This is a genomic window from Lysobacter sp. Root76, assembly GCF_001428685.1.
In the GTDB taxonomy this organism is placed as follows: domain Bacteria; phylum Pseudomonadota; class Gammaproteobacteria; order Xanthomonadales; family Xanthomonadaceae; genus Lysobacter.
In genome coordinates this window covers 351,717-407,307 of the sequence record NZ_LMIK01000006.1, presented here as the reverse complement: position 1 = coordinate 407,307, position 55,591 = coordinate 351,717, and the positions used below count along the sequence as shown (strand labels likewise).

Below are 55,591 nucleotides of genomic sequence, written 5' to 3'. Positions count from 1 at the left end.
TGCCCGCGCGAGCTCGGCACTAGGAAGCCGCCGCACTGCCCGCGCGTCCGGTCTTGGGCCTGCGGCCGTGCATGCGCTTCAGGAATCGCAGCGTGGCCTGCTCCCATTGACGCTCGCCGCGTGCCTGGGCGGCGTAGCGCGCCAGGGCCTGCTCGCGCCAACCCGAAAACACCGCCGGGTCGATGTAGGACTTGCGGCAGACCGCCGGTGTGTTGCGCAGCAGTTGCGCGACCTCGCCCACCACGGTTTTCTCGACCTGAGCCAGGGCGCGTTCGCTGGGCGCTCGACCTGCCCTACCCTCGGGCAACGGCAACAGGGCCAAACGTTTGAAGGCTGCCAGCGTGCCGCCCCACGTGCGGAAATCCTTGGCGCTGAACTCGCCGTCCATGGCCTCGCGCAAGTAGGCATTGATGGTGTCCGAGTCCACCGGCTGTATCGCGCCGTTGTCGTCGCGGTACTGGAACAGGAGCTGGCCCGGCAGTTGCTGGCAGCGCCGGAGTTGCCGCACCAGCGCGGCGTCGTCGATCGCGATGTCGTGCTGCTGGCCGCCTTTGCCGCGGAAATGCAGCCGTGCACGCCCCTCGCGCAGGAAGTCCAGGTGGCGATTGCGCAGCGTGGTCAGGCCGAACGTACCGTTGCTGCGCGCATAGGCGTCGTTACCCACGCGCAGCAAGGTCTCGGACATCAAGGCCACGACGATCGCCAGCACTTTGCTGCGCGGGAGGCCGCCCTGCTTCAAGTCGGCACGCAGGCGCCTGCGCAGTCGCGGCAGCGCCGCGCCGAAGTCGACGATGCGATCGAACTTGCCGTGGTTGCGCGCATGCCGCCAGGCGGTGTGGTAGCGGTACTGCTTGCGGCCGCGGGCGTCGCGCCCGGTCGCCTGCAGATGACCGTAGGGATGAGCGCAGATCCACACGTCGGTGTAGGCCGGCGGCACCGCGAGCGCGCGGATGCGCTCCAGCGTGGCGGCATCGCGCACGGCCCGGCCCTGTGCATCGCGATAGCGGAAACCCCGCCCCGAGCGCAGGCGCGCGATGCCCGGATCGCTGTCGCTGACGTAGCGCAGGCCGGCCGCGGCCGCATCGCGCAAAGATCCGGGGCTGGGAGCGGTCGCCGGCGAATCGGTTGTCCGCGCTAGCCTTCTCATGCCCGACAGATAAGGACAGGGGCGTCGTCGACGCGTCAACGCAGCCGAATCGACGCCCGAGCCGCCTCCAACCGGGCTGGAGCCTGAACCATGGTTCAGACTCCAGCGCCGTGGCTTACACGCAATTTTGACGACAAGCCGGCGCGCTTAGCGGTAAAGTAATGCGGTGATGTCGATCCTACTGCGCCTGCTGCTCTGCGTCGGCCTGATCCTCAATGGGTCGGCGTACGCGGTTGCATCCACGCAAATGCAGTTGAGCCACCTGTCGGCGACGATGGGAGCCGCGGCCATCGCCCAGACGTCCTGCCACGACGGCATGACCGATAACGGCATGACTCACGACGGCATGATCCATGACCGCATGACCCATCACGGCATGACCCACGACGGCACGCTCCACGATGGCATGCAGATGGCGGGCATGGATCACGACGGCGCGTCGATGCCTGCCGGCCACAGCGGCCACGCGCCCGATGCCACATCGCCGGACTGCTGCAAGTCGCCGACCTGCACCTGTTCCTGCCTGCAGCCCGCGCCGGCGACCGCGATCGCCTTCGCCCTGGGCGGCGCGCATATCGGTCACGCCATGATCGCCCAGCCGATGCCCGTCGATCACGACGCGCCGGCCCTGCACTCCCCGATTCGACCTCCCATCGCTTGATCGTCCTGCGCACCGCGCCTGCGGTGGGCTTTAGCGGGTTCCGTGCGGCGCCAACGTCCGCCAGGGACCTCGTGCCGTCGGTCGCATTGCGCGCCGGCGTTTCCGATTCTTGTGGAGTTCGACGATGTCTTCCGATTTCTCCGGCCGACGGCCGGATACCCTGGCCGAGCCTTCGCGCCGGCGTTTCGTCACCGGCCTGGCCGTAGGCGGCGTCGCCGCGGGCCTGGGCCTGTGGCGCTCGCCCGCGTTCGCGGGCACCGCATTGGCCACGACCGCACGCGAGCTCAGCGGCCGCGATTTCGACCTCGCCATCGATGCGGCGCCGGTCAACTTCACCGGACGCGTGCGTCCGGCGATCACCGTCAACGGCTCGCTGCCGGCGCCGATCCTGCGCTGGCGCGAAGGCGACACGGTGACCTTGCGCGTCGCCAACCGCTTGCGCGACACCAGTTCCATCCACTGGCACGGCATCTTGCTGCCGGCCAACATGGACGGAGTGCCGGGTCTGAGTTTCGACGGCATCCCGCCGGGCGAAACCTTCGCGTACCGCTTCCAGCTGCGCCAGTCCGGCACCTACTGGTACCACAGCCATTCGATGTTCCAGGAGCAGGCCGGGCTGTACGGCGCGATCGTGATCGATCCGCTGCAGCCGCCGCCGTTCCGCTACGACCGCGAGCACGTGGTGCTGCTGTCGGACTGGACCGACCTGGATCCGGCCGCGCTGTTCCGGCGCATGAAGAAGATGTCGGACTACGACAACACCTACAAGCGCACTGTAGGCGACTTCGCCCGCGACGCGCGCGAACAGGGCCTGGCGGCGACGCTGCGCGATCGCGGCCAGTGGGGCCGGATGCGCATGACCCCGACCGACCTGTCGGACATCAATGCCCACACCTACACCTACCTGCTCAACGGCGCGGCGCCGGCGGGCAACTGGACCGGCCTGTTCCGTTCCGGCGAGAAAGTGCTGCTGCGCTTCATCAACGGCTCGGCGATGAGCTACTTCGACGTGCGCATCCCGGGGCTGAAGATGACCGTGGTCGCCGCCGACGGCCAGTACATCCATCCGGTCAGCGTGGACGAGTTCCGGATCGCGGTGGCCGAGACCTTCGACGTGATCGTCGAACCCTCCGGCCAGGACGCGTACACGATTTTCGCCCAGGATATGGGCCGCACCGGCTATGCGCGCGGCACGCTCGCGGTACGCGAGGGCCTGTCCGCGCCGGTACCCGCGCCCGATCCGCGCGTCATCCTGACCATGGACGACATGGGCCACGGCGGCATGGATCACGCTGGTATGGACCACGGCGGGATGAACCAAGGAAGCGGCGGCACGCCCAAGAAGACGATGCCCGAAGGCAGTTGCGGCGCCAGCATGGGCATGGCCGGCGGCGCGCCATCGATGGCGGGCATGGACCATTCCGCTCAAGGCATGGCGGGCATGAACCACGGCGACGGCGCGGCGCATCCGGCCAGCGAAACCGGCAATCCGCTGATCGATATGCAGTCGATGAGCAGTACGCCGCGGCTGGACGATCCGGGCATCGGCCTGCGCGACAACGGCCGTCGCGTGCTGCGCTACGCCGACCTCAAGAGCTTGTTCGAGGACCCCGACGGCCGCGATCCCAGCCGCACGATAGAACTGCACCTGACCGGCCACATGGAGAAATTCGCCTGGTCGTTCAACGGCCAGAAGTTCATGGACGCCGAGCCGCTGCGCTTGAACTACGGCGAGCGCATGCGCATCACCCTGGTCAACGACACCATGATGACCCATCCGATCCATCTGCACGGTTTGTGGAGCGACCTGGAGGACGAAAAGGGCGAGTTCCAGGTCCGCAAGCACACCATCGACATGCCGCCTGGAACGCGCCGCAGCTACCGCGTGCGCGCCGACGCGCTCGGCCGCTGGGCCTACCACTGCCATCTGCTTTATCACATGGAAGCGGGCATGATGCGCGAAGTGAGGGTAGAAGAATGAGCGCCCTCCTCTTCCCCCGCCGCGCCGCGCTCGCCGCCGCATTGACGCTCGCCTTCGCCGGCGCCGCGCAAGCGCAGCACCATGGCGAACACGCTGCGCAGGCCAAGCCCGAACCGAAACCGCGTACGACGCCTACGGCATCCGAACCGGTCGCGGATCCCTCCAAGATGGACCATGCGGCGATGGGCCACGACGCCGCGCCCAAGGACAGCGACGAACACGCGGGCATGGACCATTCGAAGATGGACCATGCCGCGATGGGGCACGACGCCGAGCCCAAGGACAGCGACGAACACGCGGGCATGGACCATTCGAAGATGGACCATGCCGCGATGGGTCACGACGCCGAGCCCAAGGACAGCGGCGAACACGAAGGCATGGACCATTCGAAGATGGACCACGCCGCCATGGGGCACGCGCCCGCCGCGAGCGAAACTCCGCTGGAGCCGATTCCACGAGAGCCGATTCCGCCGATCACCGATGCCGACCGCGCCGCCGCGTTTCCGCCCTTGCGCAAGCACATGGAACACGCGCGCGAATTCAACAGCTACGTGCTGTTCGACCGTCTCGAAGCCGGCGACGCCGATCATGGCCGCGGCGAGGCCTGGGAGGCCACGGCCTGGTTCGGCAGCGATCTCAATCGTTTGTGGTTGCGCAGCGAAGGCGAACGCGAAGGCGGCGTCACCGAGTCGGCGAACCTGGAAGCGCTCTACGGCCGCAGCATCACGCCCTGGTGGGACGTGGTGGTCGGCGCCAAGCACGACTTCAAACCGGGTCGCTCGCAGGACTGGTTCGCGGTCGGCCTGCAGGGCCTGTCGCCGTACAAGTTCGAGGTCCAGGCCACCGCCTACGTCGGCGCGTCCGGACGCGTCGCGGCCAATTTCGAAGCTGAGTACGACGTGCTGCTGACCAATCGCTTGATCCTGCAGCCGCTCGTCGAACTCGAATTCAACGGCAGCCAGGATCGACAGCGCGGCGTGGGTTCGGGCTTGAGCACGCTCGAGGCCGGGCTGCGGCTGCGCTATGAGTTCAGCCGCCGCTTCGCGCCCTACGTCGGCGTGGTCCACGAGCGCGCGTTCGGCAACACCGCCGATCTGCGTCGCGACGAAGGCGAATCGACCCAGGATACCCGCGTCGTCGCCGGCGTCCGGGTGTGGTTCTAAGGAAATGACCATGACGATCAAGACACGAAAGACCTCGCTGGCCATCGCCATCGCCGCTACCGCAATGGCCGCGGCGGCGGGCGGTTTCGTCTGGGCCGGCGTCTACGACGTCGGCGCGGATGCGCCGCACACCCGACCCGTGTACGCGGTGCTGAATACGGTGCGCGAACGCTCGATCGCGGCGCGGGCCAAAGAACTGCAACCGCCCCCGGATTTGGCCAGCGCCGAACGCATCCGCCAGGGTGCCGGCAACTACCAGGCCATGTGTTCCGGCTGTCATCTGGCGCCCGGCATGCAGGCCACCGAACTCAGCCGCGGCCTCTACCCTGCCCCGCCCGACTTCAGCAAACAGACGCCGGACGATCCCGCGCGGGCGTTCTGGACGATCAAGCACGGCATCAAAGCCTCGGGCATGCCGGCCTGGGGCCACAGCATGGGCGACGACTACATTTGGAACATGGCGGCCCTGCTGCAGGCCTTGCCGGCCATGGACGAGGCCAAGTACCGCGCCCTGGTCGCCGAAAGCGGCGGACATTCGCACGGCGGCGGCGAGACCATGCCCGAGGGCGCGGCCGATCGCCATGGCGGCCCGGCGGCGCACCGGCACGACGACGGCGGCCATGGGAATCATGAGGACGGCATGCAGGAAGACGCAGCCGGATCGCCGCTAAAAAACAAAGCCGAGGCCGAAGCTCCTGCACCCACCGGTCATCGTCACGCCGATGGCAAATCGCATGAGCATGCGGCGCCCAAACAGGCGCAGGCAGTCCAGCCCGCCAAACCGGCGGCGGCTCCGCCCGAACCGGCAGCCGAGGAGCACGACGCGCATGAACACTCGCATTGACCTTCGAGGACGCCGCATGAAACCCGCCATGCCCGGGTTCGCTGTCGCGTTCGCCATCGCATTCGTTGCGAGCGCCTGCAGCGGCACCGCCGTACCTGCGTCCACCGCGGCGGCGGCTACCGCCGGCGCGGCCGCGACCGAAACGCCTGTCGCCGCTGCGTCCGCGCACGATCAACACGAGCAGCACGCAGCCCCGAATCCGGCGCTGCCGAAGATGGTGGTCCACAAGAGTCCCACCTGCGGCTGCTGCAGCGTCTGGGTCGAACACGTGCGCGCAGCGGGATTCCAGGTCGAAGTGCGCGATCGCGACGATCTGCATCCGATCAAACAGCGTCTGGGCGTACCCTACGGCAAGGGCTCTTGCCACACCGCCGAGGTCGGCGGCTACTTCGTCGAAGGCCATGTTCCCGCCGCCGACATCCAGCGTTTACTGAAGGAGAAACCCAAGGCACGCGGTTTGGTCGTGCCGGGCATGCCGGCCGGTTCGCCCGGCATGGAGATGCCCGACGGCAGCGTCCAGGCCTATGCGGTCGAGCTGGTCGGCGACGACGGCAAGAGCGCGGTCTACGCGCGGCATTGATCGTGAACCGGATCCGGCGGCGGCCGCCCTCGCCGCCGGATCAGGGCTTGACTCTGGACCTTGGTCCAGCCCGGACACTGGCTCCAACTCCACTCCGATACGGATTGCATGCCATGCAGATCGGTCTATTGGCCAAGCGCGCCGGCGTCCCCATCGACACCGTGCGCTACTACGAACGCAACGGCATCCTGCCGCCGCCCGAACGCCAGCCCTCGGGCTACCGCGCCTACAGCCAGCGCGACGTCGAGCGTCTGCGCTTCCTGCGCCGCGCCAAGGCGCTGGGCTTCACCCTGGTCGAGATTCGCGACCTGCTCGAATTGTCCTCGCGTCGCGACGACGACATGGGCAACCTCAAAGCGACCGCGAGCGAAAAGCTCGCCCATGTCGAAGGCAAGCTGACCGAACTCACCCGCATCCGCGACGGCCTGCGCGAACTGATCGAGGCCTGTCCCGGACACGGCACCCTGGATAGCTGCCCGATCCTCGCCGCGCTGGCGCAGGAGGACGCATGAATCACGGCCACCACGGGCACGACCACGCGCACCCGCCCGCGCACTCGTGCTGCGCGAACAAGACCGCCGATGCGAGCGCCCCGACCGTGATCGACCCGGTCTGCGGCATGCGCGTCGATCCGGCCAAGACGCCGCATCACGCCCAGCACGAAGGCCACGATTACGCCTTTTGTTCGGCCGGTTGCCGCAGCAAGTTCATCGCCGACCCGGCCAAGTACCTCTCGCCCTCCGCTGACGAACCGGTCGCAGCACCCGCGGGCACGGTCTACACCTGCCCCATGCATCCGGAAGTGCGTCAGGTCGGCCCCGGCACCTGCCCTATCTGCGGCATGGCGCTGGAACCGGAGATGCCGAGCCTGGAGGAGGACGAGAATCCGGAGTTGCGCGACTTCGGCCGCCGCTTCGCCTGGACCTTGCCGCTGAGCCTGGCGACCCTGGTCCTGGCGATGTTCGGCCATAACTGGCCGTCGTTGTCTGCCACCGCGCGCACCTGGCTGGAGTTCGCCTTGAGCGCGCCGGTCGTGCTCTGGGCCGGCTGGCCGTTCTTCGAGCGCTGCCTGGCCTCGATCCGCAACCGCAGCCCGAACATGTGGACCCTGATCGGCATCGGCGTGGCCGCGGCCTTCGGTTACAGCGTGGTGGCGACGATCGCGCCGCAGGTGTTCCCGGCTTCGTTCCGCGAGCACGGACGCGTCGGTGTCTACTTCGAGGCGGCGGCGGTGATCGTGTCGCTGACCCTGCTCGGCCAGTTGCTGGAACTGCGCGCGCGCTCCAAGACCTCGGCCGCGATCAAGCGCCTGCTCGGCCTGGCGCCCGACCATGCGCGTCGCCTGCGCGACGACGGCGGCGAAGAAGACGTGCCCTTGGCGCAGGTGCAGGTCGGCGACCGTTTGCGCGTGCGTCCCGGAGAGAAGGTGCCGGTCGACGGCGAGGTCGTGGACGGCCGCTCCAGCGTCGACGAATCGATGCTGACCGGCGAGCCCATCCCGGTCGCCAAGAGCGTCGGCGACTCCTTGATCGGCGCGACCCTCAACGGCACCGGCAGCCTGGTGATGCGCGCCTCGCGGGTCGGCGCCGACACCGTGCTGTCGCAGATCGTGCAACTGGTCGCGCAGGCGCAGCGGTCGCGCGCACCGATGCAGCGCATGGCCGACCGGGTCGCGTTCTGGTTCGTGCTCGGCGTGCTCGGCATCGCCCTCGCGACCCTGGTGGGTTGGGGCCTGTTCGGGCCGGAACCCTCGTGGACCTACGGCGTGCTCAACGCGGTCGCGGTACTGATCATCGCCTGTCCGTGCGCACTGGGCCTGGCCACGCCGATGTCGATCATGGTCGCCAGCGGCCGCGCGGCCGAGGCCGGCGTCTTGTTCCGCGACGCCGAAGCGATCGAGCGCCTGCGCGAGATCGATACCCTGATCGTCGACAAGACCGGCACCCTCACCGAAGGCCGCCCGGCGTTCCGCGAGGCGATCGCCGCCGACGGCTACACGCCCGATGAGGTGCTACGCCTGGCCGCCAGCCTGGACCAAGGCAGCGAACATCCGCTGGCCGCGGCCCTGGTCGCGGCGGCGCGCGAACGCAGTCTGGCGCTGGAATCCGCGCAGGACTTCGATTCCGTCACCGGCTTGGGCGTGCGCGGCCGCATCGGCGGCCATGCGCTCGCTTTGGGCAATGCCGCGTTGATGGCCGAGGACGGCGCCGAACTCGGCGCGTTTGCCGGGCACGCCGAATCCCTGCGGCAAGACGGCGCGAGCGCGATGTTCCTCGCCGTCGACGGACGTATTGCGGGCGTGCTCGCGGTCGCCGATCCGATCAAGCCGACCACGGCTGCGGCGATCCGCTCCCTGCAGGCGGCCGGCTTGAAGGTGCTGATGGCCAGCGGCGATGCCGCGACCACCGCGCACGCGGTCGGCCGCAGGCTCGGTCTGGACGGCGTGCACGGCGAAATGCGTCCGCAGGACAAGGCCGCGTTGATCGAGCAGCTGCGCGCGCAGGGCCGGCGCGTGGCGATGGCCGGCGACGGCATCAACGACGCCCCCGCCCTGGCCGGCGCCGATGTCGGCATCGCCATGGGCACCGGCACCGACGTGGCCATGGCCAGCGCCCAGGTCACCCTGGTCAAGGGCGATCTGAACGGCATCGTGCGTGCGCGTGCGATCTCGTCCGCGACGGTGGCCAACATGAAGCAGAACCTGGCCTTCGCGTTCCTCTACAACGCCCTGGGCGTGCCGATCGCCGCCGGCGTGCTATACCCGCTGACCGGCGCGCTGCTGAGCCCGATGATCGCGGCGCTGGCGATGAGCCTGAGCTCGGTGTCGGTGGTGGCCAATGCGCTGCGGCTGAACTCGGCGCGGATCGACTGAACGCGGGCCGCGCCCCGTCCTGAATGGCGGGGCGCGATGCCTTGCGGGTCGGGCTATGATCCCGGGAGACGGTCCGCAGGTGGCCGAAGGAAGTCCCATGTCGATCCATTCCAAAGCCCGCCGCGATGCCAAGAAGCGCAAGGCCGCCAAGGCCGCGAACGCTCCTGCCCCGCCGGCGATCGAGCCGCATGCCGAGATGCGCGACAGCAGCGGCCAGCTGCTCGGCGGCATCGTGCGCCGCGACGGCGAATGGACCCTGGGCCTGGGCGGGCGCATCGTCGGCGGTTCCGACAGCGCCGCCAAGGTGCTGATCATGCTCAAGCGCGCCGCCGCGCTGCACGAGCGCACAGGCGAAACCGTGCAACTGAAATTCTCGCCCGCCCTGAGCGCCGCCGCCGCGCAGGAAGCGGCCGACCGCGGCCTGAGCTTCGAGCAGTTCGAAGCGGAGTTCGAGAAGGAACTCGCCGAAGGCCAGCGCCCGCCGCTGGAATCGCAAAGCGGCGGCAACGAAGCGGTGCATTGAGGGCGTCGCCTGTCCGAGCACGCGGACGTGCTGCCTTGGTTCTTCGCCACCAGCCTGGCGCTGGCCTTCGGCGAATTGAACGCGGTGATCCATCTTTCCCGCCTGATTGGCGGAAGTCCGCATGACGGCTTGCATGCCGAGCAGATGCACGACTTGCGCGCTGCGATCGGCGATGCCGTCGCCGCGATCGAGGACGCCAAAAAAGATGCCGCTGCGCTCGTGCGCGTTTCCAGGTTCGATGCGTGGCGGCGGCGTATGCGCGCACGCTAGAGCCGCGTATTCGCGGCGCGAGTTCGTCATCTAGCGTTTGCCATGAATTTCGAACGAACAGAGAAAATCAGGCACAAAAAGAATCGGGGCCCGGTTTCCCGGGCCCCGATTCTTTTTTACTTGGCGCCCCAACCGGTATTCGAGCTTAACCCCGGTTCTTCTTGGGGCTTCGGCGCGAGGTTGCAGTGACACTCCACCCAGCAAATTCAACAAGATACAAAATATTCCGCCTCAATGGGCAAAGTTATAGGGCGTTCCCACCCGCGTCCGTTACTCATCCGCGCCCCAACGAAGGTAGAACAACAGATACGGGTCACGGATGTCCAGGACGTCTCCGCTCTCGTCCCATTCCATCACCGACTGATTCGCCGATTCGTTCGCTATGAATGCGATATGTGCGCAAGTGCCGGTTACGCTCGATCCGCTGGGGGCGTCGTTCTTGCACAGAAACTCAATTCGCCCGAGCAACTCGGCATAGCGAAAGGTAAGCATCGGCGGATCTAAGGCGATGGCCTTCAGTACGATGGGATAGACGTCTACGACCGAATCATCTTTCAGCAAATAGGCCGTTCGAGCCCTTCCGCGAATCTTCGGCCCTTCCTTCATTCGATCATAGGTAGAGCTGTAATCATTCATCGCGGCAACTGATTCGCAAACCCTTGTGACATAGCCCTGGTCAACCGGGAGCTGTTCAGGGGTCTCCACGCGCTCTGAAACCTTGACCTGATAACAGCAGAACAGGCAAAGCGACTGCATCAACTGAGGCGACCCAGCAGCTTCGTCCGCCAGAGTGCCAATCAGACTGTCGTCAAAAGTCAGATTGAGCGCCTGAAAGCCTTTCCTCGCAATGTCCTTCAGAACAGCAGGCGTCCAGTAGTCAAGGTCAATCGCCATGACTCTGCCGCGAAGGTCAGGATTAGCTCTCAGAACGTCGTCGGAGTGATAAGGGACCGAGGCGCAGACGATCTTCACGCCGTTCCTCACTGCCTCCTTGATCTGCTTGGACAGCTCTACTTGCGCTGCGGCTTCGATGTAATGAAAGTCGTCAATGAAGATGACGAAGTCCTGATTGCCGAGCTCACGAATCAGGAGCTGAAGATGGTCAACCGCTCCCCGTTCGCTTTGCCCTGTCTTCCTTGTGACCTCGCCACCCACGGACCCTTCAGCTTCAGCGCTAGCAAACAGCGCGCTGGCTTTCCCGCTTATCTTCCCCTCGCCCTTGACGCCAACCCCTTGCTCCTCCGTAGTCACGGTCTCAAGGGGCGTGCCGATGATGTAAAAAACCTGCTCCCAAACCTGCTTTGGATCGGAAACGCCTGCGCCAGTGACGTGAATCAAGTTGTCGTTTCCAACGACGCTCTGAACAAAAACGGTCTTGCCGGACTTCGACGGTCCGGACAAAGAGATGACGACATTTCCCATATCAAGCGCCTGTCGGAGCGCGTCTTCCTTGTCCCCGAGATGCTCGCCTACGAATGTGTGCTGCGGAAATCCTCCGGGCGTAAACACTTGCTTAGCGCGCATTTGCTTCCTCACGTAGTTCGAGTTTTGGGATCTGAGGCTCGTTACGGGTAGTTCGATCGAGCCGACTAGCGACCAGCTACGGCTCCGATACACCAAGATACTCGAGCTCCCACGCCCGACGTTCGGCGTCCATTTCAGACCGGATCTCTGCCCCGAACTGGCGATGCTCGATCTCCCAATCGATACCACCCTCGATTCGGACGAAGCCCGCCTCTGCTCTCGAGATGTCTTCAGAAAGGCGTCGAAGGTTGACCTCTCGCAACCCTCGAAGCGTCCGCTCTTCCGTTCGCGTTAGCGGATACCTCGCTTCGTCTCCGCGAGGATCAAGGCTCGCGAACGCCAGAACAACGCGATTGATCTCGGATATAACCGAATCGGGCAGGTCGGGATACACATCGGGCACCAACTGCTGCAGGTAAGCCCAAAGTTCGGCCAAGCCATGCCCTTGTGCGGCGAGAGTGCGCTGCGCGGTGGACTTCGGATTGGAAGGCCGCTCGATTCCTAGGAGCAACTGGCACTCTCGGATCTGCCCCTTGATCGTGAGCTCAAGGTAATGGCGATAGAGATAGAGAATCGGGAACACCAAAAAGTCCTGACCGTGTTGGCCAGCATCTATGCCTGCAACGAGTCGGTCCCCCGCTTCCTTGTAGCCCTCTGCATACGCCCACCAGGGCGCATCGCGCGTGTATCCAAGCAACGCTCGGTTATGCCAGTCGTCGCCAGCACCGCTAAAGACGTCGTCGTCGTGATCCGCCATTTGTCCTCCCTCCGATCAGCATAGCTGGCTGATCAACCGGAAGTGGAAGGGCAAAAAGCACCAAGAGAATTCTGATTTTGAATCAGACGCTTAAAAAAGTGGCGTACCCCGGGGCTATGCGAACCCCCGAAACACCAGAAATGGCAAACTCCAGGCAACAAAAAAGCCCTGACGAATCAGGGCTTTAGTGTCGCCGCCCCTTTCGGGGGTTAAGCTGGCGTCCCCACGGGGATTCGAACCCCGGTCGCTACCGTGAAAGGGTAATGTCCTAGGCCTCTAGACGATGGGGACAAAACTGATTGTTCTTGCAGCTAACTCGTCGAAACCCTTTCACAGTGTTCGAAGAGTGGTGGAGCCAGCCGGGATCGAACCGGCGACCTCTACAATGCCATTGTAGCGCTCTCCCAGCTGAGCTATGGCCCCACGTGCTGGAAAGACGAAAATTCTAGCTGGCGTTCAGCGATGTCGTCAAGCGTTCATCGCTAAATTTTTTGCCGCCCCGCCAGGCCCTGCGTTGAGGGGTGTTCCCGGCGGCCGAATCTCGACCGGGCGCAATGTTGCCATGCCATGACCACGTTCGGCTAGATACTCGAGCCACTTTCCTAAAAAAGTGTTCATGCGCATGCGGTGGCCGATCAGTTCCGCCGGCGGCGGATACATGCCGATCACGTCTTGCCAGCGCCGGCCGACATAGCAATGCGTGGCTTCGAGCTGGTGGGCGTCGTTGTACAGGCGCAGCCAGGCCGAGGGGTCGGGCTCGCCGGTGAGCGGGTCCAGCAGCGCGTAGGTCATACGCAGCTCGGTGGTGTAGCGATGCTGTTCGATCACGTCCAATTGCAGGTCCAGGCCGTCCCCTATCGAGGACAGGTAGGTACCGGCGGCCAGATCGGCAGGCGCGAACAGGCGCGTGAGGCGGCGGTGGTTCTCCGCGTAGAGGCCCATCAACCAACCGAAACGGGTCAGTCGCGGGATGCGTGCGGTGCGGGCGACGAGCGATGTCATGCGGCCGATCCTACACGCGCAAACCGCTTCGCGGCAGCGTTGACGATGCTGCGTTAGAGGCCTAAGTTAAGGGTTCCTGCCGCACCATGGGCAGCGCACCGAAACCGCTTTCGCAGCGCCGGCTGCCTGGCCTGCCCCATCGGGCCTCGACGATCCGGCCTTCAGAACATCTCGCGGTTCAGCCCCAACGTCGTCAGCACCTTGCTCGAGATTTCCTCGATCGAGGTATGGGTCGTGCTCAGGGTCGGGATGCGCTCGGCGCGGAACATGGTTTCGGCCGCGGCGACTTCGCGCTTGCAGGTGTCGAACTGGGCGTAGCGCGAGTTGGGGCGGCGTTCCTGGCGAATCTGCTGCAGCCGCACCGGGTCGATGGTCAGGCCGAACAGCTTGCTGCGGTAAGGGCGCAGGCGCGGCGGCAAACGGTCGTGTTCGAGGTCTTCCTCGGTCAGCGGATAGTTCGCCGCGCGGACGCCGTAGTGCAACGCCAGGTAAACGCAGGTCGGCGTTTTGCCGGCGCGCGACACCGCAACCAGGATCAGATCGGCTTCGGCGTAATCGATGCTCTGGCCGTCGTCGTGGGTCAGGGCGAAATTCATCGCGTTGATGCGGCGGTGGTAGGTGTCGAAATCGGCGATGCCGTGGGCCTGGCCGATGCGGCGCTGACGGGTCTCCTCCAGCTCGCGCTCCAGGGGCTCGATGAAGGGCGCGAACACGTCCAGCATCAGCGCCCCGCTCTCGGCCAGGGCCGCGCCTACGTCGCTGTCCATGCAGGAATTGATGACGATCGGGCGCACCCCGTGGGCCAGGGCGGCCTCGCGGATCCTGGCCCCGACTTCGCGCGCGCGCTCGACGCTGCCCACGAACGGGATGCGGTCGGTGACGAAGCGGGTCTCGGTGAATTGGGTCAGCAGGCTATGGCCTATGGTCTCGGCGGTGATGCCGGTGCCGTCCGAAACGTAGAAAACCGGCCGTGTTCCTGCCATCGCCCACTCCTCCAAAACCGCGTTCCAATACGAAAAAGCCCGTCGGATCAAGCTTGTATGCACCCGACGCAGCGGCGATCATAGCCGCTTGGCCGCGTCCGGACGCGGCCTTCCCCCCTCGGAGACTGTGTGCCTTGAACGAGAACATCCTCTGGCTGCACGCGCTGCGCCTCAACGATCTGGCCCGCGTAGGCGGCAAGAACTCCTCGCTCGGCGAGATGATCGGCAACCTGGCCAACCTCGGGGTCTCGGTCCCGGGCGGCTACGCCACCACGGCCGAGGCGTTCAAGGACTTCATCGCCCATAACGACCTGCACCAGCGCATTTTCGACCGCCTGGCCACGCTGGACGTGGAGGACGTGCCGGCCCTGACCGCGGCCGGCGGCGAGATCCGCGGCTGGGTCATCGATGCGCCGCTGCAGCCGGCCCTGGACCAGGACATCCGTACCGCCTACCGCCAGCTCTGCGCCGAGAACGGCGGCGGCGACGTCGCGGTCGCAGTGCGCTCCTCGGCCACCGCCGAGGACCTGCCCGATGCTTCCTTCGCCGGCCAGCAGGAGACTTTCCTGAACGTGACCGGCGAAGACGACGTGGTCCACAAGGTCAAGGAGGTCTTCGCCAGCCTCTACAACGACCGCGCCATCGCCTACCGCGTCCACCACGGCTTCAAGCACGAGGACGTGTTCCTGTCCGCCGGCGTGCAGCTGATGGTGCGCTCCAACGTCGGTTCCTCCGGCGTGCTGTTCACCTTGGACACCGAGTCCGGCTTCCGCGACGTGGTCTTCATCACCTCCAGCTACGGCCTGGGCGAGATGGTGGTCCAGGGCGCGGTCAATCCGGACGAGTTCTACGTCTACAAGCCCACCCTGCAGCAGGGCAAGCCGGCGATCCTGCGCCGCTCGATCGGCGCCAAGCAGCTGCGCATGGTCTATTCCGACCAGCCCGGCGAGCGCGTGCGCACCGAGGGCACCCCGGCCGAGCTGCGCAGCCGCTTCTCGATCGACGACGCCGACGTGCACGAGCTGGCCAAGCAGGCGCTGGTGATCGAACAGCATTACGGCCGCCCGATGGACATCGAGTGGGCCAAGGACGGTGTCAGCGGCAAGCTGTTCATCGTCCAGGCGCGCCCGGAAACGGTGAAGTCGCGCGCCAAGGCGACCCAGATCGAGCGCTACCAGCTCGGCGCCCGCGGCCCGGTGGTCGCCGAGGGCCGCGCCATCGGCCAGAAGATCGGCAGCGGCGTGGCGCGCGTAGTGCGCAGCCTGGACGACATGGCCCGCGTGCAGCCCGGCGACGTGCTGGTCGCCGACATGACCGATCCCGACTGGGAGCCGGTGATGAAGCGTTCGGCCGCGATCGTGACCAATCGCGGCGGCCGCACCTGCCACGCGGCGATCATCGCCCGCGAGCTGGGCGTGCCGGCCGTGGTCGGTACCGGTAACGCGCTGGAGACGATCCAGGACGGCGAGACCATCACGGTCAGCTGCGCCGAGGGCGACACCGGCTTCATCTACGACGGCGCCCTGCCCTTCGAGCGCCACGTCGCCGATCTGGACAAGATGCCGCCAGCGCCGCTGAAGGTGATGATGAACGTCGCCAACCCGGAGCGCGCGTTCGATTTCGCCATGCTGCCCAACGCCGGCGTCGGCCTGGCGCGCCTGGAAATGATCATCGCCAGCCACATCGGCATCCATCCCAAGGCGCTGCTGGAATACGCCCAGCAGGACGCGGCGACCAAGGCCAAGATCGACGAAAAGATCGCCGGCTACGGCGACGACCCGGTGCAGTTCTACGTCGACCGCCTGGCCGAGGGCATCGCCACGATCACCGCCTCGTTCGCGCCGCATCCGGTGATCGTGCGCCTGTCGGACTTCAAGTCCAACGAATACGCCAACCTGATCGGCGGCTCGCGCTACGAGCCGCACGAAGAGAATCCGATGATCGGCTTCCGCGGCGCCAGCCGTTACGTCGATCCGAGCTTCGCCGACGCCTTCGCCCTGGAATGCCAGGCGGTGCTGAAGGTGCGCGAGCAGATGGGCCTGACCAACTGCTGGGTCATGATCCCGTTCGTGCGCACGCTCGACGAGGGCCGGCGCGTGGTCGAGGTGCTGGAGCAGAACGGCCTGCGCAAGGGCGAGAACGGCTTGCAGATCATCATGATGTGCGAAGTGCCGTCGAACGCGCTGCTGGCCGACGAGTTCCTGGAGATCTTCGACGGCTTCTCGATCGGCTCCAACGACCTGACCCAGCTGACCCTGGGCCTGGATCGCGATTCGGCGATCGTCGCCAAGCTGTTCGACGAGCGCGATCCGGCGGTGAAGAAGCTGCTGGCGATGGCGATCTCGGCCGCTCGCGCCAAGGGCAAGTACGTCGGCATCTGCGGCCAGGGGCCCAGCGATCACCCGGATCTGGCGGTGTGGCTGATGGAACAGGGCATCGAGTCGGTGTCGCTGAACCCCGATACCGTGGTCGATACCTGGCTGCGCCTGGCGAAGGCCAAGGCGGGCTGAGCCGGTGACGGCGAAAGTCCCGCCGCCGCAGGTCGAGGTCCCGGTCTCGCTGGCCGAGCTCAAGGGCATCGATTGGATGGGCATGGCCCAGACCGCCGGGCTCAAGCTGCTCGGCGCGCTGCTGGTCCTGCTGATCGGGATCTGGATCGCCAAGCGCCTGTCCAACGCGCTCGACCGGGCCATGGCGCGCGGTCACATGGAAGCCACCCTGCGCGGCTTCCTGCGCAACATCGCCTACGCCGGCATGGTCGTGGTGGTCGCCACCTCGGCCCTGTTCACCCTGGGGGTATCGCCGGCGTCGGTGCTGGCGGTGCTCGGCGCGGCGGGCCTGGCGATCGGCCTGGCGCTGAAGGATTCGCTGTCCAACATCGCCTCGGGCGTCATGCTGATCATGCAGCGCCCGTTCCGGGTCGGCGATTACGTGCAGGCCGCGGGCGTCGAGGGCACGGTCGACCAGATCCGGGTGTTCCAGACCCGGCTGCGCACCATCGACAACCGCACCGTGGTGCTGCCCAACAGCCTGATCACCACCGCGCCGATCGTCAATTTCACCGCCAATCCGCGCCGCCGCATCGACATCGCGGTCGGCGTGGGCTACGGCGACGACCTGCAGGCCGCGCGCGAAACCCTGCTGGGCGCGGCCGCCGCGCATCCCAAGGTGTTGAAGGAACCCGCGCCCGAGGTGCTGATCAGCGGCCTGGGCGAAAGCAGCGTCAATCTGGAGTTGCGGGTCTGGGCCAAGACCGGCGACGTGCTGCACACGCGCAGCGACCTCAACGAGGCGGTGCGCAACGACATCATCGGCCGCGGCCTGAGCATCCCCTACCCGCAGCGCGACCTGCACGTGTACCACCACGATGCCGATGGGCGTCCGCTGTCGGACGTGCTGGTGAACTCGGTCGCCGACGATGGCGATGTGGTGCGGCCGGTCAAGCCGAAAGCTTGAGAGCGGGCGCGGGCTGCGTAGCCGATCGCAGCGGCGCGGTCGCGGCTTACGCCGCTCCTACCCCAAAGCTCGGAATGAGCGGCATCACAAACCGACACGCCGCTCCCACACAAGGCGCGTGGCCCCGACCTGTGCTCAAGACGGCTGCGGGTTTTAGGGTAGGAGCGGCGTAAGCCGCGACCCACGCAACCGGCCGAAGATTCGCAATCGCGGCTGACGTCGCCCCCACACAAGGCGCGTGGCCTCGGCCTGTGCTCAAGACGGCTGCGGGTTTTGGGGTAGGAGCGGCGTAAGCCGCGACCCACGCAACCGGCCGAAGATTCGCAATCGCGGCTCACGCCGCTCCCACAGAAGGCGCGTGGCCTCGGCCTGTACTCAAGACTGCCGCGGGCTTTGGGGTAGGAGCGGCGTAAGCCGCGACCTGCGCAGGCGGCCGAGGGGCGTGGTCGCGGCTTACGCCGCTCCTACCCCAAGGCGGGACGCTGAGTCGCCTTAGCCCAGCCCGCCCAACTTGCCCATCGCCGCGCGGTAATGGCGCAGTTCGGCGATCGAGTCGTGCACGTCGCTGAGCGCGGTGTGCTTGGCGTCCTTGCCGACGCCGGCCAGCACGTCCGGGGCCCAGCGGCGCGCCAGTTCCTTGACCGTGCTGACGTCGAGGTTGCGGTAGTGGAAGTACTTCTCCAGGCGCGGCATCTGGCGGTGCAGGAAGCGGCGGTCCTGGCAGATCGAATTGCCGCACATCGGCGAGGTATTCGGCGCCAGCCACTGCGCCAGGAACACCAGGGTGCGTTCCTCGGCTTCTTCCAGGCTCACGCCCTGTTCGAGCGAGCGCTGCCACAGCCCGGACTTGCCGTGCTGGTTGCGGTTCCACTCGTCCATGGCCTGCAGCCGTTCCAGCGGCTGGCGGATCGCGAGTTCCGGCCCTTCGGCCAGCACCTGCAGCTGGGCGTCGGTGACGACCGTGGCGATTTCGAGGATGGCGTCGTTGTCGGTGTCGAGCCCGGTCATTTCCAGGTCGATCCAGATCAATCGGTGGTCGTTGCCGTGCTTCGCAGTCATAGGCCCCTGTCTCGTCCTCGCCGTGGTGCGTCCGTTCGGGGCATCATAGCCCACCTCCCCTCCCGCTCCCCCGGCCGATGTCGCAGACCGCCGCTTACGCCCACTACGCGATCCTGACCGCGATGCTGGCGCCCGCGTTCTTCCTGACCGCGACCGCGTCGCTGCTGCTGTCGGCCAACAACCGCCTGGCGCGGGTGATCGACCGCGCACGCGTGCTGCTGAAGGAGCTGGCCGAGACCGAGGACGAGGAAGAGCGGCGCATGCTCGAAGCCCATATCGCGCGCCAGAAGCGGCGCAGCAAGATCATCCTGCGCGGCAGCCAGCTGCTGTACACCGCCATCAGCTTCTTCGTCGGCACCAGCCTGACCGTCGCCGGCGATGCCTACCTGGGCTACCGCCTGGCGTCGCTGCCGACCATTCTGGCGGTGTGCGGGGTGCTGGCGATGTTCGCCGCCAGCGTGCTGCTGGCGCTGGAGTCCTCGCTGGCGGTGGAGGCGGTCAACGAGGAAATGGACCATGGCCACCGCCGCGCCAACGTGCGCCGCCCGCGCGTCGGCGACTGACGGCGGACGCCTCGGGCGGCATCATAGGCGGGTCGTCCCGCCGGGACTCTGCCGCTGGAACCCGCGCCCATGAGCGATGTGCTGAACCTGACCACCAGCCACTACGCCGTGGTCTCGGCGATGATCACGCCGGCGTTCTTCCTGACCGCGACCGCATCGCTGCTGGTGTCGTCGAACAACCGCCTGGCGCGGGTCGTCGACCGCATGCGCCAGCAGCTCAAGCAGCTCGAAGACACGAGCGACGACGGCGCCCGCGCCTACCTGGAGGCGCGCATCATCCAGCACCGGCGCCGGGTCCGGCTGATCCTGACCTGTCTGCAGCTGCTGTACGCGGCAATGAGCGCATTCGTGGCCACCAGCCTGTCGATCGGCATCGACCAGTTCAGCGACTACCGCCTGCGCGGCGTGCCGACCGGCCTGGCGATGCTGGGCGTGCTGCTGGTACTGGCGGCCTCGATCAATCTCGGCCGCGAGGCGCGCATGAGCGTGACCATGCTCGACGCCGAGCTCAAGCGCGAGTTCGACCGCGACGGCCGCAAGCTGCCGGTGGAGTGAGCGAGCCGGCGCTGAGCCGGTCCGCCCCTATCCCGAACCCAAGGCAGCCCTGCCTTCTGTGGGAGCAGCGTAAGCCGCGATTTCCCTCAGGCACCGGGATTCCATCGCGACTCACGTCGCTCCCACAGAAGGCCGAAGCCCCAGCCTTGGGGTAGGAGCGGCGTAAGCCGCGATTTCCCCCCAACACCGGGATTCCATGGCGACTTACGCCGCTCCCACAGAAGGCCGAAGCCCCCTAGCCTTGGGGTAGGAGCGGCGTGAGCCGCGACCCGCGCAGGTGACCGAAGGATCGTGGTCGCGGCTTACGCCGCTCCTACCCCGAGGCCGAGCTCGAACGCCTCAGTCGGTCTTGCCGCGCTTGCGGCGGAAGTACGCAGTCAGCCGCGCCCCGGCTTCCTCGCCCAGCACCCCGCCGCGCACTTCGACGCGGTGGTTGTGGCGCGGGTCGGTGAGCAGGTCGAACACGCTGCCGGCGGCGCCGGTCTTGGGGTCGCTGGCGCCGTAGACCACCCGGGCGATGCGCGCGTGGACCATCGCCATCGCGCACATCGCGCAGGGTTCCAGGGTCACGTACAGGGTCGCGCCGATCAGGCGGTGGTTGTCGAGGCGACGGCCGGCTTCGCGCATCGCCACGATCTCGGCGTGCGCGCTGGGGTCGCGGTCGCCGATGTTGCGGTTGCCGCCCTCGCCCAGGATCTCGCCCGTGCCGGACACCAGGACCGCGCCGACCGGGATCTCGTCGTGCTCGCGTTCGGCGCGCTCGGCCAGGGCCAGGGCGTGGCGCATCCAGCGTTCGTCGATGTCGTCCTGCTCGCTCACCCGTGAGTTCCGTACCGCAAACCGCGATTATCCCCGAGCCGAGCCGGGCGCGCACGAGGGCGGCATGCACGCACATCCGGAGTCGCGCGGCCTGAATGACAGCGAGCCTCAGGCCCTCGCGCCAACGCGCTTCGTTGCGAGCGAGGGCTCGGGCATGTCCAGGATCAAACGCCCGAACTCCAACGCCGCCGGGGTCTTGCCGCCAGCGCCGCAGATCAGGGCGAAGTCCGCGTTCGGCAGCGGCGGCAGGCCGTACAGGCCGTCGACGATGCGCATGCCCGGCTCGAGGTCGTCCACCGTCAGCACGGTCACCGCCAGCCCGGCCAGCACCGCGGCGCGCAGGCCCTGGTGGCTGGGCGAAGTGAAGATCACATGCCATTCCAGGCTGCTGCGGCCCAGCGCGGCCACGCTCTCGCGCCGATACACGCAAGGCGGCGGATAGAACGCCAGCGGCAGCGAGGCGCCGGGCACCGGCTCGAAACCGTCCGCCGCGATCCAGACCAGGCGCGTGCGCCGCAGCACGGTGCCGCGCTCGTGCTTGGGTACGGAAATCACCACCGCCAGGTCCAGTTCGTCGGCGTCGATCATGCTGTGCAGATCGAAGTTCATGCCGACGCTCACGTCCATGCGCACCGCCGGATAGCCGCGCGCGAACTGGCACAGCAAGGTCGGCAGACGTTCGCCCATGTAATTCTCGGGCACGCCGAAGCGCACGATGCCCGACACCGGAGACGGCAGGAAGCGCCGGCTCAACGCGTCCAGCGATTCCAGAATCTGCTCGGCGTAGCGCAGGAAGTCCTCGCCGTCCTCGGTCAGGGTCAGGCTGCGCGTCGTGCGATGCAGCAAGGGGCGGCCGACCTGTTCTTCGAGGCGGCGGATCTGATGGCTGACGGCGGATTGGGTTAGATGCAGGCGCTGCGCCGCGCGGGTGAATCCGCCGCAGTGTTTGACGGCGACGAAGGCGCGCAACAGGGTCGGATCGAAGTCCATGATGGCCGCAATCTATGATCTTGATTAATCAATACTACAAAATTAAATCATTTCCATCATGAATGTATTGAGCCGAGAATGACCCCATCGGCTCGCTAGGCCGGTCGGCGAAGACCTCGATCCAACCCCATCGAGCGCCGCCAAGACCACGACGGCCGTTGGCCGCCAGACGCGGTACCGGCGGCCCTGCTCTCCCTGTCCCGAAGGCCTCGACGCGATACCCGCGACGCGGTCGCGTGCCCGCATCGATCACCGAGAATCCGCATGAGTTCATCCGCAACGAGCAAGAACGCGATCGCGCTGGCCGCGGTGTCGCTGTCCGCCCTGATGTTCGGCCTGGAGATTTCCAGCGTGCCGGTGATCCTGCCGACCCTGGAAACGTTGCTGCGCGGCGACTTCAACGACATGCAGTGGATCATGAACGCCTACACCATCGCCTGCACCACGGTGCTGATGGCCGCCGGCACCCTCGCCGATCGCTACGGCCGCCGGCGCATCCTACTCGTCAGCCTGGTGCTGTTCGGCCTGACGTCGTTGATTTGCGGCCTGGCCCAGAACGCGCCGGTGTTGATCGTCGCGCGCTTCCTGCAAGGGCTGAGCGCGGGCTCGATGCTGATCTGCCAGACCGCTGTGCTCTCGCATCAGTTCCGGCCCGGGCCCGAGCGCAGCAAGGCCTTCGCGATCTGGGGCATCGTGTTCGGCATCGGCCTGGGCTTCGGCCCGATCATCGGCGGCGCGATCGTGGCGCTGTCGAACTGGCAGTGGGTGTTCCTGGCGCATGCGCCGCTGAGCCTGCTGACCGTGTTGCTGGCGCTGGCCGGCATCGTCGAGTCGCGCGACATGCAGGCGCAGCGGCTGGACGTGTTGGGCATCCTCACGCTGTCCTTGTCGGTGCTGGGCCTGACCTACTACATCACCCAGGGGCCGGAGCTGGGTTATGCCAGCCCGACCGGCATCGCCATCGTCGCGGCGACGCTCGCGGCCTTCGTCGCGTTCCTGATCGTCGAACGGATCGCGCCGCATCCGATGTTCGACCTGTCGGTATTCAAGTCGCGCGAGTTCTCCGGCGCGCTGATCGGCTCGGTCGGCATGAACTTCAGCTTCTGGCCGTTCATGATCTATCTGCCGATCTACTTCCAGGGCGCCTTGGGCTACGGCGCGGTCGACACCGGGCTGGCCCTGCTCGCCTACACCCTGCCGACCCTGTTCGTGCCGCCGCTGGCCGAGCGTCTGGCGCTGCGCTATCGGCCGGGGTTGGTGATCCCCGGCGGGCTGTTCGCGATCGGCGTGGGCTTCCTGCTGATGCGTTACGGCAGCAGGGTCGAACATCCGGGCTGGCTGAGCATGCTGCCCGGCGCCTTGATCGCTGGCATCGGCCTGGGCCTGACCAATACGCCGGTGACCAACACCGCGACCGGCGCGGTGTCCAGCGACCGCGCCGGCATGGCCTCGGGCATCGACATGAGCGCGCGCCTGATCACGCTGGCGATCAACATCGCGCTGATGGGCTTCATCCTGCTGGCGGGGATCGCGTCCCACCTACGGCAGGCCCTGCCCGACGCCGTCGATGCCGCGACCTTGCGGGCCATGGCGCAGCGGATCGCAGCCGGTCATATGCCCTCGGCGGCGGGCGCTAGCGATCCGTCGTCGTCTGCGGCGATCGAGGCGGTGGGCCAAGCCGCGCTGGTGCACGGCTACGGTTGGGTGATGCTGTTCGGCGGCGTCGGCGTTTGCGTGCTCGCCGTGCTCAGCCTGTTGGTGTTTGGGCCGGTGAAGCGCGCCGACTTGGCGACGGGCTGCACTGAGGGGTGTGCGGCTGGCGCTTCAGTGGATCGCTAGCGTCGCCTGCGTCGGCGGCAGCGTGGTTGCCGTCCATGGCGCACCAGCTCGGCTTCGGAGCGTCCGGCCCGGCCATCCATGGCCGGGCGTTCGTCCAAACTGCGCGGCGGTGCCGCGCAACGCGCGTTTGTCCTCACCCATGGCCGGTCAGTAGCCCACCTGCGAGCCAGTGGCTCGCAAGCAAGGTGGGCTACTCCCACTCGATCGTCGCGGGCGGCTTGCCGCTGATGTCATAAACGACGCGAGAAACACCGCGTAAATCATTGATAATACGGTTAGAAACCGTACCAAGGAAGTCGTACGGCAGATGCGCCCAGTGCGCGGTCATGAAGTCGATGGTCTCGACCGCGCGCAGCGCGATCACCCACTCGTAGGCGCGTGCGTCGCCGACCACGCCCACCGACTTCACCGGCAGGAACACCGCGAAGGCCTGGCTGGTCTTGTCGTACAGGCCGGCCTTGCGCAATTCGTCGATGTAGATGTGGTCGGCCTTGGCCAGCAGGTCGGCGTATTCGCGCTTCACTTCGCCCAGGATGCGCACGCCCAGGCCGGGGCCGGGGAACGGATGGCGGTAGACCATTTCGCGCGGCAGGCCGAGCTCGACGCCCAGGCGCCGGACCTCGTCCTTGAACAGCTCGCGCAACGGCTCGACCAGGCCCAGCTTCATGTTCTCGGGCAGGCCGCCGACGTTGTGGTGGCTCTTGATGACGTGGGCCTTGCCGGTCTTGCTGCCGGCCGACTCGATCACGTCGGGGTAGATCGTGCCCTGTGCCAGCCACTTGGCGTTGGCGAGCTTGTGCGATTCCTCGTCGAAGATGTCGACGAACAGGTTGCCGATGATCTTGCGCTTGGCTTCCGGGTCGCTGACCCCGGCGAGCTTGTCGAAGTAGCGGTCGGCGGCGTTGACGCGCACGACCTTGACGCCCATGTGCTCGGCGAACATCGCCATCACCTGGTCGCCTTCGTTGTAGCGCAGCAGGCCGGTGTCGACGAACACGCAGGTGAGCTGGTCGCCGATCGCCTTGTGCAGCAGGGCCGCGACCACCGAGGAGTCGACGCCGCCCGACAGGCCGAGGACGACCTCATCGCTGCCGACCTGGGCGCGCACGCGCTCGATCTGGTCTTCGATGATGTGGGCCGCGGTCCACAGGGTCTGGCAGCCGCAGATGTCGACGACGAAGCGGCGCAGCAGGGTCTGGCCCTGCTTGGTGTGGGTGACTTCCGGATGGAACTGCACGCCGTACCAGCGGCGCGCGTCGTCGGCGAAGGCGGCGACCGGGATGCGGTCGGTCTTGGCGGTGACGACGAAGCCTTCCGGCGCTTTGGAGACGTGGTCGCCGTGGCTCATCCACACGTCCAGGCGCGGCGGCGAGCCCGGGTGGTCCTTGAGGCCGTCGAACAAACGGTCGTGCGCGACCAGCTGCACTTCGGCGTGGCCGAACTCGCGCTGGTCGGCCGCTTCGGTGTCGCCGCCGAGCTGCTTGGCCATGGTCTGCATGCCGTAGCAGATGCCCAGCAGCGGCAGGCCGGCGTCGAACACGGCCTGCGGGGCGCTCGGGGCGCCGGCTTCGGTGGTCGATTCGGGGCCGCCGGAAAGGATGATGCCCTTGGCGCCGAAGGCGGCGATCTCGGCCGGGTCGTGGTCCCAGGCCCAGATTTCGCAGTACACGCCGATTTCGCGGATGCGGCGGGCGATCAGCTGCGTGTACTGCGCGCCGAAGTCGAGGATCAGGATCTTGTCGCTGTGGATGTCGGTCATGGCGTTCCGTGGTCTCTAAAACGAAGAAGGGAAACCTGACGTTCCCCTTCTGCGACGACGCTTAGCTGGTGCGGTAGTTCGGCGGTTCTTTGGTGATCTGGACGTCGTGCACGTGGCTTTCGCGGGCGCCGGCGTTGGTGATGCGCACGAAGCTGGGCTTCTTGCGCATGTCTTCGATGGTGGCGCAGCCGACGTAGCCCATGGTGGCGCGCAGGCCGCCGGCGAGCTGGTGGACCACGTTGCGCAGCGGGCCGCGGTACGGCACGCGGCCTTCGATGCCTTCGGGGACCAGCTTGTCGGCGTCGGAGGCGTCCTGGAAGTAGCGGTCCTTGGAGCCGAGCTCCATCGCGCCGATGCTGCCCATGCCGCGGTAGCTCTTGTAGCTGCGGCCCTGGAACAGTTCGACCTCGCCCGGGGCTTCCTCGGTGCCGGCGAACAGGCCTCCGACCATGACCGTGGAGGCGCCGGCGACGATCGCCTTGCCGATGTCGCCCGAGTAGCGGATGCCGCCGTCGGCGATCAGCGGGATGCGGTCCTGCAGGGCTTCGGCGACCATCGCCACCGCGGTGATCTGCGGGACGCCGACGCCGGCGACGATGCGGGTGGTGCAGATCGAGCCCGGACCGACGCCGACCTTGACCGCGTCCGCGCCGTGATCCATCAGCGCCAGCGCGGCGTCGCCGGTGACGATGTTGCCGCCGATCACCTGCAACTGCGGGAAGCGGGTCTTGACCCACTTCACCCGGTCCAGCACGCCCTGCGAATGGCCGTGCGCGGTATCGACCACGATCACGTCGACGCCGGCCGAGGCCAGGGCCTCGACGCGCGCTTCGGTGTCGCCGCCGACGCCGACCGCCGCGCCCACCAGCAGCCGTTCGGCGCTGTCCTTGGCGGCGTTGGGGTTGTCGGATTTCTTCTGGATGTCCTTGACCGTGATCAGGCCGCGCAGCTCGAAGCCGTCGTTGACCACCAGCACCTTCTCGATGCGGTGCTTGTGCAGCAGTTGCAGCACTTCCTCGTCGCTGGCGCCCTCGCGCACCGTGATCAGGCGCTCGCGCTTGGTCATGATGTGGCGGACCGGGTCGTCGAGCTTGGTCTCGAAGCGCATGTCGCGGCTGGTGACGATGCCGACCAGCTGGCCGCCGTCGACCACCGGCACGCCGGAGATGTTGCGGGCCCGGGTCAGCTTGAGCACTTCCCCGATGGTGGTCGCAGGGCCGACGGTGAACGGCTCTTTGATGACGCCGGCCTCGAACTTCTTGACCTGGGCGACCTGGGCGGCCTGGGCTTCCAGGCTCATGTTCTTGTGGACGATGCTGATGCCGCCGAGCTGGGCCATCGCGATCGCGAGGCGGGCCTCGCTGACGGTGTCCATCGCCGCCGATACCAACGGCAGGCGGATGCTCAGGTCGCGGGTCAGACGGGTCGAGAGGGTGACGTCCTTAGGCAGGACGAGCGAATGCGCGGGGACGAGAGAGACATCGTCGTAGGTAAGCGCTTCAGCCTGGATGCGCAGCATGGGCGGGCCCGGGAGGATGAAGCGAGCCATTGTAACCCGAACCGCAGCCGCGGCGCTGGGGTGACGGGTGGAATTCGGCGTTCCGCGGGCGGATCGGGCACTAGGGCTGGTGCGGTTCAGGGATTCGGGCTACGACATGCGGGCTCGGCGTCGCGCTTTGGGGCAGGAGCGGCGTGAGCCGCGACCGCGCAACTCCGGCCACCTCCGCGGGTCGCGGCTCACGCCGCTCCTACCCCAAAGCGGTGAGCCGTTGCGGCCTCTCAGGCGTCCGCCGCCTCGGCCGCTTCCAGGGTGTTCTGCATCAGGGTCGCGACCGTCATCGGACCGACGCCGCCGGGGACCGGGGTGATCCAGCTGGCGCGCTGGGCGGCCGCGGCGAAGCCGACGTCGCCGACCAGGCGGCCGTCGTCGAGGCGATTGATGCCGACGTCGATCACCACCGCGCCCGGCTTGACCCACTCGCCCGGAATCAGCTGCGGGCGGCCGACCGCGACCACCAGGATGTCGGCGCCGCGCACCGAGGCTTCCAGCACCTCCGGCGGGGTGAACTTGTGGCAGCTGGTGACGGTGCAGCCGGCGATCAGCAGCTCCAGCGCCATCGGCCGGCCGACGTGGTTGCTGACCCCGACGATGGTCGCGCTCTGCCCGCGCACCGGACGGTCGGTGTAGGCCAGCAGCGTAGTGATGCCGCGCGGCGTGCACGGGCGCAGGCCGAACTGGCGCAGCGCCAGGTGGCCGACGTTCTCCGGATGGAAACCGTCGACGTCCTTGCGCGGATCGATGCGGTGGATCAGTGCGGTGCCGTCGCGGCGGTCCGGCAGCGGCAGCTGGACCAGGATGCCGTGGACCTCGGGATCGGCGTTGAGGCGGTCGACCAGGGCCAGCAGGTCGGCGTCGCCGGTGTCGGCCGGCAGGTCGTAGTCGATCGCGCGGATGCCGACCTTCTGCGCGGCGCGGCGCTTGTTGCGCACGTACACGCTGGAAGCCGGGTCGTTGCCGACCAGGACCACGGCCAGGCCGGGCCGCGACAGGCCCGCCGCCACGCGCGCGTCGACCCGGGCCTTGAGATTGTCGAGCAGGTCCTCGGCGATGCGCTTGCCGTCGAGGATGCGGGCCGGGGTCGGAGCGGACGTCATGAGGCGGGATTGGCGTCGGGAGTTGGGCCGCGCATTATCCCCCATTCACGCCACACCGGCCGAGCCGCCATGAACGAAACCGATCACGACACCATCGCCATCGAGGCCGCCGCGTTCCGGCGCCTGCGCCAGCACCTGATGCAGGAGCGCCCGGAGGTGCAGAACATCGACCTGATGATCCTGGCCGGGTTCTGCCGCAACTGCCTGGCCGACTGGTACCGCGAGGCCGCCGAGTCGCGCGGCATCACCATGACCCGCGACGAGGCGCGCGAGGCCGTCTACGGCCAGCCGTTCGCGCAATGGAAGGCGCAGCACCAGACCGAGGCCACGCCGGAGCAACTGGCCGCGTTCGAGGCCGCGCAGCGCGCGCATCCGAAATGAGCGGCGACCCGATACCGCAACGCCCTCGCATCAACCTGGCCAGCGACAACGTCGTCGGCGCCAGCGCGCGGGTGCTGGACGCGATCGTGCGCGCCAACGCCGACGCCGAGCCGTCCTACGGCGCCGACCGCTACAGCGCCCGTGCCGAAGCCCTGCTGGCCGAGGTCTTCGAGCGCCCGCTGCAGGCCTGGCTGACCGCCACCGGCACCGCCGCCAACGCGCTGGCCCTGGCCGCGCTGTGCCCGCCCTGGGGCGCGGTGCTGTGCCACGCCGAGAGCCACATCCTCGAAGACGAATGCGGCGCGCCCGAGTTCTACAGCGGCGGCGCCAAGCTGATCGGGATCCCCGGCGTCGCCGGCAAGATCACCCCCGACGGCCTGAGCGACGCCCTCGCCCGCCTCAGCCCCGGCGTCGCCCGCTCGGTGCAGCCGGCGGCCTTGTCGCTGTCGCAGGTCACCGAGGCCGGCACCTTGTACTCGCTGGACGAACTGCGGGCATTGACCGCACTGGCGCGCCGCCACGGCCTGCGCTGCCACCTCGACGGCTCGCGTTTCGGCAACGCGGTCGAAGCCCTGGGCTGCAGCGCCGCGGCGATGAGCTGGCAGGCCGGTTTCGATGCGCTGAGCTTCGGCGCGACCAAGAACGGCGCCCTGGCCTGCGAGGCGGTGATCGTGTTCGACCCGGCGCTGGCGGCGTCGCTGCCGTTCCAGCGCAAGCGCGCCGGCCACACCCTGTCCAAGAGCCGCCTGCTCGGCGCGCAGATGGCGGCCTATCTCGAAGACGGGCACTGGCGCGACAACGCCCGCCAGGCCAATGCGATGGCCGCGCGCCTGGCCGCGGCGCTGGCCGCCCTGCCCGGCGTGCGCCTGCCCTGGCCGACCCAGGCCAACGAGGTGTTCGCGGTACTGCCGGCGGCACTGGCCGCGCGCTGGCGCGAGGCCGGCATCGTCTGCGCCGACTGGGCCAGCCGCGGCCTGCCCGAGGGCTATGCCATCGCCGCCGACCAGCGCTTCGTGCGTCTGGTGACCAGCTACGCGACCACGCCCGACCAGATCGACGCGGTGATCGGCGCGGCCTAGACGCGGCCGTCGCACGGCGCGGGTCCAGACTGGGCCATGCCCGATGCCCGATGCCCGATGCCCGTTGTCAGCCGCCTTCGACGTTGGTCATAGTCGAGGGCGTTGCAGGCTTCGACAGACGTTGCAGGCTTCGACAGACAAGGGGAAACGCTATGGCGCTCAAAGTCTCGAGGCAGGCCTGGATGGCATTGCTGGGCGTACCGGCGGTGATCTATGCCGGCATCTGCGGGCTGATGTACGCCAAGCAGCGCGACCTGATCTATTACGGCCAACAGACGCGCGTGGACCCGGCCAGCACCGATTTCGTGCTGGAACGCGAAGGCGTGCATCTGCGCGGCTGGGCGGTGAATCCGAGCGCGCCGCGGCCGATCCTCTACTTCGGCGGCAACGCCGAGCGCATCGAGGCGCGCCGCGACCAGATCGCGCGCCTGTTCCCGGACCGCAGCGTGTACCTGCTCGCCTACCGCGGCTTCGGCGCCAGCGACGGCCAGCCCAGCGAGGCGGCGCTGTTCGGCGATGCGTTGAGCTTCTACGACCGCGTGCACGCGGCGCATCCGGACCAGCCCATCGACGTGATCGGCTGCAGCCTGGGCAGCGGCGTGGCCAGCCATGTCGCCTCGCAGCGACCGGTGGCGCGCCTGGCGCTGGTGACGCCGTTCGACAGCCTGACCGCGGTCGCGCAGTCGCACTATCCGCTGCTGCCGATGGGCTGGATGGTGCGCGATCGTTTCGAGTCGGCACGTTGGCTGGCCGGTTACCGCGGACCAACCCTGGTGCTGCGCGCGGGGCTCGACCAGGTGATCCCGGCCAGCAACACCGATCGCCTGATCGCCGCGCTGGCGACGCCGCCGAAGGTGGTCGCGCTGTCCCAGGCCGACCACAGCAGCATCGGCGCGCAGCCCGCGTTCGAGCGGGCCCTGCGCGAGTTCTTCGCGGCCGCGGAGCCGGCGCGCTAGTTCGCCGGCGCGCGCGGCTCGGGCGGCGGCGCGGCCGACGCAGCGGGACAGCGCTGCATGCCCGCGGGCATCGGCAAGGGACAAACCTCGCAGCAGCTGCGCGCCGGCGTCAGGGTCGGCGGCGGCGTGGTCGGGGTCATGGCCTTGAGTTTGAGCAGCACCGCCCAGTCCTGGCGATTGAAGTTGCAGCCCGCCTCGTGGCCGGGACGGCAGTCGGGCGAACCATCGCCGCGCCGCGGCAAGGCCCACAGCCGGCCGCCGCTGTTGAGGTTGAGTTCGCGCAGGGTCACGCTTTGCAGGACGTTGCCGCCGATCAGATAGAGCTTGCCGCCATCGACCGTCGCGGCGATGTCGCAATGCATATTGAGCGCACCGGAGTCGCGATCCAGGAACGCCTTCAGCCCTTCGTAGCCGAACGCCGTGCCCGAAGCGCGCACGAAGCACAGCAAGTCGCCGGCCGCCGGCTTGGCGTTGTCGGGATCGACGAACTGGAACGGGCTGCTGTCGGGATTCAGGTAGGCGTCGCGCACGTAGTCGATGTGACTGGCCGAGGCGCGGAAGTTGGGCACTCCGGCGCGATTCATCACGTAGGACACGAACACCGCCGACCACGGGTTGTCGATCAGGAAGGCGCGGCAGGACGCGTTCGCGACGCCCATCTGGCCCGGGTCGGCGCTGGGCACGCTGCTGCATTCGGCGGCGCCGGCGAAGCTGCTCATCTGCCAGAGCAGGCCGCTGCCCTTCCAGTAGTCGGCGACGCGGCGCCAGGCGGGGGTGCTGCCGTCGCGCAGGCGCGAGGTTTCGGCTTCAGCGACGGTGGTGCTGGCCAGGCGGCCGTTGGCGTCGATGAAGGCGTCGAACCACAGCCCGTTTTCCTGGCAGGCGATCGCGGCGATGCGCGCGGCGTAGCTGTCGGGGCCGGACGGCGCAGCGCAGGCTTCGCCGGCACGCGCCGGTCCGCTCAGCCACAGCAAGGCCAGCACTATAGTCGTCGCCGCTCCCCGCATGCCGCCTCCACGCATCCGTCCGCATCGGCCGTTGCCGACGACGGGAAACGTCGCACAGTCCGTGTATCGATCGTATTCACATCGGCGGCATTCACATCGGCTGCGCTCACATCGACCGCACTCACATCGACCGCACCCACATCGGCCCCATCGCGGCCTGCGGCTCAGTGCGCGGCGCAGAAGGCCGCGTAGTCGATATAGCCGGGGAAGGCCCGGTCGGGCGCGCACACCGCGCAGCCCGGGTCGGGACGCAGGCGGGTTTCGCGGAAACGCATCGCCAAGGCGTCGAAATGCAGCAGGCGCCCGCTCAAGGGTTCGCCGATGCCCAGGATCAGCTTGATCGCTTCGGTCGCCTGCAGCAGGCCGATCACGCCCGGCAGCACGCCCAGGACACCGGCCTCGGCGCAGTTGGGCGCGGCTTCCGGCGGCGGCGGTTCCGGGAACAGGCAGCGGTAGCACGGCGCCTGCCCGCGCCGGCGGCCGGCGTCGAACACGCTGGCCTGGCCTTCGAAACGGTGCACCGCGCCGTAGATCAGCGGCTTGCCCAGCTTCACGCAGGCGTCGTTGAGCAGGTAGCGCACCGGGAAGTTGTCGGCGCCGTCGACGACCACGTCGGCGTCGGCGATCAGGCGCTCGACGTTGTCCGAACCGATGCGCTCGGCGAACCCCAGCACCTGCACCTGTGGGTTCAAGGCCGCCAGCGCGATCCGCGCCGACTCCACCTTGGGTGTGCCGATGCGTGCCTCGGTGTGCAGGATCTGGCGCTGCAGGTTGCTGCGGTCGACGTGGTCGTCGTCGGCCAGCACCAGCGTGCCGACCCCGGCCGCGGCCAGGTAGTAGGCGGCCGGCGAGCCCAGCCCGCCGGCGCCGACCATGGCCACGCGCGCGGCTTGCAGACGGCGCTGCCCTTCCACGCCGACTTCGGGCAGGCGCAGGTGGCGCGAGTAGCGGTCGTAGAAATCGGCGTCGGCATCCGCCGGCGCCAGCGGCAGGCCCTCGGCGATCCAACGCACGGTGCCGCCCTCGACCGAGGCCACGCGCCGGTAACCGGCGTCGAGCAGCGCCTGCGCGGCCAGCAGCGAGCGCGCGCCGGATTGGCAGATCAGCAGCACCTCGGCGGCGCGGTCGGCGACGCTCGCGGAAGGGTCGGTTTCCAGTTCGGTGCGGGCCACGCCCAGGGACCGCTCGGCGCGGCCGGCGGCGCGTTCGTGGGCCTCGCGCACGTCGATCAGGATCGCGCCGGCGCGTTGCCGGCGCAGCGCTTCGGCCGGAGTGATGCGTTCGATGCTCATGCCGCGATTATCCGCCTTCGCGCCGGCGCTGTGCGGCGGCGCCGGCGACGCAGCGTTGCGCGCATCAGTACGGCAGCACCTCGACCACGGCGCCGGCCTGCAGCGTTTGCGGGCCTTCGCCGATCACGATCAGGGCGTTGGAGTCGGCGGCCGCGCGCAGCCGGTGCGAGCCGGTGGCCGGATTGGGATCAGCGAGCAGGCCGCCGTCCTCGCCCGCGGACAGGCGCGCGCGGACGAACTCACGGCGCGCATGGGTCTTGTCGATGCCGCCGACCAGGCGCGCGCGCCAGCGCGGTCGCGGCTCGCTGCAGCCCTGCAGGCCGTCGATCAGGGCGCGGCCGAAACTCAGGTAGGTCGCCATCACCGACACCGGATTGCCCGGCAGGCCGAGCAAACGCGCCTGGTCCAGGCTGCCGAACAGCAGCGGCATGCCCGGCTTCATCCGCACTTTCCAGAAATGGGTGCGGCCGAATTGCGCCAGCACCGCCGGCACGTGGTCCTTTTCGCCAGCCGAGACCGCGCCGCAGGTGAAGACCAGATCGAAGGCGCAGGCGGCGTCGCGCAGCGCGATCTCGACCTGGCGCGGATCGTCGGGCAGGCGCGGCCACGCGGTCGGCTCCAGGCCGTCGGCGCGCAGCAAGCCCATTAGCAGCTCGCGGTTGCTGTCGTGGATCTGGCCCGGTCCCAGCGGCAGGCCGGGTTCGACCAGCTCGTCGCCGGTGGTGAACACCGCGACCGTCGGCCGCCGCGCCACGCTCAGCGACGGCAGTCCCAGCGACGCGGCCAGCGAGACCCGCGTCGGCGTCAGCGCCTGCCCCGCGTGCAGCACGCGATCGCCGGCGCGCACGTCTTCGCCGGCGTAGCGCACATGGGCGCCGGCCGCGATGCCGGCGGGGATCCGCACGAAATCGCCGTCCAGCTGCACGTTCTCCTTGATCGCGACCGTGTCCGCGCCGGCCGGCAGCGGCGCGCCGGTGGTGATGCGCAGGCACTGCCCGGGTTCGAGCGCGGGCGCCAAGGCGGCGCCGGCGAACTGCTCGCCGGCCAGGCGCAGGCGCGCGCCCTCCGCGCCCAGATCGGCGTGGCGGAACGCGTAACCGTCCATGGCGCTGTTGTCGAACGGCGGCAGCGCCAGCGGCGCGTCCACGTCCTGGGCCAGGATGCGGCCGTGGCAACGCGCCAGGGCCAGGGATTCGGTCTCGAGCCGGTGCGCGGCGGCGACCTGCGCGACGATCGCGATGGCCTCGTCGTAGCTCAGGCCGGTGGGGAAGTCGTGCATGGCGTCAGTCGGCTGCGGGTGCGGCGATGCCGGCCGCGGCCAGATCGTCGGGAGTGTTGAGGTTGCCGAAGCGTAGGCCATCGCAACGCACGCGCGCCATGCCCAGTTCGGTCTGCAGGCCCTGCACCGCGAGGCGGCCGTGGGCGAGCGCGTCGGCCAGACGCGGCCGCAGCGCCGGTACGCGCCACAGCGCGAACAGCGGTTGCAGGCCGTCGTCGTCGATCGCGCAGGCGCCGTGCGCGCCGGCGGCGGCCAGGCGCGCGGGCAGGTCCTGGGGCGGCGCCAGCGCATCGACGGGCAAGCTCAGCAGCCAGGGCGTCGTGCAGGCCGCGGCCAGCGCTTCCAGACCGCCCAGCGGGCCGACGTCCGCGCGCAGATCGGGGACGGCACGCAGGCCGTGGGCGGCGTAGCGGTCCGGCGCGCGGTTGGCGCTGACCAGGACGGCACAGGTCTGGGCGGCGTAGCGCTGGGCCAGGCGCAGCACCTGCGCCTGCCCGTCGCGCAGCAACCAGGCCTTGTCGAGACCGCCGAGCCGGCTGGCACGGCCGCCGGCGAGCAGGCCCAGGGTCAGTTCGGAGGGAGCGATGGCCAGGTGCGCGGCTCGCATGGGCGTGGGATCGGCTCCGGTGGCGGCACGGCTGCTGCAAACCGGCAGCCCGACGCCTTCATCAGGCTTGGGCCGTCAGGCGCGCGCGACACGCACGCCCGCGATTCACTTGCAGCGATTTACTTGCCGCGCTTGACGTGCCGGATCAAACGCCGCTTCTTCGCGACCTGCTTCTCGGTCAGCACGTTCTTCTTGCCCTCGTAAGGGTTGGTGCCTTCCTTGAAGATGAAGCGCACCGGCGTGCCGACCAGCTTGAAACGCTTGCGGAAGAAGTTTTCGAGATAGCGCTTGTAGCTGTCGGCCAGGGTGCGCAGGCGGGTGCCGTGGACCACGAAGGTCGGCGGATTGCTCGCCGCCGGGTGGGCGTAGCGCAGCTTGGCGACGTGACCGCGCACCACCGGCGGCGGGTTGGTCTCGTAGGCGATTTCCAGGGCCTTGGTGACTTCGGCGGTGGCGAACACACGGGTCGCCGAGTCGTGCGCGCGATGCACGGCCTTGAACAGCTCGCCCAGGCCGGAGCCGTGCTTGGCGCTGATCCGCACCGCCTCGGCCCAGTCGACGAAGGCGAGCTTGCGCGCCAGCAGGCCTTCGGTCTGCTGGCGCTGGTAGTCGGTCTGGCCGTCCCACTTGTTGATCGCCACCACCAGCGCGCGGCCGGCGTCGAGCGCGTAGCCCAGCACGCTGGCGTCCTGATCGGTCACGCCTTCGCCGGCGTCCAGCATCACCACCGCGACCTGGCACTGCTCGATCGCCTGCAGGGTCTTGATGATCGAGAACTTCTCCACCGCCTCCTCGACGCGCGCCTTGCGGCGCAGGCCGGCGGTGTCGATCAGCCGGTACAGGCGGCCGTCGCGTTCCATGTCGATGGCGACCGAATCGCGGGTGGTGCCCGGGACTTCCGACGCGATCATGCGTTCTTCGCCGAGCAGGCGATTGACCAGGGTCGACTTGCCGACGTTGGGGCGGCCGATGAAGGCCACGCGGATGCGCGAGGGATCGCTGTCGAGTTCGGCCTGGGCGCCCTCTTCCGGCAGCTTGGACAGGACTTCCTCGAGCAGGCGGTCCATGCCCTGGCGGTGCGCCGAGGACACCGCGACCTTGTCGCTGAAACCGTAGCGGGCGAACTCGTTGAGCGCGGCCTGGACGTCGAGGCCGTCGGTCTTGTTGACCACCAGCAGGGTCGGCCGGGCGGCCTTGCGCAGCCACTTGAGGATGTCGTCGTCCAGGGCCGAGGCGCCTTCGCGGCCGTCGACGATGAACAAGACGAGGTCGGCTTCCTCGGCGGCGGCGCGGGCCTGGCGCGCGGTCGCCCCGGCCAGACCTTCGTCCTCGCCGGCGATGCCGCCGGTGTCGACCACCGCGAACGGGCGCAGGCCCTCCGGGCGGCAGACGCCGTAGTGACGGTCGCGCGTGACGCCGGGCTGGTCGTGGACCAGGGCGTCGCGGCTGCGCGTGAGCGCATTGAACAAGGTCGATTTTCCGACGTTGGGGCGGCCAACGAGGGCAACTAACGGAAGCATGATTTAGAGCCGGGATTTGAGATTCGGGATTTGGGATTCGGAATGCGCAGACGCGGCGCGCCGGGATTTGGACCGGATTTCCGAGGTGCAACAGCGGTACATAGTGCCAGAGCGGCCGTCCTGGCGCTTTTGGGCCTGCCTGGGGGCGCACGCGCCAGGGCTACAAACGAGCGGCCCGGTGCGGCAAGCGCCGACCGGGCCACTATGTCGAGATGGATCGAGTCGGACGGTGCGGACCGCACCGCGCAGGGATCCGCTCTTGCGAATCCCGAATCCCGAATCCCGGCTTTACTGCAGTTTGAACGCGGTCAGTTCGCCTTCGACGTTCTGCACCACCAGCACGCCGTCGGAGACCACCGGCGCCGCGCGCAGGGGCTTGCCGCCGACGCGCTGACGTGCGGCGAACTCGCCGTTGTCGAGCTTCAACCAATGCACGTAGCCGTCGTAATCGCCGACCACGGCGTAGTCGCCCTGCACCGCCGCGCCGGTGACGTTGCGGCGGGCCAGGCCGGCCTGCTGCCACATCGCGCTGCCGCCGGCCTTGTCCAGGCCGAACACGGTGCCGGTCGGATCGGTGACCACCAGGCGGTTGCTGCCGACGCCGATACGGCCGGAACCGCCGTGCTCGCTGTTCCACATCGGGCGGCCGCTGGGGCCGTCGAGGGCCACGGTCTGCTTCTTGAAGCTGCTCGCGTACAGGGTGCTGCCTTCGAGCACCGGAGTGCCGTCGATGTCGGCCATGCGGTCGAGCTCGGTGCGGCCTTCCAGCTGCGCGATCGGCTGTTCCCACATCGGGCGGCCGTCGGTCGCCGACAGCGCGGCCACGGTGCCGTCGTCGTTGCCGACGAAGACCACGCCCGGGCCGAGCACCGGCGCGTCGTTGCCGCGCAGCGACAGCATCGGCACGTCGTGGGTCCAGAACCAGCGACGCTCGCCGCTGGCGACGTCGAACGCGCTAAGGCGGCCGTCGTTGGAACGCACGAACACCATGCCCATGCCGATCGCCGGAGCGGCGATGACTTCGTTGGCGACCTTGGCGCGCCACTTTTCGGCGCCGCTGGAGGCGTCGAGCGCGATCACTTCGCCGTCCAGGCCGCCGACCACGACCAGGCCTTCGCCGACGCCGGGGCCGCCGGACAGGCGGATTTCCTTGTCCTTCTTGTTGCTGTCCTCGCCCTGACGCATGGGCTGGTAGTCCCAGATCGTCTTGCCGGTCTGCAGGTCGAAGGCGTGCACGCCGCCTTCGATCGCGGCGGCGTAGACGCGGCCGTCGGCGATCGCCGGGCCCTGGCGGACGCCCATCCGGTTCTCGCCCTTGCCGGCGTTCGCCGACCACAGCTTGGCGACGTTGGCGGTGGTGGTGATGTCGCTCAGTTCGACCGGCTCGTTGGGCTTGCCGTCGTCCTTCTTGCCGTCGCCGAACCAGCCCTTGACGGTGGAACAGCCGGCCAGCGCGAAGGCGCACAGCAGGACGGCGGTGGCGCGCATCGTAGTGGCTCGAACCGCGGTGCGGCTGGGGGTCATGGCTGCAACCTTCATCAAGACTTGGCCTCGGGCTTGACCGGCGAACCGCCGGCTTCGGTGAGCTTGAGCTCGAGCAAGCGACGCTGCGGCGACGCCACATCGAGCTTGGTCATCGCTTGCGTATACGCTTCCTGCGCCTTGGCGCGCTGGCCCAGGGCCAGTTGCGCGTCGCCGCGCACCGCGATCGCGGTCGGCGTGGTCGCGTTGGTGAGCAGCTTCAGAGCGGCGTCGGCCTGCTTGGCTTCGATCAGCAAACGCGCCAGGCGCAGGTTGACGATCTCGGCGATGGCCGGGTCTTCGCTCTTGATCGAGCGCAGGGTCGCGATCGCCTGATCGCGCTGGTTGGCGACCACCTGCGACTGCGCCAGGCGCAGCGCGGCAAGCGTGTGATAGGTGTTCTGGCCGAGCGCCTTGACCTTGGCTTCGGCGCCCTTGTCCTTGGCTTCGATCGCGTCGAGCGCGGCCTGGTACTGATTGGCGACCTGCGCCTGCTGCTGGATCTGGTGGTTGTCCCACCACTTCCAGCCGCCGATCGCGGCCAGGCCCAGGGCGATGCCGCCGATCAGGGCGGCGCCGTTACGGCGCAGCCATTCGAGTACGCGTTCGCTTTGTTCGTGTTCGTCCAGCAGCTCGTCGATCGCCATCGCTCATCTCGCCCCGCCGACCGGCTGGAGCCCAAAGGAATATGACCGGCCCGCAGCGCGGGCCAGTAAGGGACATGCCCTAGCGGGCATGCGCAGACCCGCGTCGCGGGTCAGTCGGCGACCGGCGCGAGGGAACCGTCAGAGGATAGCGTAAAGCGCGCGACGTTCGCGCGGCTGAACGGCGCCAGATCGACGGGTTTGCCGGCCTGCAGCACTTCGACCGCGGACGAGTTGCCCAGCACCACGCGCGCGACTTGGCCGGCGCCGTAGCTGCGGCGTTCGCCGGCGCCGAGCAGGCCCTGCTCCAGGGTGCTGCCGTCGGCGGCATACACCTGCACCCAGCTGTCGCCGCTGAAATTCAGCGACAGCGCGGTTTGCGCCGCCGGCGCTGCCGGCAGCGGGGCCATCGAGGCGATCAGCGGAGTGCGCTGGGCCGCGACGGCGGGTTCGGTGGCCGGGGCCGCGTCGGTCGCGGCCGGCATCGCCGGCACGTCCAGCGACTGCACCGCCAGGTTGCTGTCCAGGTGCGGACGCGTGGCCAGCCAGACCGGTACCGCAATCGCGGCGGTCAGCACGATATAGATCGCACGCCGGGTGGCCTGTTCGAACACGCGGCGGTAGCGCGGCGTGTGGGTGTGGCTGACCAGCTCCGACGGCGCCACCTGGGCGACGGCGACGCGGTCGAGTTCGGGCTCGAGATCGACCCCGAGCAGGCGTGCGTAGCTGCGCAGCTGGCCGCGCACGAACACCGGTGCGCCGATGCGCGCCAGGTCGTCGTCTTCCAGTGCCTGGACCACGCGGGTCGGCATTTTCAGGCGCGCGGAAACGTCCGCGTGCGACAGACCGGCCCGCTCGCGGGCAGATTTGAGGCGCGCGCCACAGCTACCCCCGCCGTCAGGCGCGACTTCGTTCGAAAGCATCATCGCTTACCGTCATCCCCTGTCCCGGAGCCCTGCGCGTCAGGGAACTCCGCCCGTAGACGCTGAACGTATCTTGCGGCGGCAGCCGTGTCGCCGAGTTTTTGTTCGATTTGTGACGCAAGCAGCAGCGCATCCGGATCTACCGGTGCGGCAGCCAGCCTGCGTTCAGAAAAAGCTCGCGCTTCGAAGGCGTTGCCCTTCTGCAGCTCGATCCGGGCCAGGCCGCCCAGGGCCAGCGCGTTGCCGGCGTCCAGGGCCAGGGCGGTGCGCAGATCGCGCTCGGCGCGCTCGTACTGGCCGGCGGTGGCGGCGCAGCTGCCGGCATTGGCCAGGGCCGCGGTCGGCGTCGCGTAGGTGCTGTCGGCCAGGGCGCGGTCGAACCAGCTCAAGGACTCGGCCGCGCGGCCGCTGCTGCACAGCCAGGCACCGTAGTTGTTGAGGAAGGCGCCGCGCTCGGGGGCCAGATCGACCGCTTTCTTGTAGTACTGGCCCGCGGCGGCGCTATTGCCGCGACGCTCGGCGATCGCGCCGAGGAGGGTGTGGGCGTCGGCCGAGTGCGGGTCGGCCTTGAGCGCGGTGTGGGCATCGCGCTCGGCGCCGTCGAGGTCGCCGTTGCGCAGCGCGGCCTGGGCCAGCTGCAGCCGGTTGCGGGCCGAGGCGGCGTCCTTGCTGCGCTTGTCGTCGCGGACCGCGTAGTCCGGGCCGGTGTGTTCGTAGTTGGTCTTGTCGAAGTTCGGCCGGACGAAGGTCAGGCGCTTGCAGCCGGTGAGCGCGGCCAGGACCAGCAGCGCCGCCACCGCGGCCAACGGCCACTTCGCCCCACTCCCCTGCCCGTCATGCCGCATCGCCCAGCCCCTGAGATTCGAGTTTCTTGCGGAATTCGGCCTGGCGCCGGGTCCGGTCCATGACCTGGCCCTTGAGCTGCCCGCAGGCCGCATCGATGTCGTCGCCGCGGGTGCGGCGCACCGGCGCGATCATGCCGGCGTCGTTGAGCAGTTTCTGGAACGCGCGGATCGCCGCGTCGTCGGGGCGCTCGTAGCGCGTGCCCGGGAACGGATTGAACGGGATCAGGTTGACCTTGGCCGCGTCCTTCATCTGCACCGCGTTGTCGAACTGGCGCAGCAGCCGCAGCAGTTGCCGCGCGTGCTGAGGCTGGTCGTTGACGCCCTTCATCAGGGTGTACTCGAAGGTCACCGAGGTGCCGCGCTTGCGCAGCGCGTAACGCACGCAGGCTTCCATCAGCTGCGCGATCGGGTACTTCTTGTTGAGCGGGACCAGCTCGCTGCGCAGCTCGTCGTTGGCCGCGTGCAGCGACACCGCCAGCGAGACGTCGCTGACCTCGCCGAGCTTGTCGATCATCGGCACCATGCCGGCGGTCGACAGGGTCACGCGCTTGTTGGCCAGGCCGTAGCCCAGGTCGTCGCGCATGATGCTCATGGCGCGCACGACGTTGTCGAAATTCGCCAGCGGCTCGCCCATGCCCATCATCACCACGTTGGTGAGCTTGCGCTGCTGGTGTGGGACGTTGCCGAGGTGGCGCGCCGCGACCCAGACCTGGCCGATGATCTCGGCGGTCGACAGGTTGCGGTTGAAGCCCTGGGTCGCGGTCGAACAGAACTGGCAGTTCAGCGCGCAGCCGACCTGCGAGGACACGCACAGGGTGCCGCGGCCCTTGTCGGGGATGAACACCGTCTCGATCGCGTTCTTCGGGTCCATGCCCAGCAGCCACTTGTGGGTGCCGTCGGTGGAGGCCTTGTCGAACACGACCTGCGGCACGCGCACCTGCGCATGCTGCTCGAGCTTGGCGCGCAGCGCCTTGCCCAGGTCGGTCATGTCGTTGAAGTCGGTGACGTAGCGGTGGTGGATCCACTTCATCACCTGGTGCGCGCGGAAGCGCTTCTCGCCCAGGGTCTGCTCGAAGAAGTCTTCCAGCGAGACGCGGTCGAGATCGAACAGGTTGGTCTTGCCCGGATCGAACGCGACGAAGCCGGAACTGGCCGGCTGCGTCGCGGCGACCGCGACGTCGGTGGCGCCGACGTCAGCGTTGACGACCTTCGCACTCATGGCGTTCGTACCGCTGGCGTCAGCGCCCGCGGGCGTTGCCGACGCCGGCGTGTCGCCGGCGTGGGCAAGATCGTTCGCGTTGGTGCGGAGGTCGTTCACGGCGTGGCTTAGCGCGCGTACACGTCGGTAGCCGGGAAGAAGTACGCGATCTCGATCGCGGCGTTCTCCAGGCTGTCCGAACCGTGCACGGCATTGGCGTCGATGCTGTCGGCGAAGTCGGCGCGGATGGTGCCCGGCGCTGCGTCCTTCGGATTGGTCGCGCCCATCAGGTCGCGGTGCTTGAGCACGGCGTTCTCGCCCTGCAGCGCCTGGATCACCACCGGACCGCTGATCATGAACTCGACCAGGGCGGCGAAGAACGGACGCTCGCGGTGCACGGCGTAGAAACCTTCGGCTTCCTGCTTGGAGAGGTGCTTCATCTTGGAAGCGACGACCTTGAGGCCCGCCTTCTCGAAACGCGTGTAGATCTCACCGATGACGTTCTTGGCGACGGCGTCGGGCTTGATGATGGACAGGGTGCGCTCCAGCGCCATGGAAATTCTCCGGGTAGGCGGGCCGCTGCTGCTTCCTTGCGAGGGCCCGAGAATAACAGAAAACCCGCGACAGAACGCGGGTTTAGCCGATATGGCTACGGTAATTCTACCGGATCGGTCATGCGATTTGCACGGTTGTGCTGAAAATCCGTTGACGATCCGGCCAAGCCGGGACTACGATCAAACAAGCGTTTGATTCAGCCACCCTGGAGCCCCATGGCCGCCACCGCCCATTTCTCCACCAAGGACCGCATCCTCGGCGCCGCCGAAGAGCTGTTCGCCCAGTTCGGCTTCACCGGCACGTCCCTGCGCCAGGTCACCAGCCGCGCCGACGTCAACATCGCCGCGGTCAACTACCACTTCGGCAGCAAGGAAAACCTGGTCAACGAGGTGTTCCGCCGCCGCATGGACGACATGAGCCGGCAGCGCCTGAGCGCCCTGCAGGAGGCCGTCCAGCAGCATCCGGGCGAACTGGAACCGATCCTGGCCGCGTTCGTCGAGCCGGCCCTGGCCCTGGCCCAGGACCGCCACGGCGGCGCCGCTTTCGTGCGCGTGGTCGCGCGCGCCTACGCCGAAAAGAACGACAGCCTGCGCAAGTTCCTGTCCGACCACTACGGCCACGTGCTGCGCGAATTCGCCAAGGCGATCGCGGCCGCGGTGCCCGGCCTGAGCAAGGAAGAGCTGTACTGGCGCCTGGACTTCCTGGCCGGGTCGCTGACCTACGCCATGGCCGACTTCGGCCTGATCAAGCGTCCCGCCGGTGTCACCGAGGCGGCGCATCGTGAGCGCGCGGGCCGCGAGCTGATCCGTTTCGCCGCTGCCGGCTTCAAGAGCTGAGCCCAGCGCTCCGCCGCCCCTTTCCGACCGCGCCTGGGCGACCCCATCGGTTGCCCCGCTTCCGTACCGTCCTGGCGCTGCAACATAGTGCAATCAATCCAAGGAGTTGCAGACGATGTCTAACAAATTGCTTGTCCGCCGAGCCGCGGTCCTGGGCGCCGGCGTCATGGGCGCGCAGATCGCCGCGCACCTGACCAACGCGGGCGTCGACACGGTGCTGTTCGACCTGCCGGCCAAGGAGGGCGACCCCAACGGCATCGTCGCCAAGGCGATCGCGAACCTGGGCAAGCTCAGCCCCGCCCCGCTCGCCGCCAAGGGCCTGGCTGAGCGCATCAGCGCGGCCAACTACGAGACCGGCCTGGAACAGCTGCGCGACTGCGACCTGATCATCGAGGCCATCGCCGAGCGCATGGACTGGAAGCAGGACCTGTACAAGAAGATCGCTCCGTTCGTGGCCGAGCACACCGTGCTGGCGTCCAACACCTCGGGCCTGGGCATCAACAAGCTGGCCGAAGTGCTGCCCGAGCAGCTGCGCCACCGCTTCCTCGGCGTGCACTTCTTCAACCCGCCGCGCTACATGCACCTGGCCGAGCTGATCCCGGCCCGCGGCACTGACGCGAGCGTGCTCGAGGGCCTGGAAACCTTCCTGACCACCACCCTGGGCAAGGGCGTGGTGATCGCCAAGGACACCCCGAACTTCATCGGCAACCGCATCGGCGTGTTCTCGATGCTGGCCGCGATGCACCACACCGAGCAGTTCGGCCTGGGCTTCGACACCGTCGACGCCCTGACCGGCCCGGCGATCGGCCGTCCCAAGTCGGCGACCTACCGCACCGCGGACGTGGTCGGCCTGGACACCATGGCCCACGTCATCAAGACCATGGCCGACACCCTGCCCGACGACCCGTGGCACTCGTACTTCAAGGCGCCCAAGTGGCTGGCCGCGCTGATCGAGAAGGGCGCGCTGGGCCAGAAGACCGGTGCCGGCGTCTACACCAAGCGCGGCAAGGACATCCTGGTGCTGGACCTGAAGGCGCAGGACTACCGCGTCTCGGCCGGCGAGCTCGACGCCGACGTCGCCGCCCTGCTCAAGGAACGCGACCCGGCCAAGAAGTTCGCCGCGCTGCGCGCCAGCAGCCATCCGCAGGCGCAGTTCCTGTGGGCGGTGTTCCGCGACAGCTTCCACTACAGCGCCTTCCATCTGGAGTCGATCGCCGACACCGCGCGCGACGTCGACTTCGCGATGCGCTGGGGCTACGGCTGGTCGCTGGGCCCGTTCGAGAGCTGGCAGGCCGCCGGCTGGAAGCAGGTCGCCGACTGGATCGCCGAGGACATCGTCGCCGGCAAGGCGATGGCGTCCGCGCCGCTGCCGAACTGGGTGTTCGACGGCCGCGACGGCGTGCACGGCAGCGACGGCAGCTACAGCCCGGGCCGCAACGCCAAGGTCGCGCGCTCGTCCAACCCGGTCTACGCGCGCCAGCGTTTCCCCGACGCCCTGCTCGGCGAGAAGTTCTCGCAGGGCCAGACGGTGTTCGAGAACGACGGCATCCGCCTGTGGGCCGACGACGGCGACGACATCGCCGTGATCAGCTTCAAGACCAAGATGCACACGGTCAACGACCACGTGCTCAACGGCATCCAGGAAGCCATTGGCATCGCCGAGAAGAAGTTCAAGGGCGTGGTGATCTGGCAGCCGAAGGAGCCGTTCTCGGCCGGCGCCGACCTGTCCGGCGCGCTCGGCCTGCTCCAGGCCGGCGACCTCAAGGGCTTCGAGGCCATGGTCGCCAACTTCCAGGCCACCAGCCAGCGCATCAAGTATTCGCTGGTGCCGGTGGTCGCGGCGGTGCGCGGCCTGGCCCTGGGCGGCGGCTGCGAGTTCCAGATGCACGCGGCCAAGAGCGTGTTCGCGCTGGAAAGCTACATCGGCCTGGTCGAGGCCGGCGTCGGCCTGCTGCCGGCCGGTGGCGGCCTGAAGGAGTTCGCCGTGCGCGCCTCCGACGCGGCCGGTCCGGGCGGCGACGTGTTCGCCCAGCTCAAGACCGCGTTCGAGTCGGTGGCCATGGGCAAGGTCTCGACCTCGGCCTTCGAAGCGCGCGAGCTCAAGCTGGCGCGCGACGGCGACGCCGTGGTGTTCAACGCCTTCGAACTGCTGCATGTGGCCAAGGCCCAGGCGCGCGGCCTGGCCGAGAGCGGCTACCGCCCGCCCCTGCCCGGCCGCCGGGTCCAGGTCGCCGGCGACGTCGGTATCGCGACCTTCAAGATGCTGCTGGTCAACATGCTGGAAGGCCGCTTCATCTCGCCGCACGACTACGAGATCGCCACCCGCATCGCCACCGTGATCTGCGGCGGCGAAGTCGACCGCGGCGCGCTGGTCGACGAAGAGTGGTTGCTCAAGCTCGAGCGCGAGCACTTCGTCGCGCTGGCGCAGATGCCCAAGACGCAGGAGCGCATCGCGCACATGCTCAAGACCGGCAAGCCGCTGAGGAACTGAGATTGGTGATTCGAGATCCGGGATTCGCAACAGCGTCTCCCGGATCGTTCGTCCTAATCCCGAATCCCTAATCCCGAATCCCTCTTTCGGAGAAAGATCATGAAGCAAGTTCAAGACGCCTACATCGTCGCCGCCACCCGCACCCCGGTCGGCAAGGCCCCGCGCGGCGTATTCCGCAACACCCGCCCCGACGACATGCTCGCCCACGTGCTCAAGTCGGTGGTCGCGCAGGCCCCGGGTATCGACCTCAACCGCATCGACGACGCCATCATCGGCTGCGCCATGCCCGAGGGCGAGCAAGGCATGAACGTGGCGCGCATCGGCGTGCTGCTGGCCGGCCTGCCCAACACCATCGCCGCGCAGACCATCAACCGCTTCTGCTCCTCCGGCCTGCAGGCCGTGGCGCTGGCGGCCAACGAGATCCGCCTGGGCAACTCCGACCTGGTCCTGGCCGGCGGCACCGAGTCGATGTCGATGGTGCCGATGATGGGCAACAAGGTCGCGCTGAGCCCGAGCGTGTTCAAGGACGACCACGTCGCCATCGCCTACGGCATGGGCATCACCGCCGAGAAGGTCGCCGAGGAATGGAAGATCTCGCGCGAGGACCAGGACGCGTTCGCCCTGGCCTCGCACCAGAAGGCCATCGCCGCGCAGCAGGCCGGCGAGTTCAAGAGCGAGATCAGCCCGTACGAGGTGCTGTCGCACCTGCCCGATCTGTCCGGCAACACCATCAAGCTGCGCAAGAGCCTGATCGAACTCGACGAAGGCCCGCGCGCCGACGCTTCGCTGGAGGCGCTGGCCAAGCTCAAGCCGGTGTTCCGCAACGGCCAGTTCGGCGGCACCGTCACCGCCGGCACCGCCTCGCAGATGAGCGACGGCGCCGCGGCCGTGCTGCTGGCCTCGGGCCAGGCGGTCAAGGACTACGGCCTGACCCCGCTCGCGCGTTTCGTCAGCTTCTCGGTCGCCGGCGTGCGCCCGGAAGTGATGGGCATCGGCCCGATCGCGGCGATTCCGAAGGCGCTCAAGCAGGCCGGCCTGACCCAGGACCAGATCGACTGGATCGAGCTCAACGAAGCCTTCGCCGCGCAGGCGCTGGCAGTGATCCGCGACAGCGGCCTGGACCCGTCCAAGGTCAATCCGCTGGGCGGCGCGATCGCGCTCGGCCATCCGCTGGGCGCGACCGGTGCGATCCGCACCGCGACCATCGTCCACGGCCTGCGCCGTCGTCAGCAGAAGTACGGCCTGGTGACCATGTGCATCGGCACCGGCATGGGCGCGGCGGGCGTGTTCGAAGCGCTCTGAGCCACGGCCGCGAGGCGAAGGCCGCGACCTTCGCATAGCGGAGTCACACCAGGGCGGCTACGGCCGCCCTGGTGCGTTTTGGGGTCTGCGCGCGCCGGTCGTACGATGCTGCGAGCCCACGGCGCGATGCGTGAAGCGCATTACCTCGAAGCGGAATACCCCTTTCGCGCGTAGCGATGCCGGCCCGCGCAGCTAGCCCGCACAAACGGCAAGGGCAGCCGAAGCTGCCCTTGCCGTGGACGACGAGGTCCGGTTGCGCGCTGGCGATCGGCCCACGGTAGCCGACCGCGCGATTACCGCGGGCAGGCGGTGAATTTGCCCTGGGCGTCGCGGCAACGCTTGGGCTCGACCTTCTTTTCGCAGGACACGAACTTGCCCTTGCTGTCGCGGCAATGTTCAGCCGCGGCCTTGGCCGGCGCGGGTCGGGGGGTAGCCGCGGCCTTGGCCGGCGCGGGTCGGGGGGTAGCCGCCGTCGGCTGGGCGGCGGAGTGCGCGGCCATGGGCTTGGCGGCGGCCGTCGGCTGAGCGGCCGGTGCAGGCTGTGCGGCGCTGGCGCCCAGGCTCAGGAACAGCAAAGCGCTGGCGATCGGAACCAGCAGGATGCGGGGCATGGCGGCTCTCCCGAAGACGCGACCGAAGCGATCGCGATTGCAGGCTAGGCGACGGCGGGCTACGGCAGCCTGGGCGGACGATTAAAGATTTTTAATGTGCCGCGCTCTGGGGTAGGAGCGGCGTAAGCCGCGACCACGAAACCGAATTGCGTCGTCGCTTCGATGGCGCGGTCGCGGCTTACGCCGCTCCTACCGAAGGCCAGGGCCGAACGGCTCAGGCCAGCCGCGTCCCGTTCGGCACCGGGCGCTCGATCGCGGTGACCACCACGCCGTCCTCGGTCGGAAACCCGGTCAGCAGGAACTCGGAACGGAACGGCCCGACCTGCTTGGGCGGGAAGTTGATCACGCCGACGATCTGGCGCCCGATCAGTGCCTCGGCCGCGTACAGCTGCTTGACCTGGGCGCTGGTCTTGCGCACCCCATGCGGTCCGAAGTCCACCCACAGCTTCCACGCCGGTTTGCGCGCTTCGGGAAAATCCTCGACCCGCAGCACCGTGCCGGCGCACAGCATCACCCTCTCGAACTCGCTCCAGCTCAGGTCGTCCTGCCCGGCCGCACCATGGTCTTGGCTCACTCGCGCTTCCTCTCGTTCCAGTCTTTCCACATATCCTTGAACTGCGCCCAGCTGTAGCTCAACTGCGCGCCCAGCAGCCCGGCCGGCTTCAGCGCCGAGACCAGGCCGTAATGTTCGAACTCCCGCCAGCGCGGGTCGCCGTGCGCGATCGCCGCGGCCAGCAGCTCGCCGGCGAAGGTGGTCGGGGCGACGCCGTGACCGCCGAAGGCCTGCGCCAACCACAGTCCGTCCTCGACCAGGCCGATCTGCGGCATCTGGTGGCGCGCATAGCTCATCAGGCCGGACCAGGCCTGCTCGATGCGCACGCCTTCCAGTTGCGGGAACACCTTGAGCAGGTCGCGCCGCAGCAGGCGTTCGACCGCCGCCGGCGAACGGTCCAGCACCGAGATCCGCCCGCCCCACAGCAGGCGCGTGTCGGGCAGCGGCCGGTAGTAGTCGAACGCGAAACGGCTGTCGTAGACCGCCGCGCGTGTGCGCAGCGCCTCGTCCAGGCGTTCGCCCAGCGGCTCGGTGACCATGACGTAGGTCGCGATCGGCATCACGCCGGCGTCCACGCGCGCGCGCAGCCCGGCCAGATAGCCGCCGCAGGCCAGCACCACCCGCGGCGCCGCGATCTCGCCCTGCGGCGTGCTGACGCGCCACAGCGCGCCGTCGCGACGCAGCGCGGTCGCCGGCGTGCGTTCGTGCACGGCGACGCCGGCGCGTTCGGCCAGCGTCGCCAGGGCCAGCGCGTATTTGAGCGGATGGAAATGGAAGGCCTGCGGTTCGAACAGGCCGCCGTGGTAGCGGTCGCTGCGCACCAGGCCGCGCAGTTCGTCCTGCGCCAGCCAGCGCCAGTCGACGCCGTAGTGCTCGGCCAGCAGGCGCTGGCGCGCGCGCAGCGGTTTGGGATCGCGGAACCAGTTGGCCCAGATCACTCCGGCCTCGACCGCATCGCAGTCCAGGCCGTGGCGATGGATGCGCGAGCGGATCAGCTCGACCGCGCCGATGCTGCCCGCGTACAAGGCGCGCGCGCGTTCGCGGCCGAGTTCGCGCAGCAGCGCGTCCTCGCCGCGCGAGAAGCCGCCGAACACGAAGCCGCCGTTGCGTCCGGAGGCGCCGTGGCCGAGGGTCTGGGCCTCGACCAGGGCCACGCCCTCGACCCCGCGCTCGGCCAGGCCCAGGGCGGTATTGAGCCCGGCGAAACCGCCGCCGATCACGCACACCGAGGCTTCGCGCCGGCCTTGCAGGGCCGGCCGTTCCGGCGTCGGCGGCAAGGTGGCGCGGTAGTAGCTGGGGGCGGTCATGGGCGGTCTGGAATGCGGCGGTCGGGTTTGCTGAAATGCACGGGAACCACGAGCCCGGATCCACAGGAACGCGAGCATGCGCGATACGGACATCCACTCGGCCAACCTAGCCTATCGCAGGCGCAGCCTGCTGATCATCGCCGCGATCGTGGTGCTGGCCTCGTTCGCGCTGTGGCAACTCGATGCCTGGCTGACCGGGATTGCCAGCCAGCTGGCCCAGGACGGCGACCCGCAGCGCACCCGACGCTGGTTGCGCGGCCTGCTCGTCGCGCTGGGCTTGCTGCCGGTGGCGCCCTTGTCTCTGCTGGCGCGCAGCCTGCGGCGTCTGGCTGCGGCCGCGCAGGCCGAGCAACGTTTTCCGCCGCGCGACTGGCGCACCCTGCGCGACGTACGCGTGCTGCGCGGCGCGGCCGCGCTGCGCTGGATCGGGCGGGTACGGCGCATGGCCGCGGTGGCGCGCGTGCTGGCCGCGCTATGCGCAGCCGTAGCGATGGCGGCGTTCTGGTACTACCGCTAAGGGCTCCATCGGTGCCGCGCCGGGCGCCGGGCTGGTGCTGTTGCCCTGCCCCGACTTCGCGTCCATCGTGATGCGGCCGGCGCCATCGCCCAGCGCCGCGGGAGTCGAAGGCATGCCATGGATCGACGCACTGCGGCAACGCGCTCGCCAACTCAAGCGCGAGATCCACGCGCTCTACCTCGCGGCGCGGCATCCGCTCACTCCGTGGTACGCCAAGCTGCTGGTCGCGGCGATCGTGGCCTACGCGCTCAGTCCCATCGACCTGATTCCGGACTTCATCCCGGTCCTGGGCTATCTGGACGATCTGCTCCTGCTTCCGCTGGGGATCGCGTGGGCGATCCGCATGATTCCAGCGGCCGTCATGGCCGAGTGTCGCGCGCGTGCCGCGCAGGACGGCGGTCTGGAGGGCGGCGCGGCAGGCCGCGTCGCGGCCGCCGTGATCGTGGCGGTCTGGATCGGACTCGCCGTGCTATGCGCCTTGCTGGCTTATAGATACGTCGCGGCCGACCCCGTCGAGCCGACGCGGCCGATCGTCGCGATGCCTGCGACGGCGGGTAAACAAGCGGGTAAGCGACCTGGCTACGGGTTCCTGCTTCCCGGCCCAGGCCTCACTCCAGATCGGCCACGCCCAGTTCGCTCAGCGCGTTCTGCATCAGCTGGCGCGCCGAATCGCTGAGCACTTCGTGGTCCAGGGCGAAGCGGATCGTGGCTTCGATCAGGCCCAGGTGGGTGCCGCAGTCGAAACGGGTGCCCTGGAAGCGATAGGCATTGACCGCCTCCTCGGTGAGCATCGCGGCGATCGCGTCGGTGAGCTGGATCTCGCCGCCGGCGCCGGGCGTGGTGTTCTCCAGCAGGGCGAAAATGCGCGGATTGAGCACGTAACGGCCGACCACCGCGAGGTTGCTGGGCGCGACCTCGGGACTGGGCTTCTCGACGATGGCGCGGATGCGGCCTTGGCGCGCGGCGAAACCGTCGGTGGCGACGATGCCGTAGCTGCCGGTCTGCTCGCGCGGCACGTCCTGGACCGCGATCACGCTGGCGCCGGAGACTTCGGCCGCATCGGCCATCTGCTTGAGCGCGCCCGGGCCGCGGTTCCAGATCAGGTCGTCGGGCAGCACCACCGCGAACGGCTCGTCGCCGACCACGGGCTTGGCGCACAGCACCGCATGGCCCAGGCCCAGGGCTTCGGCCTGGGTCACGAACACCGCGCGCACGCCCGGAGGCAACACGTTGCGGACCAGCTCCAGCTGTTCGAGCTTGCCGCTGCGCTCGAGCTTCTGCTCCAGCTCGTAGGCCTTGTCGAAGTAGTCGGCGACCGCGTGCTTGTAGCGGTTGGTGACGAAGATCAGGGTGTCGCAACCGGCTTCGATCGCTTCGTCGACTGCGTACTGGATCAGCGGCCGATCGACGATCGGCAGCATTTCCTTGGGCACGGTCTTGGTCGCGGGCAGGAATCGGGTCCCCAGTCCTGCGACGGGAAACACCGCTTTACGGATGCGAGCTGCCATCAAACCTTCCTGGCGTTACGGGTCGGGAACGCCACCACGGTGGTCGACTCGACGTAATCGGGATGTTCGCCCACCGGGGCGAACTCGGGCACGGCCATGCGCAACAACTGGTTCAGCGCTTCGCGGTCGTAGCGCGCCGAAGCCTCGCGCAGCTGCGCGATCGCCGATTCGATCGCCGACGCGGAGACGCCGCGCGGCTCGGCCTGCAGGATCTTCGGATGCTGGGTCGGGCGATAGCGCTCGTCGGCGTGGAACAAGGTCTCGTGCAGCTTCTCGCCCGGACGCAGGCCGGTGTAGATGATCGCGATGTCGCGGCCCGGCTGCTTGCCGGCCAGGCGGATCATCTGCTCGGCGAGCAGGCGGATCGGCACCGGCTCGCCCATGTCGAGGGTGTAGATCGCTTCATGGCTGCCGATCGCGGAGGCCTGCAGGATCAGCTGGCAGGCTTCCGGGATGGTCATGAAGAAGCGCGTGACTTCCGGGTCGGTGACCGTGACCGGCCCGCCGCCGCGGATCTGTTCGCGGAACAACGGCACCACGCTGCCGGCCGAATCGAGCACGTTGCCGAAGCGCACGGTCACGAAGCGGGTCGAACGCTGGTCGGCGAGCGACTGGCAGGTCATCTCGGCCAGGCGCTTGGTCGCGCCGAGCACGTTGACCGGATCGACCGCCTTGTCGGTGGAGATCAGCACGAAGGTGCCGACGCCGGATTCGCGGCAGGCCTTGGCCACCGTCGCGGTCGACAGCACGTTGTTGCGCACCGCCTCGCGCAACTGCGCTTCCAGCAAGGGCACCTGCTTGTACGCGGCCGCATGGAAGACCGCGTCGGGCTCGGACTGGTCGAGCGCGAACGCGATCACCGCCGGGTCGCCGCAGTCGCCCAGGATCGGGATGTATTCCAGATCCGGGAAATCGCGACGCAGCGCGGCCTCGGTCTGGGTCAGGGCGAGTTCGTCGATTTCGATCAGGGCGATGCGGCGGGCGCCGTGGCGCGCGCACTGGCGGCACAGCTCCGAGCCGATCGAGCCGCCGGCGCCGGTGACCAGCACCGAACGCGCGCCCAGCCAGCTGCGGATCGCTTTCCAATCCGGCAGCACCGGCTTGCGCCCGAGCAGATCCTCGATCGCGACTTCCTTGAGTTCGCCGGGCAGCGAACGGCCTTCGAGCACGTCCTGCAGGCGCGGCACCATCCGGAACGGCAGGCCGGTGCGCTCGCAGGCGATCACCACGCGCTGCAGCGCGTTGGCGTCGGCCGAAGGCATCGCGATCACCAGCAGCTTGGCGGCGGTCTCGCGTGCGATTTCGGCGACTTCGGGCACGCGTCCGAGCACCGGCACGCCCTGGACCTTGCTGCCGCGCAGGCGCGCGGCGTCGTCGAGGAAACCGACCGGCTCATAGGTGCCGAAGCGGCGCAGGTCGCGCACCAGCGCTTCGCCGGCGCGGCCGGCGCCGAGGATCAGGATGCGCACCGTCGCGGTGTTGGCGCGTTCGACGCGGCTGTCCTTCCAGGCGCGGTACAGCAGGCGCGGCGCACCCAGCATGCCGACCAGGACCACCGGGTACAGCACCAGCACCGTGCGCGGCATGGTGGTGTCGAGGCGGTTGTACAGGAACAGCACCAGCACGATCGCGAACAGACCGAGCATGCAGGCCTTGAAGATATTCCAAAGATCGGGCACGCCGGCGAAGCGCCACAGGCCGCGGTACAGGCCGACCTGCCAGAACACCAGGCCCTGCGCGATCATCACCAGCGCGATCTCGGTCGACCACAGCGGCAGCGGAACGGCGGCGGGGATGATGCCGAAGCGCAGACGGTACAGCGCTTGCCAAACCAACCACACCATCGCGAGATCGTGCGCAACTACCGCCATGCGCGGCAGTGCACCTTTGAGACGATCGCGCCAAGAGCTCATTCCATGCCCCTATACCTAGCCGGGAGAATTCAACGCCGGCTCGGAGCCGGCGCGCTGTAACCACCACCACAAAAAAGCGCCGGACATATACCACGCCGCAACCGTACACAACATGAAAGCCATTCTCGTTTGCAGCAGTATTGGGAGCGCCAGCACAGCTACGAGGGTATGCATGGCGTAGGCGAATGTGACTTTGGTGTGCCCTACTCTCCTCGCCCAGACCTGATATGCGTGTTGCGCGTGTGCGGTCCACCAGCGCTCCCTGCGCAGCATGCGTCGTAGCAGTGTCAAGCCGGCGTCTATGAGGAAGGCCGAAAGCGGCATCAGGACGACCGCTGATCGGCTGCCCAGGCCTGCCGAGGCAAAGACCGCAAGCCCGGCCAGGGCGAACCCGATCGCCCCGCTACCGGCATCGCCCATGAAAATCCGGGCACGCGGGAAGTTGAAGGGCAGGAAACCGAGGCAGGCGGCGGCCAGGGCCAGGCCCAGCCACGCACCCGGGGCTCCGGCCAGCCAGCCCAGGGCCAGGGCGACCAGGGCCGCCTGACTGGCGGCCAGGCCGTTGATCCCGTCCATGAAGTTGCAGACGTTGGTCAGCGCCAGCGCGGCCACGAACGCGCCCAGGGCCAGCCAGGGCGCGTCCAGCACGTGCCAGACCGCGTAGGCAAACACCGCCGCGGCGAGCGCGTGCACAGCCAGCCGCAGCGAGGCCGACAGCGGCCGGTGATCGTCGATCAGGCCGACCCCGGCCACCAGCGCCAGCCCCAGCCCGAACGCGGCCAGCAGCGGCGCCTGCGCCGGCAGGCGCACCGCCAGGGCCAGGGTCGCGACCAGCAGCGCGATCACGATCGCGATGCCGCCGCCGCGCGGTGTGGCGACGACGTGGCTGCGGCGTTCGCCGGGGTGGTCGATGAGGTCGATGCGCAGCGCGTACCAACGCGCCAGCCAAGTGCCGACCGCTCCGATCAGCAGGTGGGTCATCAGCCAACTGGCCATCGGATCAGACCACCGCGTAGTTCAGCAGCGGTTTGACCGTTCCCCATTCCTTGCAGCTGGGGCATTGCCAGTGGTGGCTGCGCGCGCCGAAACCGCAACGGTTGCAGCGGTAGCTCGGGTTGCGCACCAGCAGCTGGTCGGTGATGTGCTTGAGGTCGTGCAAGGTCGCCATCGGATCGGCGCCCTCGGCCAGGGTCAGGTCGATCAGGGCGGCCTCGCCGCGCACCGAGGGCCGGTCCTTGAGCTGGCGCGCGAGGTAGGCGCGCGCGGCCGGCACGCCGTCCTCGGCCTCGACCATGCGGGTCAGGGCCAGCACCGGGGCGATGCCGCGGTAGTGCTCGCACATCTCGGCCAGGAACGCGCGCGCGCCGGTCGGGTCGCCGTCGCGCTCGTAGCAGCTCAGCAGCGAGGGCAGCACTTCCGGCAAATAGTCGGGATCGGCGCGGGCCACGCGCTCGAAGGCGCGGATCGCGGCGGCGTCGTTGCCGGCCTCGACTTCGATCCGGCCTTCGAGCATGCCCGCGCGCACCGAGTTGGCGTCGGCCTCGTAGGCGCGCTTGACCGCTGCGCGGGCCGCGTCGACTTCGCCGGCGGCGCGGTGGCGGTCGGCGAGTTCGCATTCGAACTGCGCGATCAGCTTGCCCATCGGTTCGCCGGTCGCGGCCTCGTAGCGGCGCGCGTTCTCGATCGCCTTGTCCCAGTCGCGTTCGGACTGGTAGATGCCGATCAGATGGCGCAGCGCCAGCGGCGCCATGTCCAGCGCGACCAGATCGCTGAACACGGTCTCAGCGCGGTCGAGCAGGCCCGAGCGCATGTAGTCCTCGCCCAGCGCCAGCAGCGCCTGGACCTTCTGCTGGTCGCTCAGGCCGGGACGCTGCACCAACGCCTGGTGCAGGCGGATCGCGCGGTCGACTTCGCCGCGGCGGCGGAACAGGTGGCCCAGCGCGACCTGGGTCTCGAAGGTGTCCTTGTCGAGCTCGGCGATATGCAGAAAGATTTCAATGGCCTTGTCCGGCTGCTCGTTGAGCAGGTAGTTGAGGCCGCGGAAGTACGTGGTGGACAGATGGCTGACCTGGTTGTCGCTGTGGCGCTCGCCGCCGCGGCGGCCGATCACCCAACCGCTGACGGCCGCGATCGGCAGCAGCAGGAAGAACCAGAACCACTCGCTGATGAAGGCCATGCCTCAGGCCTCGCGCGGGAGGGCGGCGCTGCGCTCGGCGCGTGCCAGGCGGCGACGCAGCGGCAGCACCAGGCTGGCGGTGATCGCCAGGCCGCCGGCGAGCACGCCGATCAGCAGGGACACGATCAGGGCCACGCCCAGGGTGGTCGGGAAGGTGCCGAAGCCCAGGTCGATGGGCACGATCTGCCGATTGAGCGCGCCGACGGTGGCACCGGCCGCGAGGCAGACGAAGGCGATGAGGAAACGGATCAGGCGCATGGGGGATGGGTCCGGGGTCCGCGATGTTGCTAGCTTAAGGCTAGGAACTAGTTCTTAGGAATTAGGAGCTAGTAAAAGAAGGCGTGGCCGGATGAGGGGGCGGATTGGGAGGACTAAGAGGCAGGCAGGACGAGGCCGTCAGGAGCAGCACCGCTCTGACCGTTCCTGATTCGTTCTATTGCCTTGGTAGTGGCGCAGGCCACGACAACCGCCTAACTACTTCCTAATTCCTAGAAACTAGTTCCTAGCCTCAAGCTAGCTTCAAGCTTCATCGTCCAACGGCGCCACGCCGCTGACGCGTTCGCGCAGT

The 55,591-nt window shown here is 68.4% G+C and carries 52 protein-coding genes, 2 tRNA genes and 1 pseudogene (1 of these 55 running past the window's edge); 22 read left to right on the top strand and 33 right to left on the bottom strand.

Annotated features, from left to right (window positions below; all coding sequences use genetic code 11):
- Positions 1-19 precede the first annotated feature (19 nt).
- Entirely contained in the window at positions 20-1,147 is a 1,128-nt protein-coding gene (locus tag ASE10_RS13785) for a DNA topoisomerase IB (RefSeq protein WP_082559824.1), read from the bottom strand.
- Between the two features lie 169 nt (positions 1,148-1,316).
- Here ASE10_RS13785 and ASE10_RS13780 point away from each other — a divergent pair, with 169 nt between their 5' ends.
- From ASE10_RS13780 to ASE10_RS13740, 9 genes are all read left to right on the top strand, one after another.
- The gene (locus ASE10_RS13780; protein WP_055906848.1) at positions 1,317-1,808 is read left to right on the top strand and encodes a CopL family metal-binding regulatory protein; all 492 of its coding nucleotides are present in this window, start codon (positions 1,317-1,319) and stop codon (positions 1,806-1,808) included.
- A gap of 124 nt (positions 1,809-1,932) precedes the next feature.
- Positions 1,933-3,789: a copper resistance system multicopper oxidase gene (locus ASE10_RS13775; protein ID WP_055906845.1), complete on the top strand. Its 1,857-nt coding sequence runs from the start codon at positions 1,933-1,935 to the stop codon at positions 3,787-3,789.
- Positions 3,786-4,952 carry a copper resistance protein B gene (locus ASE10_RS13770; protein ID WP_082559823.1) on the top strand — a complete coding sequence of 389 codons (1,167 nt, stop codon included), beginning with the start codon at positions 3,786-3,788 and terminating at the stop codon, positions 4,950-4,952. The genes ASE10_RS13775 and ASE10_RS13770 overlap by 4 nt, the downstream gene beginning before the upstream one ends.
- Before the next feature lie 4 nt (positions 4,953-4,956).
- Positions 4,957-5,796, top strand: a complete 840-nt coding sequence (locus ASE10_RS13765) for a cytochrome c (protein ID WP_235565869.1) — start codon at positions 4,957-4,959, stop codon at positions 5,794-5,796.
- Between the two features lie 16 nt (positions 5,797-5,812).
- Positions 5,813-6,376: a DUF411 domain-containing protein gene (locus ASE10_RS21125; RefSeq protein ID WP_235565868.1), complete on the top strand. Its 564-nt coding sequence runs from the start codon at positions 5,813-5,815 to the stop codon at positions 6,374-6,376.
- A 113-nt stretch (positions 6,377-6,489) separates the two neighbouring features.
- Entirely contained in the window at positions 6,490-6,888 is a 399-nt protein-coding gene (locus tag ASE10_RS13755) for a heavy metal-responsive transcriptional regulator (protein WP_055906842.1), read from the top strand.
- Positions 6,885-9,248, top strand: a complete 2,364-nt coding sequence (locus tag ASE10_RS13750) for a heavy metal translocating P-type ATPase (RefSeq protein ID WP_082559822.1) — start codon at positions 6,885-6,887, stop codon at positions 9,246-9,248. The genes ASE10_RS13755 and ASE10_RS13750 overlap by 4 nt, the downstream gene beginning before the upstream one ends.
- Before the next feature lie 97 nt (positions 9,249-9,345).
- On the top strand, positions 9,346-9,771 hold the full coding sequence (locus ASE10_RS13745) for a hypothetical protein (protein ID WP_055907167.1): 426 nt from the start codon (positions 9,346-9,348) through the stop codon (positions 9,769-9,771).
- 27 nt (positions 9,772-9,798) lie between these two features.
- A complete protein-coding gene (locus ASE10_RS13740; protein ID WP_055906840.1) occupies positions 9,799-10,041 on the top strand; it encodes a hypothetical protein in 243 nt (80 codons plus the stop codon).
- Between the two features lie 270 nt (positions 10,042-10,311).
- Here ASE10_RS13740 and ASE10_RS13735 read toward each other — a convergent pair whose 3' ends face one another.
- From ASE10_RS13735 to ASE10_RS13710, 6 genes are all read right to left on the bottom strand, one after another.
- Positions 10,312-11,565 carry an ATP-binding protein gene (locus tag ASE10_RS13735; RefSeq protein ID WP_055906838.1) on the bottom strand — a complete coding sequence of 418 codons (1,254 nt, stop codon included), beginning with the start codon at positions 11,563-11,565 and terminating at the stop codon, positions 10,312-10,314.
- Between the two features lie 76 nt (positions 11,566-11,641).
- A complete protein-coding gene (locus tag ASE10_RS13730) occupies positions 11,642-12,322 on the bottom strand; it encodes a hypothetical protein (protein ID WP_055906835.1) in 681 nt (226 codons plus the stop codon).
- Between the two features lie 215 nt (positions 12,323-12,537).
- Positions 12,538-12,613 (bottom strand) — tRNA-Glu (locus ASE10_RS13725).
- A 56-nt stretch (positions 12,614-12,669) separates the two neighbouring features.
- Positions 12,670-12,745: transfer RNA gene (locus ASE10_RS13720), tRNA-Ala, on the bottom strand.
- A 45-nt stretch (positions 12,746-12,790) separates the two neighbouring features.
- Positions 12,791-13,324 carry a DUF1249 domain-containing protein gene (locus ASE10_RS13715; protein WP_055906832.1) on the bottom strand — a complete coding sequence of 178 codons (534 nt, stop codon included), beginning with the start codon at positions 13,322-13,324 and terminating at the stop codon, positions 12,791-12,793.
- A 161-nt stretch (positions 13,325-13,485) separates the two neighbouring features.
- Positions 13,486-14,307, bottom strand: a complete 822-nt coding sequence (locus tag ASE10_RS13710; protein WP_055906829.1) for a pyruvate, water dikinase regulatory protein — start codon at positions 14,305-14,307, stop codon at positions 13,486-13,488.
- A 134-nt stretch (positions 14,308-14,441) separates the two neighbouring features.
- Here ASE10_RS13710 and ppsA point away from each other — a divergent pair, with 134 nt between their 5' ends.
- Positions 14,442-16,817, top strand: coding sequence for a phosphoenolpyruvate synthase (gene ppsA / locus ASE10_RS13705; protein ID WP_055906826.1), 2,376 nt, complete (start codon positions 14,442-14,444; stop codon positions 16,815-16,817).
- 4 nt (positions 16,818-16,821) lie between these two features.
- Positions 16,822-17,763, top strand: a complete 942-nt coding sequence (locus ASE10_RS13700) for a mechanosensitive ion channel domain-containing protein (protein WP_055906823.1) — start codon at positions 16,822-16,824, stop codon at positions 17,761-17,763.
- A gap of 492 nt (positions 17,764-18,255) precedes the next feature.
- On the opposite strand, the gene orn is transcribed toward ASE10_RS13700, so the two are convergent.
- Complete coding sequence (gene orn / locus ASE10_RS13695; protein ID WP_055906820.1) at positions 18,256-18,822, bottom strand: oligoribonuclease; 567 nt, start codon at positions 18,820-18,822, stop codon at positions 18,256-18,258.
- 77 nt (positions 18,823-18,899) lie between these two features.
- On the opposite strand from orn, the gene ASE10_RS13690 reads away from it, so the two are divergent.
- Positions 18,900-19,385, top strand: coding sequence for a DUF2721 domain-containing protein (locus tag ASE10_RS13690; RefSeq protein WP_055906817.1), 486 nt, complete (start codon positions 18,900-18,902; stop codon positions 19,383-19,385).
- 69 nt (positions 19,386-19,454) lie between these two features.
- A complete protein-coding gene (locus ASE10_RS13685) occupies positions 19,455-19,940 on the top strand; it encodes a DUF2721 domain-containing protein (RefSeq protein ID WP_055906814.1) in 486 nt (161 codons plus the stop codon).
- A gap of 339 nt (positions 19,941-20,279) precedes the next feature.
- Here ASE10_RS13685 and tadA read toward each other — a convergent pair whose 3' ends face one another.
- Entirely contained in the window at positions 20,280-20,759 is a 480-nt protein-coding gene (tadA, locus tag ASE10_RS13680) for a tRNA adenosine(34) deaminase TadA (protein WP_255355490.1), read from the bottom strand.
- A 108-nt stretch (positions 20,760-20,867) separates the two neighbouring features.
- Positions 20,868-21,749 carry a LysR family transcriptional regulator gene (locus ASE10_RS13675; protein ID WP_055906811.1) on the bottom strand — a complete coding sequence of 294 codons (882 nt, stop codon included), beginning with the start codon at positions 21,747-21,749 and terminating at the stop codon, positions 20,868-20,870.
- A 264-nt stretch (positions 21,750-22,013) separates the two neighbouring features.
- Between ASE10_RS13675 and ASE10_RS13670 the strand changes: the two genes are divergently transcribed.
- Complete coding sequence (locus tag ASE10_RS13670; RefSeq protein ID WP_055906808.1) at positions 22,014-23,588, top strand: MFS transporter; 1,575 nt, start codon at positions 22,014-22,016, stop codon at positions 23,586-23,588.
- A gap of 190 nt (positions 23,589-23,778) precedes the next feature.
- Here the strand turns inward: ASE10_RS13670 and guaA are convergent, their stop codons facing one another.
- From guaA to folD, 3 genes are all read right to left on the bottom strand, one after another.
- A complete protein-coding gene (gene guaA / locus ASE10_RS13665; RefSeq protein WP_056305404.1) occupies positions 23,779-25,347 on the bottom strand; it encodes a glutamine-hydrolyzing GMP synthase in 1,569 nt (522 codons plus the stop codon).
- A gap of 61 nt (positions 25,348-25,408) precedes the next feature.
- Positions 25,409-26,866 carry an IMP dehydrogenase gene (guaB, locus tag ASE10_RS13660; protein ID WP_055906802.1) on the bottom strand — a complete coding sequence of 486 codons (1,458 nt, stop codon included), beginning with the start codon at positions 26,864-26,866 and terminating at the stop codon, positions 25,409-25,411.
- Between the two features lie 260 nt (positions 26,867-27,126).
- Positions 27,127-28,002 carry a bifunctional methylenetetrahydrofolate dehydrogenase/methenyltetrahydrofolate cyclohydrolase FolD gene (gene folD / locus ASE10_RS13655; RefSeq protein WP_055906799.1) on the bottom strand — a complete coding sequence of 292 codons (876 nt, stop codon included), beginning with the start codon at positions 28,000-28,002 and terminating at the stop codon, positions 27,127-27,129.
- 69 nt (positions 28,003-28,071) lie between these two features.
- Here folD and ASE10_RS13650 point away from each other — a divergent pair, with 69 nt between their 5' ends.
- From ASE10_RS13650 to ASE10_RS13640, 3 genes are all read left to right on the top strand, one after another.
- Positions 28,072-28,383 (top strand): DUF1244 domain-containing protein, encoded by a 312-nt coding sequence (locus ASE10_RS13650; RefSeq protein WP_055906796.1) that lies wholly within the window; start codon positions 28,072-28,074, stop codon positions 28,381-28,383.
- Complete coding sequence (locus ASE10_RS13645; protein ID WP_200949790.1) at positions 28,380-29,462, top strand: beta-eliminating lyase-related protein; 1,083 nt, start codon at positions 28,380-28,382, stop codon at positions 29,460-29,462. The genes ASE10_RS13650 and ASE10_RS13645 overlap by 4 nt, the downstream gene beginning before the upstream one ends.
- A 152-nt stretch (positions 29,463-29,614) precedes the next feature.
- Positions 29,615-30,418 carry an alpha/beta fold hydrolase gene (locus ASE10_RS13640; protein ID WP_235565867.1) on the top strand — a complete coding sequence of 268 codons (804 nt, stop codon included), beginning with the start codon at positions 29,615-29,617 and terminating at the stop codon, positions 30,416-30,418.
- Here the strand turns inward: ASE10_RS13640 and ASE10_RS13635 are convergent.
- The 11 genes from ASE10_RS13635 to ndk all read right to left on the bottom strand — a co-directional run bounded on the left by ASE10_RS13635 (position 30,415) and on the right by ndk (position 41,808).
- Positions 30,415-31,425, bottom strand: a complete 1,011-nt coding sequence (locus tag ASE10_RS13635) for a DUF2272 domain-containing protein (RefSeq protein ID WP_162255281.1) — start codon at positions 31,423-31,425, stop codon at positions 30,415-30,417. The two genes, ASE10_RS13640 and ASE10_RS13635, sit on opposite strands and share 4 nt — an antisense overlap.
- Positions 31,426-31,589: 164 nt before the next feature.
- Positions 31,590-32,717, bottom strand: a complete 1,128-nt coding sequence (moeB, locus tag ASE10_RS13630; RefSeq protein ID WP_055906789.1) for a molybdopterin-synthase adenylyltransferase MoeB — start codon at positions 32,715-32,717, stop codon at positions 31,590-31,592.
- Between the two features lie 64 nt (positions 32,718-32,781).
- A complete protein-coding gene (gene glp, locus ASE10_RS13625) occupies positions 32,782-33,996 on the bottom strand; it encodes a gephyrin-like molybdotransferase Glp (protein WP_055906786.1) in 1,215 nt (404 codons plus the stop codon).
- A 4-nt stretch (positions 33,997-34,000) separates the two neighbouring features.
- Entirely contained in the window at positions 34,001-34,603 is a 603-nt protein-coding gene (locus ASE10_RS13620) for an NTP transferase domain-containing protein (RefSeq protein WP_055906784.1), read from the bottom strand.
- A gap of 119 nt (positions 34,604-34,722) precedes the next feature.
- Positions 34,723-36,123, bottom strand: coding sequence for a ribosome biogenesis GTPase Der (der, locus tag ASE10_RS13615; protein ID WP_055906782.1), 1,401 nt, complete (start codon positions 36,121-36,123; stop codon positions 34,723-34,725).
- A gap of 288 nt (positions 36,124-36,411) precedes the next feature.
- Positions 36,412-37,611, bottom strand: a complete 1,200-nt coding sequence (gene bamB / locus ASE10_RS13610) for an outer membrane protein assembly factor BamB (protein WP_055906779.1) — start codon at positions 37,609-37,611, stop codon at positions 36,412-36,414.
- A 50-nt stretch (positions 37,612-37,661) separates the two neighbouring features.
- Complete coding sequence (locus ASE10_RS13605) at positions 37,662-38,291, bottom strand: tetratricopeptide repeat protein (RefSeq protein ID WP_055906778.1); 630 nt, start codon at positions 38,289-38,291, stop codon at positions 37,662-37,664.
- Between the two features lie 110 nt (positions 38,292-38,401).
- Positions 38,402-39,211, bottom strand: coding sequence for a helix-turn-helix domain-containing protein (locus ASE10_RS13600; RefSeq protein ID WP_157480970.1), 810 nt, complete (start codon positions 39,209-39,211; stop codon positions 38,402-38,404).
- Positions 39,211-40,008 carry a type IV pilus biogenesis/stability protein PilW gene (gene pilW, locus ASE10_RS13595; protein WP_235567562.1) on the bottom strand — a complete coding sequence of 266 codons (798 nt, stop codon included), beginning with the start codon at positions 40,006-40,008 and terminating at the stop codon, positions 39,211-39,213. Before pilW ends, ASE10_RS13600 begins: the two co-directional genes overlap by 1 nt.
- Positions 40,009-40,045: 37 nt before the next feature.
- Entirely contained in the window at positions 40,046-41,275 is a 1,230-nt protein-coding gene (gene rlmN / locus ASE10_RS13590; RefSeq protein WP_055907155.1) for a 23S rRNA (adenine(2503)-C(2))-methyltransferase RlmN, read from the bottom strand.
- 107 nt (positions 41,276-41,382) lie between these two features.
- Complete coding sequence (gene ndk / locus ASE10_RS13585) at positions 41,383-41,808, bottom strand: nucleoside-diphosphate kinase (protein ID WP_055906769.1); 426 nt, start codon at positions 41,806-41,808, stop codon at positions 41,383-41,385.
- Between the two features lie 216 nt (positions 41,809-42,024).
- Between ndk and ASE10_RS13580 the strand changes: the two genes are divergently transcribed.
- From ASE10_RS13580 to ASE10_RS13570, 3 genes are all read left to right on the top strand, one after another.
- Positions 42,025-42,645, top strand: coding sequence for a TetR family transcriptional regulator (locus ASE10_RS13580; RefSeq protein ID WP_055906765.1), 621 nt, complete (start codon positions 42,025-42,027; stop codon positions 42,643-42,645).
- A gap of 115 nt (positions 42,646-42,760) precedes the next feature.
- Positions 42,761-45,136 carry a 3-hydroxyacyl-CoA dehydrogenase/enoyl-CoA hydratase family protein gene (locus ASE10_RS13575; RefSeq protein WP_055906762.1) on the top strand — a complete coding sequence of 792 codons (2,376 nt, stop codon included), beginning with the start codon at positions 42,761-42,763 and terminating at the stop codon, positions 45,134-45,136.
- Between the two features lie 96 nt (positions 45,137-45,232).
- Entirely contained in the window at positions 45,233-46,438 is a 1,206-nt protein-coding gene (locus ASE10_RS13570) for an acetyl-CoA C-acyltransferase (RefSeq protein WP_055906759.1), read from the top strand.
- 293 nt (positions 46,439-46,731) lie between these two features.
- Here ASE10_RS13570 and ASE10_RS13565 read toward each other — a convergent pair whose 3' ends face one another.
- The 3 genes from ASE10_RS13565 to ASE10_RS13555 all read right to left on the bottom strand — a co-directional run bounded on the left by ASE10_RS13565 (position 46,732) and on the right by ASE10_RS13555 (position 48,909).
- On the bottom strand, positions 46,732-47,049 hold the full coding sequence (locus ASE10_RS13565; RefSeq protein WP_055906756.1) for a hypothetical protein: 318 nt from the start codon (positions 47,047-47,049) through the stop codon (positions 46,732-46,734).
- 214 nt (positions 47,050-47,263) lie between these two features.
- On the bottom strand, positions 47,264-47,623 hold the full coding sequence (locus ASE10_RS13560) for a tRNA-binding protein (RefSeq protein ID WP_255355398.1): 360 nt from the start codon (positions 47,621-47,623) through the stop codon (positions 47,264-47,266).
- Positions 47,620-48,909, bottom strand: coding sequence for an FAD-binding oxidoreductase (locus ASE10_RS13555; RefSeq protein WP_055906753.1), 1,290 nt, complete (start codon positions 48,907-48,909; stop codon positions 47,620-47,622). Before ASE10_RS13555 ends, ASE10_RS13560 begins: the two co-directional genes overlap by 4 nt.
- Positions 48,910-48,985: 76 nt before the next feature.
- Between ASE10_RS13555 and ASE10_RS13550 the strand changes: the two genes are divergently transcribed.
- Both ASE10_RS13550 and ASE10_RS21115 read left to right on the top strand, forming a co-directional pair.
- Positions 48,986-49,426 (top strand): hypothetical protein, encoded by a 441-nt coding sequence (locus tag ASE10_RS13550; RefSeq protein ID WP_055906750.1) that lies wholly within the window; start codon positions 48,986-48,988, stop codon positions 49,424-49,426.
- Between the two features lie 139 nt (positions 49,427-49,565).
- Positions 49,566-49,880 (top strand): annotated as a pseudogene (locus ASE10_RS21115) (DUF1232 domain-containing protein); the annotation flags it as partial.
- Between the two features lie 154 nt (positions 49,881-50,034).
- On the opposite strand, the gene galU reads toward ASE10_RS21115, so the two are convergent.
- From galU to ASE10_RS13520, 6 genes are all read right to left on the bottom strand, one after another.
- A complete protein-coding gene (galU, locus tag ASE10_RS13545; RefSeq protein WP_055906747.1) occupies positions 50,035-50,934 on the bottom strand; it encodes a UTP--glucose-1-phosphate uridylyltransferase GalU in 900 nt (299 codons plus the stop codon).
- Entirely contained in the window at positions 50,934-52,847 is a 1,914-nt protein-coding gene (locus ASE10_RS13540) for a nucleoside-diphosphate sugar epimerase/dehydratase (RefSeq protein ID WP_055906744.1), read from the bottom strand. The genes galU and ASE10_RS13540 overlap by 1 nt, the downstream gene beginning before the upstream one ends.
- Before the next feature lie 15 nt (positions 52,848-52,862).
- Positions 52,863-53,843 (bottom strand): hypothetical protein, encoded by a 981-nt coding sequence (locus ASE10_RS13535; protein WP_055906740.1) that lies wholly within the window; start codon positions 53,841-53,843, stop codon positions 52,863-52,865.
- A gap of 4 nt (positions 53,844-53,847) precedes the next feature.
- Positions 53,848-55,023 (bottom strand): lipopolysaccharide assembly protein LapB, encoded by a 1,176-nt coding sequence (gene lapB, locus ASE10_RS13530; RefSeq protein ID WP_055906737.1) that lies wholly within the window; start codon positions 55,021-55,023, stop codon positions 53,848-53,850.
- A gap of 3 nt (positions 55,024-55,026) precedes the next feature.
- Entirely contained in the window at positions 55,027-55,281 is a 255-nt protein-coding gene (locus ASE10_RS13525) for a LapA family protein (protein WP_055906735.1), read from the bottom strand.
- 261 nt (positions 55,282-55,542) lie between these two features.
- Positions 55,543-55,591, bottom strand: the 3' end of a protein-coding gene (locus tag ASE10_RS13520) for an integration host factor subunit beta (RefSeq protein WP_055906732.1). 254 nt of this gene lie beyond the right edge of the window; only the last 49 of its 303 coding nucleotides appear in the window; the start codon falls outside the window, past its right edge; its stop codon occupies positions 55,543-55,545.

What these genes read in the sequence shown, in the direction of transcription:
- ASE10_RS13785 (WP_082559824.1), bottom strand. Translation starts at nt 1,147, where the DNA reads ATGAGAAGGCTAGCGCGGACAACCGATTCGCCGGCGACCGCTCCCAGC.
- ASE10_RS13780 (WP_055906848.1), top strand. Translation starts at nt 1,317, where the DNA reads ATGTCGATCCTACTGCGCCTGCTGCTCTGCGTCGGCCTGATCCTCAAT.
- ASE10_RS13775 (WP_055906845.1), top strand. Translation starts at nt 1,933, where the DNA reads ATGTCTTCCGATTTCTCCGGCCGACGGCCGGATACCCTGGCCGAGCCT.
- ASE10_RS13770 (WP_082559823.1), top strand. Translation starts at nt 3,786, where the DNA reads ATGAGCGCCCTCCTCTTCCCCCGCCGCGCCGCGCTCGCCGCCGCATTG.
- ASE10_RS13765 (WP_235565869.1), top strand. Translation starts at nt 4,957, where the DNA reads ATGACCATGACGATCAAGACACGAAAGACCTCGCTGGCCATCGCCATC.
- ASE10_RS21125 (WP_235565868.1), top strand. Translation starts at nt 5,813, where the DNA reads ATGAAACCCGCCATGCCCGGGTTCGCTGTCGCGTTCGCCATCGCATTC.
- ASE10_RS13755 (WP_055906842.1), top strand. Translation starts at nt 6,490, where the DNA reads ATGCAGATCGGTCTATTGGCCAAGCGCGCCGGCGTCCCCATCGACACC.
- ASE10_RS13750 (WP_082559822.1), top strand. Translation starts at nt 6,885, where the DNA reads ATGAATCACGGCCACCACGGGCACGACCACGCGCACCCGCCCGCGCAC.
- ASE10_RS13745 (WP_055907167.1), top strand. Translation starts at nt 9,346, where the DNA reads ATGTCGATCCATTCCAAAGCCCGCCGCGATGCCAAGAAGCGCAAGGCC.
- ASE10_RS13735 (WP_055906838.1), bottom strand. Translation starts at nt 11,565, where the DNA reads ATGCGCGCTAAGCAAGTGTTTACGCCCGGAGGATTTCCGCAGCACACA.
- ASE10_RS13730 (WP_055906835.1), bottom strand. Translation starts at nt 12,322, where the DNA reads ATGGCGGATCACGACGACGACGTCTTTAGCGGTGCTGGCGACGACTGG.
- ASE10_RS13715 (WP_055906832.1), bottom strand. Translation starts at nt 13,324, where the DNA reads ATGACATCGCTCGTCGCCCGCACCGCACGCATCCCGCGACTGACCCGT.
- ASE10_RS13710 (WP_055906829.1), bottom strand. Translation starts at nt 14,307, where the DNA reads ATGGCAGGAACACGGCCGGTTTTCTACGTTTCGGACGGCACCGGCATC.
- orn (WP_055906820.1), bottom strand. Translation starts at nt 18,822, where the DNA reads ATGACTGCGAAGCACGGCAACGACCACCGATTGATCTGGATCGACCTG.
- ASE10_RS13690 (WP_055906817.1), top strand. Translation starts at nt 18,900, where the DNA reads ATGTCGCAGACCGCCGCTTACGCCCACTACGCGATCCTGACCGCGATG.
- ASE10_RS13685 (WP_055906814.1), top strand. Translation starts at nt 19,455, where the DNA reads ATGAGCGATGTGCTGAACCTGACCACCAGCCACTACGCCGTGGTCTCG.
- ASE10_RS13675 (WP_055906811.1), bottom strand. Translation starts at nt 21,749, where the DNA reads ATGGACTTCGATCCGACCCTGTTGCGCGCCTTCGTCGCCGTCAAACAC.
- ASE10_RS13670 (WP_055906808.1), top strand. Translation starts at nt 22,014, where the DNA reads ATGAGTTCATCCGCAACGAGCAAGAACGCGATCGCGCTGGCCGCGGTG.
- guaA (WP_056305404.1), bottom strand. Translation starts at nt 25,347, where the DNA reads ATGACCGACATCCACAGCGACAAGATCCTGATCCTCGACTTCGGCGCG.
- guaB (WP_055906802.1), bottom strand. Translation starts at nt 26,866, where the DNA reads ATGCTGCGCATCCAGGCTGAAGCGCTTACCTACGACGATGTCTCTCTC.
- folD (WP_055906799.1), bottom strand. Translation starts at nt 28,002, where the DNA reads ATGACGTCCGCTCCGACCCCGGCCCGCATCCTCGACGGCAAGCGCATC.
- ASE10_RS13650 (WP_055906796.1), top strand. Translation starts at nt 28,072, where the DNA reads ATGAACGAAACCGATCACGACACCATCGCCATCGAGGCCGCCGCGTTC.
- ASE10_RS13645 (WP_200949790.1), top strand. Translation starts at nt 28,380, where the DNA reads ATGAGCGGCGACCCGATACCGCAACGCCCTCGCATCAACCTGGCCAGC.
- ASE10_RS13640 (WP_235565867.1), top strand. Translation starts at nt 29,615, where the DNA reads ATGGCGCTCAAAGTCTCGAGGCAGGCCTGGATGGCATTGCTGGGCGTA.
- ASE10_RS13635 (WP_162255281.1), bottom strand. Translation starts at nt 31,425, where the DNA reads ATGCGGGGAGCGGCGACGACTATAGTGCTGGCCTTGCTGTGGCTGAGC.
- moeB (WP_055906789.1), bottom strand. Translation starts at nt 32,717, where the DNA reads ATGAGCATCGAACGCATCACTCCGGCCGAAGCGCTGCGCCGGCAACGC.
- glp (WP_055906786.1), bottom strand. Translation starts at nt 33,996, where the DNA reads ATGCACGACTTCCCCACCGGCCTGAGCTACGACGAGGCCATCGCGATC.
- ASE10_RS13620 (WP_055906784.1), bottom strand. Translation starts at nt 34,603, where the DNA reads ATGCGAGCCGCGCACCTGGCCATCGCTCCCTCCGAACTGACCCTGGGC.
- der (WP_055906782.1), bottom strand. Translation starts at nt 36,123, where the DNA reads ATGCTTCCGTTAGTTGCCCTCGTTGGCCGCCCCAACGTCGGAAAATCG.
- bamB (WP_055906779.1), bottom strand. Translation starts at nt 37,611, where the DNA reads ATGCGCGCCACCGCCGTCCTGCTGTGCGCCTTCGCGCTGGCCGGCTGT.
- ASE10_RS13605 (WP_055906778.1), bottom strand. Translation starts at nt 38,291, where the DNA reads ATGGCGATCGACGAGCTGCTGGACGAACACGAACAAAGCGAACGCGTA.
- ASE10_RS13600 (WP_157480970.1), bottom strand. Translation starts at nt 39,211, where the DNA reads ATGCTTTCGAACGAAGTCGCGCCTGACGGCGGGGGTAGCTGTGGCGCG.
- rlmN (WP_055907155.1), bottom strand. Translation starts at nt 41,275, where the DNA reads ATGAGTGCGAAGGTCGTCAACGCTGACGTCGGCGCCACCGACGTCGCG.
- ndk (WP_055906769.1), bottom strand. Translation starts at nt 41,808, where the DNA reads ATGGCGCTGGAGCGCACCCTGTCCATCATCAAGCCCGACGCCGTCGCC.
- ASE10_RS13580 (WP_055906765.1), top strand. Translation starts at nt 42,025, where the DNA reads ATGGCCGCCACCGCCCATTTCTCCACCAAGGACCGCATCCTCGGCGCC.
- ASE10_RS13575 (WP_055906762.1), top strand. Translation starts at nt 42,761, where the DNA reads ATGTCTAACAAATTGCTTGTCCGCCGAGCCGCGGTCCTGGGCGCCGGC.
- ASE10_RS13565 (WP_055906756.1), bottom strand. Translation starts at nt 47,049, where the DNA reads ATGCCCCGCATCCTGCTGGTTCCGATCGCCAGCGCTTTGCTGTTCCTG.
- ASE10_RS13555 (WP_055906753.1), bottom strand. Translation starts at nt 48,909, where the DNA reads ATGACCGCCCCCAGCTACTACCGCGCCACCTTGCCGCCGACGCCGGAA.
- ASE10_RS13550 (WP_055906750.1), top strand. Translation starts at nt 48,986, where the DNA reads ATGCGCGATACGGACATCCACTCGGCCAACCTAGCCTATCGCAGGCGC.
- galU (WP_055906747.1), bottom strand. Translation starts at nt 50,934, where the DNA reads ATGGCAGCTCGCATCCGTAAAGCGGTGTTTCCCGTCGCAGGACTGGGG.
- ASE10_RS13540 (WP_055906744.1), bottom strand. Translation starts at nt 52,847, where the DNA reads ATGAGCTCTTGGCGCGATCGTCTCAAAGGTGCACTGCCGCGCATGGCG.
- ASE10_RS13535 (WP_055906740.1), bottom strand. Translation starts at nt 53,843, where the DNA reads ATGGCCAGTTGGCTGATGACCCACCTGCTGATCGGAGCGGTCGGCACT.
- lapB (WP_055906737.1), bottom strand. Translation starts at nt 55,023, where the DNA reads ATGGCCTTCATCAGCGAGTGGTTCTGGTTCTTCCTGCTGCTGCCGATC.
- ASE10_RS13525 (WP_055906735.1), bottom strand. Translation starts at nt 55,281, where the DNA reads ATGCGCCTGATCCGTTTCCTCATCGCCTTCGTCTGCCTCGCGGCCGGT.